The 55,882-nt window shown below is 71.1% G+C and carries 52 protein-coding genes and 6 pseudogenes; 29 read left to right on the top strand and 29 right to left on the bottom strand.

The genetic code is table 11. The annotated features are described in order from the left end of the window. Positions 1-566 precede the first annotated feature (566 nt). The 14 genes from ACFWVE_RS04365 (at position 567) to ACFWVE_RS04300 (ending at position 12,495) form a co-directional block, all read left to right on the top strand. Positions 567-1,898 carry a hypothetical protein gene (locus ACFWVE_RS04365; protein ID WP_384008079.1) on the top strand — a complete coding sequence of 444 codons (1,332 nt, stop codon included), beginning with the start codon at positions 567-569 and terminating at the stop codon, positions 1,896-1,898. Positions 1,899-1,994: 96 nt separating this feature from the next. Next, a complete protein-coding gene (locus ACFWVE_RS04360; protein WP_384008077.1) occupies positions 1,995-2,573 on the top strand; it encodes a GNAT family N-acetyltransferase in 579 nt (192 codons plus the stop codon). A gap of 125 nt (positions 2,574-2,698) precedes the next feature. Further along, positions 2,699-2,854, top strand: coding sequence for a putative leader peptide (locus ACFWVE_RS04355; protein ID WP_384008076.1), 156 nt, complete (start codon positions 2,699-2,701; stop codon positions 2,852-2,854). A 189-nt stretch (positions 2,855-3,043) separates the two neighbouring features. After that, on the top strand, positions 3,044-4,741 hold the full coding sequence (locus ACFWVE_RS04350; RefSeq protein ID WP_384008074.1) for a nitrite/sulfite reductase: 1,698 nt from the start codon (positions 3,044-3,046) through the stop codon (positions 4,739-4,741). Next, complete coding sequence (locus ACFWVE_RS04345; protein ID WP_384008072.1) at positions 4,738-4,968, top strand: hypothetical protein; 231 nt, start codon at positions 4,738-4,740, stop codon at positions 4,966-4,968. The genes ACFWVE_RS04350 and ACFWVE_RS04345 overlap by 4 nt, the downstream gene beginning before the upstream one ends. Continuing rightward, positions 4,965-5,675: a phosphoadenylyl-sulfate reductase gene (locus ACFWVE_RS04340; protein WP_384008070.1), complete on the top strand. Its 711-nt coding sequence runs from the start codon at positions 4,965-4,967 to the stop codon at positions 5,673-5,675. The genes ACFWVE_RS04345 and ACFWVE_RS04340 overlap by 4 nt, the downstream gene beginning before the upstream one ends. 73 nt (positions 5,676-5,748) lie before the next feature. Further along, entirely contained in the window at positions 5,749-6,285 is a 537-nt protein-coding gene (cysC, locus tag ACFWVE_RS04335) for an adenylyl-sulfate kinase (protein ID WP_384008068.1), read from the top strand. Beyond that, complete coding sequence (gene cysD / locus ACFWVE_RS04330) at positions 6,282-7,235, top strand: sulfate adenylyltransferase subunit CysD (protein WP_384008067.1); 954 nt, start codon at positions 6,282-6,284, stop codon at positions 7,233-7,235. Before cysC ends, cysD begins: the two co-directional genes overlap by 4 nt. 2 nt (positions 7,236-7,237) lie before the next feature. Next, positions 7,238-8,572, top strand: coding sequence for a sulfate adenylyltransferase subunit 1 (locus ACFWVE_RS04325; RefSeq protein WP_384008065.1), 1,335 nt, complete (start codon positions 7,238-7,240; stop codon positions 8,570-8,572). Further along, on the top strand, positions 8,560-8,715 hold the full coding sequence (locus tag ACFWVE_RS04320) for a hypothetical protein (protein WP_384008188.1): 156 nt from the start codon (positions 8,560-8,562) through the stop codon (positions 8,713-8,715). The genes ACFWVE_RS04325 and ACFWVE_RS04320 overlap by 13 nt, the downstream gene beginning before the upstream one ends. Positions 8,716-8,867: 152 nt before the next feature. Beyond that, positions 8,868-9,977, top strand: a complete 1,110-nt coding sequence (locus ACFWVE_RS04315; protein WP_384008063.1) for an aliphatic sulfonate ABC transporter substrate-binding protein — start codon at positions 8,868-8,870, stop codon at positions 9,975-9,977. A 38-nt stretch (positions 9,978-10,015) separates the two neighbouring features. Next, the gene (locus ACFWVE_RS04310; protein ID WP_384008061.1) at positions 10,016-10,828 is read left to right on the top strand and encodes an ABC transporter ATP-binding protein; all 813 of its coding nucleotides are present in this window, start codon (positions 10,016-10,018) and stop codon (positions 10,826-10,828) included. Further along, positions 10,815-11,741, top strand: coding sequence for an ABC transporter permease (locus ACFWVE_RS04305; protein WP_384008059.1), 927 nt, complete (start codon positions 10,815-10,817; stop codon positions 11,739-11,741). The genes ACFWVE_RS04310 and ACFWVE_RS04305 overlap by 14 nt, the downstream gene beginning before the upstream one ends. A 7-nt stretch (positions 11,742-11,748) precedes the next feature. Further along, a complete protein-coding gene (locus tag ACFWVE_RS04300) occupies positions 11,749-12,495 on the top strand; it encodes a sirohydrochlorin chelatase (RefSeq protein WP_384008057.1) in 747 nt (248 codons plus the stop codon). Between the two features lie 35 nt (positions 12,496-12,530). Here the strand turns inward: ACFWVE_RS04300 and ACFWVE_RS04295 are convergent. Then, positions 12,531-12,683, bottom strand: a pseudogene (locus ACFWVE_RS04295) (transposase domain-containing protein); the annotation flags it as partial. 224 nt (positions 12,684-12,907) lie between these two features. Between ACFWVE_RS04295 and ACFWVE_RS04290 the strand changes: the two are divergent. Beyond that, positions 12,908-13,252: a transposase gene (locus ACFWVE_RS04290; protein WP_384008055.1), complete on the top strand. Its 345-nt coding sequence runs from the start codon at positions 12,908-12,910 to the stop codon at positions 13,250-13,252. 170 nt (positions 13,253-13,422) lie between these two features. On the opposite strand, the gene ACFWVE_RS04285 is transcribed toward ACFWVE_RS04290, so the two are convergent. The 9 genes and pseudogenes from ACFWVE_RS04285 to ACFWVE_RS04245 all read right to left on the bottom strand — a co-directional run bounded on the left by ACFWVE_RS04285 (position 13,423) and on the right by ACFWVE_RS04245 (position 20,743). Further along, positions 13,423-13,806, bottom strand: coding sequence for a recombinase family protein (locus ACFWVE_RS04285; protein ID WP_384008053.1), 384 nt, complete (start codon positions 13,804-13,806; stop codon positions 13,423-13,425). 855 nt (positions 13,807-14,661) lie between these two features. Continuing rightward, the gene (locus ACFWVE_RS04280; protein ID WP_384008176.1) at positions 14,662-15,627 is read right to left on the bottom strand and encodes a hypothetical protein; all 966 of its coding nucleotides are present in this window, start codon (positions 15,625-15,627) and stop codon (positions 14,662-14,664) included. 14 nt (positions 15,628-15,641) lie between these two features. After that, on the bottom strand, positions 15,642-16,274 hold the full coding sequence (locus ACFWVE_RS04275; protein WP_384008050.1) for a helix-turn-helix transcriptional regulator: 633 nt from the start codon (positions 16,272-16,274) through the stop codon (positions 15,642-15,644). Between the two features lie 88 nt (positions 16,275-16,362). Continuing rightward, on the bottom strand, positions 16,363-16,791 hold the full coding sequence (locus ACFWVE_RS04270; protein WP_384008049.1) for a Tn3 family transposase: 429 nt from the start codon (positions 16,789-16,791) through the stop codon (positions 16,363-16,365). A 162-nt stretch (positions 16,792-16,953) separates the two neighbouring features. After that, positions 16,954-17,880, bottom strand: coding sequence for a class A beta-lactamase (bla, locus tag ACFWVE_RS04265; RefSeq protein WP_384008047.1), 927 nt, complete (start codon positions 17,878-17,880; stop codon positions 16,954-16,956). A gap of 22 nt (positions 17,881-17,902) precedes the next feature. After that, positions 17,903-18,359: pseudogene (locus ACFWVE_RS04260) on the bottom strand (ATP-binding protein); the annotation flags it as partial. A 32-nt stretch (positions 18,360-18,391) separates the two neighbouring features. Next, positions 18,392-20,002, bottom strand: coding sequence for an alpha/beta hydrolase (locus ACFWVE_RS04255; RefSeq protein WP_384008045.1), 1,611 nt, complete (start codon positions 20,000-20,002; stop codon positions 18,392-18,394). Between the two features lie 205 nt (positions 20,003-20,207). After that, positions 20,208-20,573, bottom strand: a complete 366-nt coding sequence (locus ACFWVE_RS04250; protein WP_384008043.1) for a hypothetical protein — start codon at positions 20,571-20,573, stop codon at positions 20,208-20,210. After that, on the bottom strand, positions 20,522-20,743 hold the full coding sequence (locus ACFWVE_RS04245) for a hypothetical protein (RefSeq protein WP_384008041.1): 222 nt from the start codon (positions 20,741-20,743) through the stop codon (positions 20,522-20,524). The genes ACFWVE_RS04250 and ACFWVE_RS04245 overlap by 52 nt, the downstream gene beginning before the upstream one ends. A gap of 143 nt (positions 20,744-20,886) precedes the next feature. Between ACFWVE_RS04245 and ACFWVE_RS04240 the strand changes: the two genes are divergently transcribed. Next, positions 20,887-21,498 (top strand): TetR/AcrR family transcriptional regulator, encoded by a 612-nt coding sequence (locus ACFWVE_RS04240; protein WP_384008039.1) that lies wholly within the window; start codon positions 20,887-20,889, stop codon positions 21,496-21,498. A gap of 172 nt (positions 21,499-21,670) precedes the next feature. On the opposite strand, the pseudogene ACFWVE_RS04235 reads toward ACFWVE_RS04240, so the two are convergent. The 4 genes and pseudogenes from ACFWVE_RS04235 to ACFWVE_RS04220 all read right to left on the bottom strand — a co-directional run. Then, positions 21,671-22,343, bottom strand: a pseudogene (locus ACFWVE_RS04235) (IS3 family transposase); the annotation flags it as partial. 124 nt (positions 22,344-22,467) lie between these two features. Beyond that, positions 22,468-23,217: a DUF429 domain-containing protein gene (locus ACFWVE_RS04230; RefSeq protein WP_384008174.1), complete on the bottom strand. Its 750-nt coding sequence runs from the start codon at positions 23,215-23,217 to the stop codon at positions 22,468-22,470. Positions 23,218-23,293: 76 nt separating this feature from the next. Next, entirely contained in the window at positions 23,294-23,413 is a 120-nt protein-coding gene (locus ACFWVE_RS04225) for a helix-turn-helix domain-containing protein (protein WP_384008186.1), read from the bottom strand. Between the two features lie 89 nt (positions 23,414-23,502). After that, positions 23,503-23,676, bottom strand: a pseudogene (locus tag ACFWVE_RS04220) (recombinase family protein); the annotation flags it as partial. 61 nt (positions 23,677-23,737) lie between these two features. Here ACFWVE_RS04220 and ACFWVE_RS04215 point away from each other — a divergent pair. Beyond that, complete coding sequence (locus ACFWVE_RS04215) at positions 23,738-24,733, top strand: DUF4277 domain-containing protein (RefSeq protein ID WP_384008037.1); 996 nt, start codon at positions 23,738-23,740, stop codon at positions 24,731-24,733. Between the two features lie 111 nt (positions 24,734-24,844). Here the strand turns inward: ACFWVE_RS04215 and ACFWVE_RS04210 are convergent, their stop codons facing one another. Next, positions 24,845-25,492, bottom strand: coding sequence for a dihydrofolate reductase family protein (locus ACFWVE_RS04210; protein ID WP_384008035.1), 648 nt, complete (start codon positions 25,490-25,492; stop codon positions 24,845-24,847). A 456-nt stretch (positions 25,493-25,948) separates the two neighbouring features. Then, positions 25,949-26,989 carry an NAD(P)-dependent alcohol dehydrogenase gene (locus ACFWVE_RS04205; RefSeq protein ID WP_384008033.1) on the bottom strand — a complete coding sequence of 347 codons (1,041 nt, stop codon included), beginning with the start codon at positions 26,987-26,989 and terminating at the stop codon, positions 25,949-25,951. A 94-nt stretch (positions 26,990-27,083) separates the two neighbouring features. Between ACFWVE_RS04205 and ACFWVE_RS04200 the strand changes: the two genes are divergently transcribed. After that, positions 27,084-27,692, top strand: a complete 609-nt coding sequence (locus ACFWVE_RS04200; RefSeq protein WP_384008031.1) for a TetR family transcriptional regulator — start codon at positions 27,084-27,086, stop codon at positions 27,690-27,692. A 22-nt stretch (positions 27,693-27,714) separates the two neighbouring features. Here ACFWVE_RS04200 and ACFWVE_RS04195 read toward each other — a convergent pair. The 3 genes and pseudogenes from ACFWVE_RS04195 to ACFWVE_RS04185 form a co-directional block, all read right to left on the bottom strand. Next, positions 27,715-27,909 (bottom strand): annotated as a pseudogene (locus ACFWVE_RS04195) (hypothetical protein); the annotation flags it as partial. A gap of 2 nt (positions 27,910-27,911) precedes the next feature. Beyond that, positions 27,912-28,295 (bottom strand): DUF4440 domain-containing protein, encoded by a 384-nt coding sequence (locus ACFWVE_RS04190; protein WP_384008029.1) that lies wholly within the window; start codon positions 28,293-28,295, stop codon positions 27,912-27,914. Continuing rightward, positions 28,288-28,875, bottom strand: a complete 588-nt coding sequence (locus ACFWVE_RS04185; protein ID WP_384008028.1) for a DUF1697 domain-containing protein — start codon at positions 28,873-28,875, stop codon at positions 28,288-28,290. Before ACFWVE_RS04185 ends, ACFWVE_RS04190 begins: the two co-directional genes overlap by 8 nt. A gap of 323 nt (positions 28,876-29,198) precedes the next feature. Here ACFWVE_RS04185 and ACFWVE_RS04180 point away from each other — a divergent pair. Then, positions 29,199-29,856, top strand: a pseudogene (locus ACFWVE_RS04180) (MMPL family transporter); the annotation flags it as partial. A 31-nt stretch (positions 29,857-29,887) separates the two neighbouring features. Further along, entirely contained in the window at positions 29,888-30,031 is a 144-nt protein-coding gene (locus tag ACFWVE_RS04175) for a hypothetical protein (protein ID WP_384008026.1), read from the top strand. Between the two features lie 71 nt (positions 30,032-30,102). On the opposite strand, the gene mgt is transcribed toward ACFWVE_RS04175, so the two are convergent. Further along, a complete protein-coding gene (gene mgt / locus ACFWVE_RS04170; RefSeq protein ID WP_384008024.1) occupies positions 30,103-31,302 on the bottom strand; it encodes a macrolide-inactivating glycosyltransferase in 1,200 nt (399 codons plus the stop codon). A 273-nt stretch (positions 31,303-31,575) separates the two neighbouring features. On the opposite strand from mgt, the gene ACFWVE_RS04165 reads away from it, so the two are divergent. Beyond that, entirely contained in the window at positions 31,576-32,445 is an 870-nt protein-coding gene (locus ACFWVE_RS04165; RefSeq protein ID WP_384008022.1) for a phosphotransferase enzyme family protein, read from the top strand. Positions 32,446-32,481: 36 nt separating this feature from the next. Here the strand turns inward: ACFWVE_RS04165 and ACFWVE_RS04160 are convergent, their stop codons facing one another. Both ACFWVE_RS04160 and ACFWVE_RS04155 read right to left on the bottom strand, forming a co-directional pair. Next, positions 32,482-33,204, bottom strand: coding sequence for a 3'-5' exonuclease (locus ACFWVE_RS04160; RefSeq protein WP_384008020.1), 723 nt, complete (start codon positions 33,202-33,204; stop codon positions 32,482-32,484). Between the two features lie 101 nt (positions 33,205-33,305). After that, entirely contained in the window at positions 33,306-34,544 is a 1,239-nt protein-coding gene (locus ACFWVE_RS04155; protein ID WP_384008018.1) for an SAV2148 family HEPN domain-containing protein, read from the bottom strand. A 363-nt stretch (positions 34,545-34,907) separates the two neighbouring features. Between ACFWVE_RS04155 and glgX the strand changes: the two genes are divergently transcribed. The 3 genes from glgX to ACFWVE_RS04140 all read left to right on the top strand — a co-directional run bounded on the left by glgX (position 34,908) and on the right by ACFWVE_RS04140 (position 41,028). After that, entirely contained in the window at positions 34,908-37,076 is a 2,169-nt protein-coding gene (gene glgX, locus ACFWVE_RS04150; RefSeq protein WP_384008016.1) for a glycogen debranching protein GlgX, read from the top strand. Positions 37,077-37,185: 109 nt separating this feature from the next. After that, positions 37,186-39,585 carry a malto-oligosyltrehalose synthase gene (treY, locus tag ACFWVE_RS04145; protein WP_384008014.1) on the top strand — a complete coding sequence of 800 codons (2,400 nt, stop codon included), beginning with the start codon at positions 37,186-37,188 and terminating at the stop codon, positions 39,583-39,585. Positions 39,586-39,747: 162 nt separating this feature from the next. After that, the gene (locus ACFWVE_RS04140) at positions 39,748-41,028 is read left to right on the top strand and encodes a M14 family zinc carboxypeptidase (protein ID WP_384008012.1); all 1,281 of its coding nucleotides are present in this window, start codon (positions 39,748-39,750) and stop codon (positions 41,026-41,028) included. Positions 41,029-41,057: 29 nt separating this feature from the next. Here the strand turns inward: ACFWVE_RS04140 and ACFWVE_RS04135 are convergent, their stop codons facing one another. The 3 genes from ACFWVE_RS04135 to ACFWVE_RS04125 all read right to left on the bottom strand — a co-directional run bounded on the left by ACFWVE_RS04135 (position 41,058) and on the right by ACFWVE_RS04125 (position 42,768). Further along, entirely contained in the window at positions 41,058-41,489 is a 432-nt protein-coding gene (locus ACFWVE_RS04135) for an SSI family serine proteinase inhibitor (RefSeq protein WP_384008010.1), read from the bottom strand. Continuing rightward, a complete protein-coding gene (locus ACFWVE_RS04130; RefSeq protein WP_384008008.1) occupies positions 41,486-41,959 on the bottom strand; it encodes a hypothetical protein in 474 nt (157 codons plus the stop codon). The genes ACFWVE_RS04135 and ACFWVE_RS04130 overlap by 4 nt, the downstream gene beginning before the upstream one ends. Before the next feature lie 257 nt (positions 41,960-42,216). Next, complete coding sequence (locus tag ACFWVE_RS04125) at positions 42,217-42,768, bottom strand: FHA domain-containing protein (protein ID WP_384008006.1); 552 nt, start codon at positions 42,766-42,768, stop codon at positions 42,217-42,219. 181 nt (positions 42,769-42,949) lie between these two features. On the opposite strand from ACFWVE_RS04125, the gene treZ reads away from it, so the two are divergent. Next, entirely contained in the window at positions 42,950-44,689 is a 1,740-nt protein-coding gene (gene treZ, locus ACFWVE_RS04120) for a malto-oligosyltrehalose trehalohydrolase (protein WP_384008004.1), read from the top strand. A gap of 64 nt (positions 44,690-44,753) precedes the next feature. Here the strand turns inward: treZ and ACFWVE_RS04115 are convergent, their stop codons facing one another. The 4 genes from ACFWVE_RS04115 to ACFWVE_RS04100 all read right to left on the bottom strand — a co-directional run bounded on the left by ACFWVE_RS04115 (position 44,754) and on the right by ACFWVE_RS04100 (position 50,684). Continuing rightward, positions 44,754-45,716 carry an aminoglycoside phosphotransferase family protein gene (locus ACFWVE_RS04115; RefSeq protein ID WP_384008002.1) on the bottom strand — a complete coding sequence of 321 codons (963 nt, stop codon included), beginning with the start codon at positions 45,714-45,716 and terminating at the stop codon, positions 44,754-44,756. 717 nt (positions 45,717-46,433) lie between these two features. Continuing rightward, complete coding sequence (gene cyc2, locus ACFWVE_RS04110; protein WP_384008001.1) at positions 46,434-48,596, bottom strand: germacradienol/geosmin synthase Cyc2; 2,163 nt, start codon at positions 48,594-48,596, stop codon at positions 46,434-46,436. A gap of 147 nt (positions 48,597-48,743) precedes the next feature. Then, positions 48,744-49,922 (bottom strand): damage-control phosphatase ARMT1 family protein, encoded by a 1,179-nt coding sequence (locus ACFWVE_RS04105; protein WP_384008000.1) that lies wholly within the window; start codon positions 49,920-49,922, stop codon positions 48,744-48,746. A gap of 114 nt (positions 49,923-50,036) precedes the next feature. After that, positions 50,037-50,684 carry a ScbR family autoregulator-binding transcription factor gene (locus tag ACFWVE_RS04100; RefSeq protein ID WP_384007998.1) on the bottom strand — a complete coding sequence of 216 codons (648 nt, stop codon included), beginning with the start codon at positions 50,682-50,684 and terminating at the stop codon, positions 50,037-50,039. Positions 50,685-51,277: 593 nt separating this feature from the next. Here ACFWVE_RS04100 and ACFWVE_RS04095 point away from each other — a divergent pair. From ACFWVE_RS04095 to ACFWVE_RS04080, 4 genes are all read left to right on the top strand, one after another. Next, complete coding sequence (locus ACFWVE_RS04095; protein ID WP_384007996.1) at positions 51,278-52,291, top strand: substrate-binding domain-containing protein; 1,014 nt, start codon at positions 51,278-51,280, stop codon at positions 52,289-52,291. A gap of 186 nt (positions 52,292-52,477) precedes the next feature. Then, positions 52,478-55,033 carry a nitrate- and nitrite sensing domain-containing protein gene (locus ACFWVE_RS04090; RefSeq protein ID WP_384007994.1) on the top strand — a complete coding sequence of 852 codons (2,556 nt, stop codon included), beginning with the start codon at positions 52,478-52,480 and terminating at the stop codon, positions 55,031-55,033. 43 nt (positions 55,034-55,076) lie between these two features. Further along, a complete protein-coding gene (locus tag ACFWVE_RS04085; protein ID WP_384007992.1) occupies positions 55,077-55,505 on the top strand; it encodes a roadblock/LC7 domain-containing protein in 429 nt (142 codons plus the stop codon). Between the two features lies 1 nt (position 55,506). Beyond that, a partial coding sequence (locus tag ACFWVE_RS04080; RefSeq protein WP_384007990.1) for a DUF742 domain-containing protein occupies positions 55,507-55,882 on the top strand: 376 nt, incomplete at its 3' end.

Here is a 55,882-nt window from a genome sequence, read left to right as displayed (position 1 = left end):
GGTGGTGCTGCGCCGACACGGCACCACCCCCGCCGCACAGGCCCCTTGGAGCCGTGGACGCCGCTCGGGACGGCGTCGCTCAAGTTTCAAGCAGTGCGGGGCGGTCCGCCAGGGTTGCAGGGGGTTGCAACTTGCTGCTGTCTGTGTCCGCACCGAACGATCCCGCCGGGGACACACGGCACCATGGGACCGACGACGGCCAGAACGGATCTCGGGGGCACGGCCGGTGGGCCGTGGGCTGTCCTCCGAGTCTTTCCCCGGGAGGATCAGTGCCGCTCTCGCCGATAGACGTGGGGCATCTGGCCGGCGTGGACACGACGCGCGCGGCCCGGAGAGTCCGCCGGGCCCCCGGCCCGGAAAGTCCGGGCCCTGAGGGTCCAGCACAGCACATCACCGCGCGCCGGGCCGCTTGTTCTGCGGATTTGCCGGGTCTTCATCCCCTGCGGGGCTGTCTGCCGTAGCATCGCCCCACGGGCCACCCTCACCTGCTCCACGGTCAACGGTCATCGGTCGGAAGGTCAACGGTCGGATCGCCGGACGCAGTTGGCTCGCCTCGGGAGGACGTTATGAAGCATCGCGGCAGACACCGTCGGCGCAGGCGGGGCAAGGCGCTGCGGGCGACGCTGGCCGGAACCGCGCTCGCGCTCACCGCGGCGGCCACCATGATCAGCACGTCGCAGGCCACCGACGCGGACGACCCCGGGGCGCTGAAGCCGCTCACCAGGGCCGCCGAGACCGCGCCGCTGCGGCTGTCCGAGACCCGTGTGCCACCGGAGTGGCTCGACCGGCTCTCCTCCGAGATGGGGCGGCCCGTCGGTGTCCGGTCCGTGCTCGACGACACCGACGGTTCGCTGCGCGACGCGGGGTCCTGTACGGACGAGGACCGGCGCGGGCTGCCCCTCGAGCCCGCGGCCACGCGCACGTACTGCTGGGACGGCGCCGACGTCGAGGGCTGGAGTCCCGGCGCCGTCACCACGTCCGGGGACGCGGACGACGACGGCCACTGGGGCCCGGACCGGGTGGTGCTCTCCGCCTGGAGCCGGGGCGGCACCACGGCGGACGGCACCACCGCGCAGGTTCCGGCCGTGGCGGGTGCCGGCGCGGGGCAGGGGCTCGCGCGGGTCGCGTTCATCGACGCCGGTGACCCCGACGACCTCCGCTACACCTGGGCCCAGCTCGCCGTCCCGGTCTCCGGGGGGCAGGACTACCGCGGACTGGTCTCCCCCGTGACGGGCATGGTCTGGTACCAGGACAAGCTGCTGGTCACCGCCGGGCGGGGGGACGGCAGCGCGCTGTACGTGTACGACGTGGACCGCGTCCAGCGGGCCACCGTGGGCGGTTCGACGGTCGGGCGGGTGCCCGGCGGCTGGTCGGCGGCCGGGGCACGGTACGTGCTGCCCGCCGTCGCCGCGTACCGGACGGCCGACGCGGCCGCCCCGCAGCCGGGCGGCATCTCCCTGGACCGCAGCACGGCGCCGGACAGTCTGGTCGCACACGAGGCGGTCGCCGAGGACCACGACGGGCCGACCCGGCTGTGGCGGTACGCGTTCGACGACGCCGAGGCCCGCACGGGGCTGCTGGCCACGGACCCGCTGCTGAAGGTGGACCCGGCCGCGGCGTACGAGACGAAGCTGACCCATGTGCGCAGTGTGCTGTCGTACGGGTCGGGCTGGTACCTGGGCCGGATGACCGGGACGTCGGACGAGCGCGGGACGCTGTGGCGACAGGACACGGAGGGGGCCCGGCCCACCCGGTGCGGGGCGGACGAGACGCACCGCTGCTGGAGCGGTGCGTCGGCGTCCCTGTCCTACTGGCAGGAGACCGGCGAGATGTGGTCCCAGTCCGGCCGCATGCTCTTCGCCCTGCCCCTGACCTCCGTCGACGGCTCGCTGGACTGAACCCGGCCGCTGAACCCGGCCAGGGGCCTGCCGCTCCCCGCGCCGCACGGACCGGGCATTCGACAGGCGTCCGCGCCGGGTGGTTCCCTTTCCGGTATGACGAGCATCGCCGTGACCACCTGGTCCCTGGAGCAGACCGCGCCCACCGACCTCCGGCCGGCCGCCGTGCCGGAGGGGGACGTACGGGTCGTGCGCGCCGAGGTGCCGTCCCCGGAGTTCAGCCGCTTCCTGTACGCGTCGGTCGGCGGTGACATCCGCTGGACGGACCGGCTGGGCTGGACGTACGCGCGGTGGCTGGAGCACCTGGACCGGCCCGGCACGGAGACCTGGGTGGCGTACGAGCGGGGAACGCCCGCGGGGTACGTGGAGCTTCGGGCGCAGGGCGACGGGGTCGTGGAGATCGTCCACTTCGGGCTGATCCCCGCCTTCCGGGGCCGGCGCATCGGCGGGCACCTCCTGTCGTACGGCGTCGCGCGGGCCTGGGATCTGGCGGAGCGGTGGCCGGAACGGAAGCCGACCGCGCGGGTCTGGCTGCACACGTGCAGCAAGGACGGCGAACACGCGATGGACAATTACCGGCGTCGGGGATTCCGGCTGTTCGACACCAAGGTCGAGGACGAGGACGAGGACGAGGTCGCCGCCCCGGGCCCGTGGCCGGGAGCGCACCCGGCCTGAGCACCGCTCCTGCCTCGTCGCGCCCCGCGCTGCCCGCCCCGTACGCGCCCACCACATCCACCCCTCCTGAGCTGCGCGGACAAGACCGCCCGCGCCGCCTGTGACCAAAACCACCTCCGTCTCCCATGCCGAGACGAAGATGTCCGCATCATGGACGAAGCTGGACTGTGTCCAGATCTCCGTGCCACGCTTCCGTCATGCCTGGAACGGGAATCGCCTTGGTGAGTCGGCGGCACGTCGACCTCGGCCGCATGTCCAGCGCCATCTGTCCGGCGCGCTGAGAGCACGTTCAGCAGCACTCGACAGCCCCTCTTCGGCCCGCTCCGGTCCACCCCGATCGGTACCGCACGGTCCCACCCGATTCAGCCTCGCTCCACCGAACTCCCCGCGCAATGACGCGCTGCATGCCCCTGCATCGTCATGCGCAGGTCAGAGCCGCATCCCCGTCTGTCCCGAAGGACGTATCAACCATGGCCGCCAGCCCGCAGAACCCTGCCGCCGCGACCCCCCGCCGCAAGGTGAGCCGTCACCGCGGAGAGGGCCAGTGGGCCGCGGGACACTTCACGCCGCTCAACGGCAACGAGCAGTTCAAGAAGGACGACGACGGTCTCAACGTACGGACACGTGTTGAGACGATCTACTCGAAGCGGGGCTTCGACTCGATCGACCCCAACGACCTGCGTGGCCGCCTGCGCTGGTGGGGCCTCTACACGCAGCGTCGTCCCGGGATCGACGGCGGCCGTACCGGTGTGCTGGAGCCCGAGGAGCTCGAGGACGAGTACTTCATGATGCGGGTCCGCATCACCGGCGGGCGGCTCACCACCGAGCAGCTGCGCGTGATCGGCGAGATCGCCGAGACGTACGCCCGCGGCACCGCCGACATCACCGACCGGCAGAACATCCAGTACCACTGGATCCGCATCGAGGACGTGCCCGCGATCTGGGAGCGGCTCGAGTCGGTCGGCCTGTCCACCACGGAGGCCTGTGGCGACACCCCGCGCGGCATGCTCGGCTCCCCCGTCGCCGGTGTCGCCGAGGACGAGATCATCGACGGCTCGGCGGCACTGGACGAGATCGCCCGCCGTTACATCGGCGACCCGCGCTTCTCCAACCTGCCGCGCAAGTTCAAGACCGCCGTCTCCGGCTCCCCGCTGCTGGACGTCGCCCACGAGATCAACGACGTGTCCTTCGTCGGCGTGGTCCACCCCGAGCACGGCCCCGGTTTCGACCTGTGGGTCGGTGGCGGTCTGTCGACCAACCCCAAGTTCGGGGTGCGGCTGGGCGCCTGGGTGCCCGAGGCGGACGTGCCCGACGTGTGGGAAGGCGTCATCTCCATCTTCCGCGACCACGGATACCGGCGGCTGCGCAACAGGGCGCGGCTGAAGTTCCTGGTCGCCGACTGGGGGCCGGAGAAGTTCCGCCAGGTCCTGGAGGACGACTACCTGGGCCGCAAGCTGGCCGACGGCCCGGCGCCCGTGATGCCCGCGCAGCGGTGGCGCGACCACATCGGGGTGCACCGCCAGAAGGACGGCCGGTTCTACGTCGGCTTCGCGCCGCGGGTGGGCCGGATGGACGGCTCGCTGCTCACCAAGGTCGCCACGCTGGCCGAGGACCACGGTTCGGGACGGGTGTCCACCACGGTCGAGCAGAAGATGATCGTCCTGGACGTACCGCAGGACCGGGTGGACTCGCTCGTCGACGCCCTGGAGGCGCTGGACCTGCGGGTCAGGCCGTCGACCTTCCGGCGCGGCACGATGGCCTGCACGGGTATCGAGTTCTGCAAGCTCGCCATCGTGGAGACCAAGGAGCGCGGCAGCGACCTCATCGACGAGCTGGAGCGCCGGCTGCCCGACTTCGGGGAGCCGCTCACCATCAACGTCAACGGCTGCCCGAACGCCTGCGCCCGTATCCAGACCGCGGACATCGGCCTCAAGGGGCAGCTGGTCACCGACGCCGAGGGCCGGCAGGTCAGCGGCTACCAGGTGCACCTGGGCGGCGCGCTCGGCCTGGACCCGTCCTTCGGCCGCAAGGTGCGCGGTCTGAAGGTCACCTCGGACGAGCTGCCGGACTACATCGAGCGGGTCCTGAAGCGCTTCGAGGCCGAGCGCGAGGACGGCGAGCGGTTCGCCACGTGGGCGGCCCGCGCGGATGCGGAGGCCCTGTCGTGAGCGAGCGTGCCGCGCCGTTCTACTGCCCCTACTGCGGCGACGAGGACCTGCGCCCCAGCGAGGAGGGACGGGAGGCCCCCCTGCTCGAGCGAAGCCGAGGGCTCGGGGGAGGGGCCTGGGAATGCGGGGCGTGCAACCGGGCCTTCCGGCTGAAGTTCCTCGGGCTGCTCGCCCAGGGGCTCGACCGGCCGGACACGGGACCGGACACAGGAGGGGACCGAATATGACGACGGTTCAGGAAGAGCGCACCACCGACGAGTTGAAGGCGCTGACCGAGCAGGCGGGCCGCGACCTGGAGGACGCCTCCGCACTGGAGATCCTCCGGTGGGCCGCCGGGACCTTCGGCGAGCGCTTCTGCGTGACCTCCTCCATGGAGGACGCGGTGGTCGCCCATCTCGCCTCCCGCGCCCTGCCCGGCGTGGATGTGGTGTTCCTCGACACCGGCTACCACTTCGAGGAGACTATTGGGACCCGGGATGCCGTGGAGGCTGTGATGGATGTCAACGTCATCACGCTCACCCCTAGGCAGACCGTCGCCGAGCAGGACGCCGAGTACGGGCCGAAGCTGTACGAGCGCGACCCCGACCTGTGCTGCGCTCTCCGCAAGGTGCGACCGCTGGAGGAGGGCCTGCGGGGGTACGTGGCCTGGGCGACCGGGCTGCGCCGCGACGAGTCCCCGACCCGGGCGAACACCCCGGTCGTCGGCTGGGACGAGAAGCGGCGGAAGGTGAAGATCTCCCCCATCGCCCGCTGGACCCAGGACGACGTGGACGCCTACGTCGCCGAGCACGGCGTGCTCACCAACCCGCTGCTGATGGACGGGTACGCGTCGGTGGGCTGCGCCCCCTGCACCCGCCGGGTGCTGGAGGGCGAGGACGCCCGGGCCGGCCGCTGGGCGAGCCGCGGCAAGACCGAGTGCGGACTGCACGGCTGACATGACCGAGACCCCCGCACCTTCGCGGCCCACCTCCGGGCCCCCCGCGCCCTCTACGAACCAGGAGACCGACGTGACGACCGGAGCCACCGTCTGGCTCACGGGTCTGCCGAGCGCAGGCAAGACCACCATCGCCCACGAGCTGGCCGCCCGGCTGCGCGAGCAGGGCCGCCGGGTCGAGCTGCTCGACGGCGACGAGATCCGCGAGTTCCTCTCCGCGGGTCTCGGCTTCAGCCGCGAGGACCGGCACACCAACGTGCAGCGCATCGGTTTCGTCGCCGAACTGCTCGCCCGCAACGGCGTCACCGCGCTCGTCCCGGTCATCGCACCGTACGCGGACAGCCGGGACGCCGTCCGGGGGCGGCACGAGACGAACGGCACGTCGTACGTCGAGGTGCACGTCGCGACCCCCCTCGAGGTGTGTTCCGTACGCGACGTGAAGGGCCTGTACGCGAAGCAGGCCGCGGGCGAACTCACCGGGCTGACCGGCGTGGACGACCCGTACGAGGCTCCCGTCTCTCCCGATCTGCGCATCGAGTCGCAGCACCAGACCGTCCAGGAATCCGCCGCGGCGGTGCACGCCCTGCTGAGCGAAAGGGGACTGGCATGACAACCGTGGCCACGGTCGCGACCGGCGACGAGGGCGCCGGCGGTGCGACCGGCCCGTACGCCCTCTCCCACCTCGACGCCCTCGAGTCGGAGGCGGTGCACATCTTCCGCGAGGTCGCGGGCGAGTTCGAGAATCCGGTGATCCTGTTCTCCGGCGGCAAGGACTCCATCCTGATGCTGCACCTGGCGCTGAAGGCCTTCGCGCCGGCGCCGGTCCCGTTCTCGCTGCTGCACGTCGACACCGGGCACAACTTCCCCGAGGTCCTCGACTACCGCGACCGCGCGGTCGCCCGGCACGGACTGCGGCTGCACGTCGCCTCCGTACAGGACTACATCGACCGCGGCGTGCTGCGCGAGCGCCCCGACGGCACGCGCAACCCGCTGCAGACGGTGCCGCTCACCGAGAAGATCGCCGCAGAGAAGTTCGACGCCGTGTTCGGTGGCGGCCGGCGGGACGAGGAGAAGGCCCGCGCGAAGGAGCGGGTGTTCTCGCTGCGCGACGAGTTCTCCCAGTGGGACCCGCGCCGCCAGCGGCCCGAGCTGTGGAACCTCTACAACGGCCGGCACGCGCCCGGTGAGCACGTCCGGGTCTTCCCGCTGTCCAACTGGACCGAGCTGGACGTGTGGCAGTACATAGCCCGCGAGAACATCGAACTGCCGGAGATCTACTACGCCCACCACCGCGAGGTGTTCCAGCGGGGCGGCATGTGGCTGACCGCCGGCGAGTGGGGCGGCCCGAAGGACGGCGAGAGCGTCGAGAAGCGGCTCGTCCGCTACCGGACGGTGGGCGACATGTCCTGCACCGGCGCGGTCGACTCCGGGGCCGACACCATCGAGAAGGTGATCACCGAGATCGCCGCCTCCCGGCTGACCGAGCGCGGGGCGACCCGGGCCGACGACAGGCTCTCCGAGGCCGCGATGGAAGACCGCAAGCGCGAGGGGTACTTCTAGACATGAGCACGATCACGAGTGAGGCGCTCGCGGAGACCACCCTGCTGCGGTTCGCCACCGCCGGTTCCGTCGACGACGGCAAGTCCACCCTGGTGGGCCGGCTGCTGCACGACTCCAAGTCGGTCCTCACCGACCAGCTGGAGGCCGTGGAGCGGGTGTCGGCGAGCCGCGGCCAGGAGGCTCCCGACCTCGCCCTGCTCACCGACGGGCTGCGGGCCGAGCGGGAACAGGGCATCACCATCGACGTGGCGTACCGCTACTTCGCCACGCCGCGGCGCCGGTTCATCCTCGCCGACACGCCGGGCCATGTGCAGTACACCCGCAACATGGTCACCGGTGCCTCCACCGCGGAGCTGACCGTCGTCCTCGTCGACGCCCGCAACGGCGTGGTCGAGCAGACCCGGCGGCACGCGGCCATCGCCGCCCTGCTGCGCGTGCCCCATGTCACCCTCGCCATCAACAAGATGGACCTGGTGGACTACGAGGAGGCCGTGTTCGCGCGGATCGCCGAGGAGTTCACGGCGTACGCGACCGAGCTGGGCGTCCCGGAGGTCACCACGATCCCGATCTCGGCGCTCGTCGGCGACAACGTCGTGGAGCCGTCGGCTCACATGGACTGGTACGGCGGCCCGACGGTGCTGGAGCACCTGGAGACGGTGCCGGTCAGCCACGACCTGGCGCACTGCCACGCCCGGCTGCCCGTTCAGTACGTGATCCGGCCGCAGAGCCCCGAGCACCCGGACTACCGCGGGTACGCCGGCCAGATCGCCGCGGGCACGTTCCGCGTCGGCGACGAGGTGACCGTGCTGCCGTCCGGCCGGACCACGACGGTCACCGGGATCGATCTGCTGGGCACGCCCGTGGAGGCGGCCTGGACGCCGCAGTCGGTGACGCTGCTGCTGGCGGACGACATCGACATCTCCCGCGGCGACCTGCTCGTCCCGAGCAAGGACGCGCCGGCCACCACGCAGGACGTCGAGGCCACCGTCTGCCATGTCGCCGACCAGCCGCTGACGGTCGGCCACCGGGTGCTGCTCAAGCACGGCACCCGGACGGTCAAGGCGATCGTGAAGGACATCCCGGCCCGGCTGACGCTGGACGACCTGTCGCTGCACCCGCATCCGGGCACGCTCGTCGCCAACGACATCGGCCGGGTGAAGATCCGTACCGCCGAGCCCCTGCCGGCCGACTCGTACGCGGACTCGCGGCGCACCGGTTCGTTCATCCTGATCGACCCGAGTGACGGCACCACGCTCACCGCGGGCATGGCCGGCGAGTCCTTCGCCGCCCCGGTCCCGGTCAAGGACGCGGCCGAGGGCGACGGATGGAACTTCTGACGTCGCGTCATGTCCCTGCCCCGGCCTGCGAACCGACCGACGGCCTCGCCACCGACGTCTTCGCCACCTTCGCCAAGGAGGGCGGCCGGATCGGCGGCGGGCAGCTCGGCAGCGGCCAGGGTGGAGTCGCGCGATGTGCGTGACGCTCCCGGCGCGCCAGGGGCGCGCGCACCGTTCGCTCGCCACCCCGGTCCACCGCCGCCACCGCCGAAAACCCGCCGATCCCCCGGCCACGGCCAGCTGAGTACGACCAGTTGAGTACGTGGGAGCCGGGCCCCCGAGAGGAACACCTCCCGTGCCTGCCACCCCCGCCCTTGCGCCCCGCGCGTTCGCCGTGACGGCCACGCTGGCCGTCCTGCTCGCCCTGGCCGGCTGCGGCTACGGCTCCCAGGCCAAGGAGAAAACCGGCGCCGGGATCGCGGCCGGGGCTCAGAAGACCGACGGTCTCGACGCGGTGAGGATCGGCCACTTCGGCAATCTGACCCACGGGACCGCGCTGGTGGGCAAGCAGAAGGGCTTCTTCCAGAAGGAGCTCGGCGCGACCGAGGCGCGGTACGCGGTGTTCAACGCGGGGCCGTCCGCGATCGAGGCGCTCAACTCCGGTTCCATCGACGTCGCCTGGATGGGGCCGTCCCCGGCGGTGAACGGCTGGGCCAAGTCGCAGGGCAAGAACCTGCGGATCATCGGCGGTTCGGCGTCCGGCGGGGTGAAGCTGGTGGTGAACCCGGACCGGGTGAAGTCCCTGGAGGACGTCGAGGGCAAGCGGATCGCGACCCCGCAGCTCGGCAACACGCAGGACGTGGCGTTCCTCAACTGGGCGGCCGAGCAGGGCTGGACGGTCGACGCGCAGAGCGGCAAGGGCGATGTCACGGTCGTCCGCAGCGACAACAAGGTCACCCCGGGCGCCTTCGCGGCCGGGTCGGTCGACGGCGCGTGGGTGCCGGAGCCCACCGCGTCGAAGCTGGTCGCCGAGGGCGGGAAGGTCCTGCTGGACGAGGCCTCCCTGTGGCCGGACGGGAAGTTCGTCATCACGAACCTGGTCGTGCGCCAGGAGTTCCTGGAGAAGCACCCGAAGGCCGTCGAGGCGGTGCTCGAGGCGTCGGTCTCCACCAACCGGTGGATCAACGAACATCCGGACGAGGCCAAGGCCGCCGCCAACGAGCAGCTGGCGGCCGACTCCGGCAAGGCACTGCCCGCCGACGTCCTGGACCCGGCGTGGAAGTCGATCCGGTTCACCGACGACCCGCTGGCCGGCACCCTCGGCACCCAGGCGGAACACGCCGTGGAGGCGGGCCTGCTCGAGCGGCCCGACCTGAACGGCATCTACGACCTGGAACTCCTCAACAAGGTCCTCGCGGCCGAGGGCGCACCCGCCGTCGACGACGCCGGTCTCGGCACCAACTGATCCCGGAACCCGAAGAAACGTCCCAGGAGGTGACGACCATGGCCACGACCCTCGCCAAGGCCGCAGACGGCACCGAGGCGGTCACCCACGCCGCCCGGATCGAGCATGTCTCGAAGTCGTTCGCGGGCCCGGCCGGGCGGCAGCTCGTGCTGGACGACATCACGCTCGATGTCGCGCCCGGTGAGTTCGTCACCCTGCTGGGGGCTTCGGGGTGCGGCAAGTCCACGCTGCTCAACCTGGTCGCGGGCCTCGACGCGCCCAGCACCGGCACGATCAGCACGGACGGCCGCCCGGCGCTGATGTTCCAGGAGCACGCGCTGTTCCCGTGGCTGACGGCGGGCAAGAACATCGAGCTCGCCCTGAAGCTGCGTGGCGTGCCGAAGGCGGAGCGGCGCGGCCGGGCCGAGGAGCTGCTGGAGCTGGTCCGGCTGAAGGGCGCCCACGGCAAGCGGGTGCACGAGCTGTCCGGCGGCATGCGCCAGCGGGTCGCGCTGGCCCGCGCGCTCGCCCAGGAGAGCAAGCTGCTGCTGATGGACGAGCCGTTCGCGGCGCTGGACGCCATCACCCGGGACGTGCTGCACGACGAGCTGACCCGGATCTGGCGCACTGCGAACACCGGCGGCTCCGTCGAGGGCCGGTTGTCCGTCCTGTTCGTCACGCACAACGTGCGCGAGGCCGTCCGGCTCGCACAGCGGGTGGTCCTGCTGTCCTCCCGGCCGGGCCGGATCGCCCGCCAGTGGACGGTCGACATCGAGCACCCCCGCCGTATCGAGGACACCGCGGTCGCGGAACTGTCCGTCGAGATCACCGAGCAACTCCGTGGGGAGATCCGCCGTCATGGCCAGCACTGAAACAACCGGGAGGGACGGCAAGGACAGGAAGGACGGGACGGACGGGACGGACACGAACGACCTCGCCGGTCTCGAGGCGGGCCTCGACGCGCTGGAGACGAGGCAGCAGACCCGCAGGCCGTGGCGTCAGACCTTCGTCCAGAAGATCCTTCCGCCCGTCCTCGCCGTCGCCCTGGTGCTGGCCGTGTGGCAGGCACTGGTCTCCTTCAGGATCGTCGACGATCCGACCAAGCTGCCCTCGCCGGGCGCCGTGTGGGGCGTCGTGCGGGACGCGTGGCTCCAGGGCGAACTGCTCGGCTACATCTGGACCAGCGTCTCGCGCGGTCTGCTCGGCTTCTTCTTCGCGCTGCTGATCGGTACGCCGCTGGGACTGCTGGTGGCGCGGGTGAGGTTCGTGCGCGCGGCGATCGGCCCGATCCTGTCCGGGCTGCAGTCCCTGCCGTCGGTGGCGTGGGTGCCGCCGGCGGTGATCTGGCTGGGCCTGAACAACCAGATGATGTACGCGGTGATCCTGCTCGGCGCGGTCCCCTCGATCGCCAACGGTCTGGTCTCCGGCGTCAGCCAGGTCCCGCCGCTGTTCCTGCGGGCCGGCCGCACGCTGGGCGCGACGGGGCTGAAGGGCACCTGGCACATCGTGCTGCCGGCCGCGCTGCCCGGCTATGTGGCGGGTCTGAAGCAGGGCTGGGCGTTCTCCTGGCGTTCGCTGATGGCCGCGGAGATCATCGCGTCGTTCCCCGATCTCGGCATCGGCCTCGGACAGCTGCTGGAGAACGGCCGCAACGCGAGCGACATGGCCATGGTGTTCGAGGCGATCCTGCTGATCCTGACCGTGGGCATCGCCATCGACCTGCTGATCTTCAGTCCGCTGGAGCGGTGGGTCCTGCGCAGCCGCGGCCTGCTGGGGAGGGACTGATCCGATCATGCGCCGCCCGGTTCTTCTCGTCATCGCCCACGGCAGCCGCGATCCGCGGCACGCGGCGACCGTGCACGCCCTGGTGCGGCGGGTGCGGACGCTGCGGCCGGAGCTGCGGGTGGAGACCGGCTTCCTCGATTTCAACATCCCCTCCGTACCGGGGGTGCTGGACTCCCTCGCGGCGGAGGGCGTGCGCGACGTGGTGGCCCTCCCACTGCTGCTGACCCGCGCCTTCCACGCCAAGGCGGACATCCCGGCGGTCCTCGCGGACGCGGACGCGCGGCTGCGCATCCGCCAGGCGGACGTCCTGGGGCCGTCCCCCCTGCTCCACGCCGCGCTGGAACGCCGGCTGTACGAGGCGGGCCTGACGCCCGCCGACAAGTCCTCGACCGGGGTCGTCCTGGCCTCGGCGGGGTCCACCGACCCGGAGGCGATCGCAGTGATCGCAGAAATCGCGCGGGAGTGGCGGCACACCGGTTGGTGCGCCGTGCGGCCTGCGTTCGCCTCCGCGTCCCTGCCCCGCACCGAGGACGCGGTACGCGACCTGCGTGCCCTCGGCTGCGAGCGCGTCGCCGTGGCCCCGTACGTGCTGGCCCCGGGCTTCCTCCCGGACCGCATCGCACGGGGCGCGGCCCAGGCGGACGTCCTGGCGGACGTTCTCGGTCCGGCACCGGAGGTGGCGCGGGTGCTGCTGCAGCGGTACGACGCGGCACGGATACCGGCGGTGGGAGCAGTGAGGGCGGTGGGGGCCTGAGGCCCCGGGGTTGCCGGTGGGGCGATGCCGACACGGGACGGAAGATCACGCAGTCGCTTCTGGAAGCGACGGGTCTCGTGAAGGACAGCGTCGACCAGTTCGAACGGTATGCCGGTCGTCAACTCGCCCAGATGACCGGGCGCGAACTTGCCCGCAGCCACGGCGACCGAACGAGTGATGTCCGTCATCGGTGCGGGCAGGGGATGATGAGACGGCAACGGAGCTCCTTGGAGACAAGCTGTCTTGGTCGACTGCCTGTACCAACGAGCTCCGTTGTTCTACGTCAAGATTTCTTCACCGCCACTTGCCTGACCTGCGAAAACGCTAACTACCTGGCCTTGGGCCTTGACCTCTGATGTTGGACGCACGGGACACTGGGTCCTGAGGATCTGAGGACGGACATCTCGTGGTCATGAAGAACTACCCGCCGGAGTTCAAGGCGGACGCGGTCGCGCTGTACGAGTCGCGGCCCGAGGCGACGATCAGGTCGGTCGCCGCCGATCTGGGGATCAATCCGGAGACGCTGCGGAACTGGGTCCGGGCTGCCGGAGCAAGCCGTCCACGGGGACGCCGGACGCAGGAACCGGCCCAGCCGCCGACCTCGCTGGAGGCGGAGAACGCGGCCCTGCGGAAGAAGGTCCGTGAGCTGGAGGAGGAACGCGAGATCCTGCGGAAGGCGGCGAAGTATTTCGCCGGGGAGACGCGCTGGCGAATCGCTTCCAGTGTGTCGCCGACCTCCAGCGCCGTTACGGCGTGAAGCGGCTCTGCAGCATTCTCGGCGTCAGCCGCTCGAGGTTCCACCACTGGTGCCGGACGGCCGCGGACCGGGCCGCCCGGCAGGTAGCCGACGCCCGCCTGGCCGCCCGGATACGGGCGGGGGCCCTGTTCTCGTATAGCTACCGCCAGGTGGCGTGTAGCGCTGAGTAACTACTTGGGGCTGCGGTCGAGCTGCCGGAGGGCGGCGAAGTGGGTGTGCGCCGCCTCGACGGCCTCCGGGTACGCCTGGGTCTTCTCGTGCTCGGCCAGCGCCCGATAGATGCTGGAGAGGCTGGGGCTCTGTCCCTTGCGGCGGCCGGTGGGGATGAGCAGGTCGGGCTGGATGTCCTCGACGGTCTCGCCGTTCGCGCGGCGGCGGAGCACGGTGTGCAGCATGTCGTCGGTGATGACCGGGGGCCGGCCGCCGTGGTTGCCTTTGCGGGCCGCGGTGTCGAGTCCTTCGAGGGTGGCCTCGCGGATGTTCTCGCGCTCGGTCTCCGCCATCGCTGCGAAGAACCCGAACAGCAGGCGTCCCGGACCGCTGGGGTCGTACATCCCCTGGGGGGCCCGGCAAGCATTTCTAGGACCGGGCCGTGGGCGGTGAGGTGGTCGGCGAGCGCGGTCAGCTCTGCGGCATCGCGCCCGAGACACTTCATCTCATACACCGTGAAGATCACCCGGCAGTGCGGGGCGTGGGCCTTGATCTCCCGGGCGGCGCTGAGGGCTGCCTCGAACTGCGGGCGGACCCGGACCCGGGTACTGAATCTTTTCCGAGAAGATCTTGTCCCTGGGGATGCGCTTGGCGGCGAGGGCGTCGAGCTGTGTCTGGAGTTCCTGGGTGAGGGTCGAACAGCGGGCGTATCCGATGCGGATGTCCGCGCTCGGGGTGTCCGGGTCGACGGGTGCGGGCGCCGGGATGCCGGGATGCCGGGATGCCGGGATGCCGGGATGCCGGGATGCCGGGATGCCGGGATGCCGGGATGCCGGGATGCCGGGCCGCCAAGGCTAGCCGGGGCTGCGGCCGGCGGGTGTCGGCACGCGCAGGGGTTTCGCGAGCCGGGGCACCTTCGTGAAGCGGCCGGTGTGGTACGTCCCGGCAACCGCACCGGAGCGCGAGCGGCAGGGTGAACCTGGCTGAGCGTTACAGCGCGGGCATGGGTGGCGCTCGACGTCGTCCACTTCGGACGCGAGTGCGGTTTGAGGGCCCGTCATGCCCCCGGATACTGTCACAAACGTTTCCCGGAACATGCCTGGTTCCACTCTTGAGTGAGAACGAGTTGTGACAGGGGATCCGTGATCCGGGCCACTTTCGCCGACCGTCCTTGATCTTGCTCCGGGAAAGGGTCGTTTGTGAGAGTGGGGCAGGCTGTGCCCCCGGAGGAGACAGCCTGCCCCCACTCGTCGTTCCCGTCAGACACTGAAGCGTTCGACGAGCATCTTCATGGTGTCGAAGGCGGGCTTGGGGGAGTAGTCATCGGTGGTGAGCCCGAATTGATGGAACAGTCCCGTTTCGGCGCTGTCGGCATCTCGCAGCGCAAAATGCGTGTAACCGCTCAGGTGGAGTTGCTTCGATTGGGCGGCGATCACATTTACCACGGTCTCGACGACGCCGGCCTGCCGGTGCGGGTGGCGTTCGGGTCCGGTGGGCCAACCGTGCTCGGTGATGTGCAGCGGTAGGTGTCCCAAGCCGGAGGGTGCCAGTACCGAGTCACGGTGATGACGTAGCAGTCCCTCGACAGCGTGCGGGAGGTCGGATGCGTCGACGGGTTGGAAGACGTCGGGAAAGAAGTCCAGGCCCACGTAGTCCAGATCGGAGATGAAGTTCCCTCCCCCGAGGCTGGTCAGATCAGTGACGAAGGAGGTTGCCGGCCCGAAGAGAGGGGCGGTGTTGAATCCGACCCGTAGGTCTGTGTACCCGAGTTCACGTGCTCGCGCTTTGACGACGGAAACCCCACGGACGATCGCCTCGTGCACCGCCGGGTAGTAGCCGTCCAGCGTCGGGTTCGACGTGACGTTGGGCTCTTCCGTCACTTGCAACGTGCTCGTGACCGCGCCGTACTGCTCGACCAGCTCGCGCAGGAAGTCGCAGTAGCCGTCGACGTCTCCGGCTGGGGACTGGTACTGCGCCACCAAGTCCAAGCGGCGCCCCCGGACGGCGTATTGGGCTGCGGCGGCCGGTGCCGCGGTCGCGTGTGGCTCGCCGAGGCGGGTGACATCGTCGAAGCCTATGTAGGCGCGTACCAGGAACGGACGGCCTGGTCGGCCCTGGAGGCGGTCGAGTGCACTCGATACGAGGGCCGGGTCATCGGGCAGGCCGCCGGCCAGGCCCCCGGTGTCATCACCGGCGACTCCGCCCGGGTAGATCCCGAAGAGCATGCCGTCATCCGCTGTCAGTGCCACGCGTTCGATTCCTTTCGGTTCGGCGTTACAGGGGGTGTGGAGGTTGTCGCCGAATCGGTCGGCGACGTGAGTGAGCCGGTGCGGAGGTCGTCGATGACCGAGTCGATCCATGCCGTCTCAGCGCGAGCGAGGCACAACGCGTATTCAGCTTCGATGACGTGCAGGCGGGGTACGCCGGCCGCCAGGGCCTCCGCGAGGCGTTCTTCATCGGCGGCCGTGCGTTGCCGGAGGCGTTGGGCACGCTCAACCAGGGCCTCCACCGCGCCGCTCACCCCGAGGGCGCCGAGGTAGGTGACTGCGCCCAGGAACTGTGAGAACTCGCGTTCTGGGTTGCGGATCTGGGAGTCCAGCCGTCGTACGAGTTCGTCGCGGCCCTCTTCCGTGAGGGCGTAAACGGTCCTCTCCGGACGGTTTCCCGAGCGCTGCTGGCCTTGCGAGGCAAGCCATCCCGCTTCGGTCAGGGCGGCAACGGTGTTGTAGAGCGTGCCTCGCGTGATTGCGGCCGCGTGGTTGTCGCTGCGTTTTCGCAGTTCGGCAAGCATCTGGTGCGGGTGCGAGGGCTGTTCGAGCAGGAGACCCAGAACTGCCAGAACGATCGGGTTGTCGAGAGCGCGACGTGGCATAGTCGAACTCTATCAGTCTAAATAAACTATTAGGCGAGCAGTGGGAACTGGAGTCGCGTCGGAGGGCTCGGCGGCCTGCAGGTCGGTGTCACGCGGGGGCCGAGGCGGCTTCCTCTTGCGGACTGCGCGGGCCGGGCACGGCCGACACGGCGACCAGGTCCAGGTCCAGGCGGCTGTTCATGTCCAGCTCGAACCGGCCGTACGGATTCACATGGGTCCAGAACAGCGGCGACAGCGCCCGGCGGTCCGCGTCGGTGAGCTTGTCCGCCCACTTCGGATCGGCCAGGACCTCTTGCATCAGCAGCGTGTTGACGTGTACCAACGCCGACTGGAGCAGGTGTAGCGCGAGCATGCTGACCTCCTGGGATTCCTTGTCCGCACCGGCCAGGTCGCCGTCCTTGCCGTAGAAGAGGTCCTTGTTCGCGGAGTTCCAGTTCTCCACGACCTGCAACCCCTCGTGGATCTCCTGGCGCATCTCGACGTCGGCCAGGTAGTCGCAGACGAACGAACTACGCACCGCCCGGCCCACGAACCCCGCCGGGGGCGGAAAACGCCCTATCGGCGGCGGGTCGAGCGGCCGGGGCAGCATCCTGAAGACGCGTACCCCTGGCGTCGGGCGAGAACGCCGGAGTCGTTGGGGGTTTGCCGTGTACTGTTCGCGTGCTGTGCAGTTGTTCTGCTACGGCAGTGTCTTGGTGACCACGGATGCCGCTTCGGCAATCAGCTCGTTGTCGTAGTCGGCGTCTTCGGCGCCTCGGTTGGACATGACCGCCATGACGATGGGTGCGGCGTTGGGGGGCCAGACGACGGCGATGTCGTTTCGGACAGCGTAGACACCGCCTCCGCCGGTCTTGTCCCCGACATCCCATCCCTTGGGTACTCCGGCCCTGATGAGTTCGTCTCCGGTGGTGTTGGTCCGCAGCCACTGCGTGAGCTGTTCGCGTTCGTCCTTGCCCAGGGCGTCCCCGAGAACGAATGCCCGAAGGCCTGCTGCCCACGCGCGGGGCGTGGTGGTGTCTTGTGTGGCACCGGGAGACCACTGGTTCAGTTCAGGCTCGCGGCGTTCCACTTTGGTGGTGGTGTCACCTGTCTCCACGAGAGCGGCGGCCAGGCCCTGCGGCCCGCCCAGTGCGTCGAACAGGAGGTTGGCTGCGGTGTTGTCGCTGTAGCGGACGGCTGCGTCACACAGATCACGTAGGGTCATTCCGATATCGACATGCTTCTCGGTGACCGGAGAGTGATCGATCAGATCGCTCCGGGAGTACTTGACCACCTTGTCCATGCCGCTCATTGAGTACTTGCGTAGGACGGCAGCGGCGGTGAACGCCTTGAAGGTAGAGGCGTACGCGAATCGCTCATCAGCGTTGAAGGCCACCTCCCGCCCATCGCCCGTGTTGACCGCATAGACCCCAAGCCGCGCACCGTACTTGCGCTCCAGCTCCTTGAAATCGCCGACGGCCTGCTTCGCAGCGGGATCCGCCTGCGTTGTGGCGACAGCCGGGACTGGTGACGCCTGGGTGCTGTCATTGCCGCATGCGGCAAGCGGAAGGGCGACGAGTACAGCAAGCCCTCCGAGAAGGGCACGCCGGGCACGAGTGGACTGCATAGTCAGACCTCCGGATAAGTCGTCAAAGGGTGCTGAGAAGAGACACTGCGTCGTCCCGGTCGCGTTCGATGGCGGCGAGCCGTTTTGAGCCGGTAGCTGGAGCCGTTGATGGAGATGACATCGCAGTGATGGAGGAGACGGTCGAGGATGGCAGTGGCGAGGACTTCATCGCCGAACACCTGCCCCCATTCGCTGAAGGTCTTGTTCGAGGTCAGGATGATCAAGCCCTTTTCGTAGCGCTTTGAGATCACCTGGAAGACCAAGTTGGCCTCCGCGCGTTCGAGAGGCTGGTAGCCCACCTCATCGACCACGAGAACCGCTGGCCGGAGGTAGCTGCCGAGCTTGCTGGTCAGCCGCCCTGCGGCCTCGGCGGTCTTGAGGTTGCGGACCATGTCGTCGAGGCTGGTGAAGTAGATCGAGTAACCGGCTCGGCAGGCCGCGACCGCGAGAGCGACGGCGATGTGTGTCTTGCCCACTCCCTATGCGTACGCGGGTGAAGACCGGCTGTGACTCAACGGTTCGCGAAGACAAGGGGGCGGGTGGTGGCGGGCGTGTCTGTCTTGCATACGGTGCCGTCGGCGGGGTGGGTGCCGTGGACGAGGGCGGCGTCAACTGCGCTGTTGATACACGAGTTGGTGCCGTAGTAGCCGTGTCCGACTCCTTCACGCGTGAGCAGGACCGCAGAGTCCAGGGTTCGGGTCATGTTCTCGGCCCAGTGGTGGGGGGTGACGGGGTCCAGTCGGCCTGCGACCACCAGTGCTGGCGGCGTACCAGCGCCTGTGAGCGGCTCGGTGACGCGATCCTTGTTCGGCGCGGGCCACCGAGCGCAATTCAGGGCAGAGTAGGCGGCCCGGGTCCCGATCCGCCTGGCCTCAGTAACAGCCTTGGTGGCTGCGGCCTTGTGCGCGGCGATGCCGACCGGGGTCTGCCAGTCGGCGCAGCGTACCGCGGTGTGGGCTTCGAACATCGCGGTAGGGACAGGGAAGGGGGATACCGTGACGCTGCTCCACAGGGTGTACAGGGGTGCGCCGTTGCCGTCTTGTGCGGCCAGCAGCGCCGAGGTCAGCAACGGCCAGGTGTTCTGGTCGCCGGCCAGGGCTCGGGTGGCCTCAAGGGCCATGGCGCCGTCAAGTTCGCCGCCCGGGGTGACGTCCTTGACGGGTGCGATCTTCAGCGGCTTCGCTTCCAGCGTGTCGATCAGTGTGTCGAACGCCGCCTGCGGGTCTCCCGCTCCGAACGGGCACACTGCGGTCCCTTCGATGCGGCAGGTCTCGAACCAGGCGTCGAGCGTCCGTTCGCTTGCCACAGCGACGTCGTTGAGGAAGGTGAGGGAGTTGCCGAACCACAGGTTGGTGTCGACGGGCGCGTCGAGCACCATCTGGCGGAGGCGGTGAGGGAACAGGGTGGCGTACATCGGGCCGACCACGGTGCCGTAGGACAAGCCGTAATACGTGATTTTATCCTCGCCGAGCGCGGAGCGAACCTGGTCGATGTCGCGGGCCACGTTGTCGGTGGACAGGCTGGCCAGAAACTCTTTGCTCTGCTGCTTGACGCAGCCGTCGGTGAACACAGCGGCATCGGTCAGCAGCCGCGGCAGGGGTTTGCCCCCGGGGACGGCCGGGTTGAAGGCGGTGCCGGCGGCGTCGGCTCGCTGCTTGTCGGTCAGGCAGCGAACGGCCTGCGATCCGCCGACGCCGCGCGGGTCCATCGCGATGACGTCGAATCTGGCGAGCACCGCGGGCGAGAAGGCGCCAGGAGTGCCGGCCGTTTTGGGCAGATTGCGCAGTGTCTCGATGGCGGGAACCCCGGGTCCGCCCGGGTTGAAGATCAGGCTGCCGATGCGGCGGTCGGGATCAGTGGCCCGGTGCCGCATGACCGCGAGCGGGATCTGCGCGCCATCAGGGTCGGTGTATTCCTGCGGCACCTTGATCGTGGCGCATTCGAGGTTCTTCCCGCACGTGCTCCAAGTGAGCGGGCCCGGGGACGGGATGGAGGCCGACGTTGCCACTGCGGACGTGCTGCGCGGCCCCGAGGCACCGGACGAACACCCGGTCAGGACCATGAGGGCTGCGGCGAACGCCGCCCCGTACCGGGCGGCGGGCCTTGGCCTCAACTGGATCATGTTGATCTTCCTTTCGCCGTACTCGTGTCATTCCATGCAGCCGGGCCATGCCGGTCGCGCAAGAAACCAGCCGAAGAGGCCTGACGTGGTCGTGCCTTCCTCACTTCGGGGGGTCAGTGACCGGCCGTGTCGAGCAGAGAGGAATACCGCAGGCGGAGCGCGCGCTCCATGCCCGCCAGAACGGCCCCGCCCCCCAGTACGAGGTTCAGCCAGATCGGCAGATGTATCGGCGATTCGAACGTCCCGACCCGCTGCGTGACGGGAGGAATGTGAGAGACAGGTTCAGGCCCACACCGATGACAAGCAGCAACACCGATCCGATGCCGATCGCCCGGCTCAGTCCCGGATGGCGGGCACCGAAGCGCGCCCGCCGTCCCTCCGCCGAGGCCGGGTCGGGCGTGAGCTGACGCGGCTGTCCGCCCAAGGGGCGGTAGTGGCAGCGCCTGATGCCGTAGTCGCTCATCGCCACCTCGATGACACCCCCGTCGACAGGGAAGACCGCGGGCATTTTCAACCCGGTCACGTGCCTGCCGTCCAGGAACAGGTGCGCCCGGATCTTGCTGTTGTCCAACCGCGCCCAGTGCCGTACGTCGACGGCGTGCAGGCGGGCGTGCCCGCCTGCACCGGGAAGCCGTAGCAGAACAGGGAGCGCGGGGGAAGCTGCCACCAGCGGACCCGCTGCAGTTCCCTGCCGTCTCCCGGCTTGAGGCGCTTCGATGCCGCCCACTGCTTCCACGCCATGCTCCACCCCTCCTTCGCACATCAGCCGCAACATCACTAGTACAGCGTGTTAGGGAAAACGCTAGCACACCGTACTAGTACGGTGTGCTAGTACGGTGTGCCAGTACAGTAGGGGGGCTGGGAGAAGCGAAGGAGAGCGGATCATGGAAACACGCGAGAAGATCCTCCAGGCCGCTGCAGAGATGATCGCCGAGGACATAACGACGAAGCTGAGCGTGCGAGCGGTCGCCGCGCGTGCGGGAGTGAGCACCGGCTCGCTGAGGTTCCACTTCCCCAACCAGCGCGCCCTGCAGGACAGCTTGCTCGCGCGGATCTACGAACACCTCCTGCCCGGCGACCTGATCCGGGACCAGACACTGCCGCCCCGCGAACGGCTGCTGAACTGCCTGCGGCAGGTTCTCGCACCGCTCGGCACCAACGAAGACGCGCGAACCGCATGGGGCACGATCTATCGGACCTTCATCGAACCCGAGCCGACCGAACCGGTACGCGCCGCATACCTCGGCTATGAGCGGGAGGCGGAGCGCCGGGTCGAACACTGGCTGACCGTGCTCGCCGAGGAAGGCGCGCTGCCCACGGGAGACCACACCCGCAACGTCAGGTTCCTTCTCACCGTCCTCAACGGACTCTCGGTCGAACGCGCCCTGCCCACCCGCGAACCCGTCCTCATCGCCGAGACCGAGACCCTCAACGCCGCCGTCGACCACGTCCTCTCCACCGGCCCCGCACCACCCGCCGGGCCGACTGGGCCGTGAACCGAACCAACCACCCCCCTGCACCGGTTCCACCCGAGGGGTAGGGGCGCGAGAGCACGGTGAGACGTGCACTACCTTGTGCAGACCGGGGTGGTCGGCGGCGACCCGCTCGATGAGCACGTTGCCCGCCATGGAGTCCTTGACGGGCCTTGACCCCGGATGTCGAACACGTCTATGCGGCTTGGGTAAGGGTAATTGCTGCTGCTTGGATGTCGTGCTCGTAGGCGATCGGGGACCGCTGGCCAAGGCGGGAGCGCCGGCGGCGGGTGTTGTATCGGGTCAGCCAGCGGAAGACGTCGAGTCGCGCTTCTCGCTCGTTCGGCCAGCCTTTGCGTCCTTTCAGCGTTTCCCTCTTGAAGGCGGCGTTGAAGCTCTCCGCAGCGGCGTTGTCCGCGCTCGACCCGATCGCCCCCATGCTCTGCTGGTCCCCTGCTGACCTGCAACTTTCAGCGAAAGCCCTGCTTCGTATATTGCGAGCCGTGATCGGTGTGCATCACTGCCCGGCCAGGCTGCCACGGGTCCGTTCGGCGGTCGCGAGGGCGTCGATGACGAGCTCGGTTCGCATGTGATCGGCGATGGCCCACCCTGCCAGTCGCCGTGAGGCGAGATCGATGACGGTCGCGAGATAGAGCGGCTTCGCGCCGCTGACCGGCAGATATGTGATGTCGCCGACGTACTTCGTGTTCACCGCGGCCGCGGTGAACACGGCCGATCAGATCCGGCGCCTTCGGCGCCGCCTGGTCCGCGAGAGTGGTCCGGTGCCGACGGCGCAGACGGACTCCCTGGAGCCCGACCCTCCGCATGATCCTCGCGACCCGCTTGTGATCGACCACTGGGCCGCCCTCTTCACGGAATCGAGTCTCCACCGAAACCGGAACGGTTCAGTCTTCACACACCGATGATCACCGGTGGCCGCACCCGTTCCCGGAACAGCCCCGACCAGCAAGACCGCGATCCACAGCTGGAGTATTAGGCTGCTGATGGGTCGAGCCTGGCCAGGCCGTCGGGTGCGGGGAGGTGAATCCAGCCCTCAACGGCAGCCGCCCGTTCTTCCTGTTCGTTCCGGGGCAGGGAGGTCAGGCCCAGAACGACGGCCCGGGCGACGAGAGCGGCGATCAGCGCGTCGAAGGCGTGCTCATTCCTCTCGTACGCCTGCTGAGCACCGGGTTCGAACCGGAGCCATGGCGCCGCCTGAAGCAGGGCCTGCGTAGAGCGCGTGCCGACCAGGCCCCATACGGCGCGGGCCCCGGCCGGATAGACCTCCACCACTTGTCCGGCGCCGGTCCGGTCAACCGGGAGGCCTCCAGCGGCGAGTTGGTCAGCGAGGTAGGCCCAGCGGGCTGCGGTCGCCCCGAGCTTGTCCATCGACACCGAGAGTGGACCGCGCCCCGTCAGGGGCCGGATCGTCGCATCTGCGACCCGGTCGGTCATCCGCAGACGCAGGCGGGCATAGTGGTCCGCCCGCCCCGTGCTCCCGGGCCACGACTGGTGGCCCGCGTGTGCGGCGACGGCCTCGACGAACGCCGTCGGCCAGCCGAACGGGCAGTCGACCCCCGCGCGCTCCCCCAGCACGAGCCCCGACAGCAGATCCAGCAGATCCTCGTCCTTGCAGCGGAGCTTCGGGGGCTTCACCTCTGCCCCGTTCCGGCTCCAGCAGATCTCCGCAGTCGCTGTGGCTCCCGGTTTCACCGCCAGATCGACGCCGATGGTGCGCTCCATCTGCCTCCCTCCCTCACTAATGTCGCAGAGTACTTGCCGAGAACAGCGGGAGACTGACCCGCGGTGATGCCGTGCGCTACGTGGAGCCCGTCGGCTGGGCGTGGACCGTCTTTCCCAAGTGGCGGTAGGTGGTGGGGCGGGAGACGCCGAATTCGTCGGCGATCCGTTGGACGGTGTAGTCGCCGGAGTCGCACATCTCCCGGCCGAGCTTGACCTGACAGGGCCCGGGTTCGGGTTTCTGGCCGTCGGTGCGTCCGCGGGCGCGGGCGGCCCCTTCAGGCCGTCCATCGTCCGCTCCGACATCAGGGCGTGCTCGAACTCGGCTACCGCTCCGAGGATCTGGAAAAACATCCGCCCGACTGCGGTGGAGGTGTCGATGCCCTGGTCCAGTCCCGTATTTCGCGGATCGCCGATTCGGCTGGAGAGCGGGGCCGGGCAGTGTCCGCACAGGCCTGTCAACGTTGGTCCGGGTGGGTCGATGACTTCCCGGCCTCCGCGGCCACGGGCGGAACGTCCCCGTATGGAGTGCGTGATCGAGTCCGTGGTGACCAAGCGTTTGGGCGCTCTGCCCGTCGCTGCCGAGTTTCTGCGCCGGCTGGATGTTGCGGGGATCGTCGATGCCCTTTGTCCGCCCGATCCCCGGGCGGAGCTGACGCACGGCCAGATGATCGAGGTGCTGGGGGCCAACCGGCTGACCGCTCCGGCGCTGCTGTTCAGGGACGGGGACCGGGCCCGCAGTTGGGCGGTGGAGAAGGTCTTCGGCGTCGAGGCCCACCTGCTGGGTGACGACCGCCTGGCGCGTGCTCTGGACGCCATCGCTCCGCACCTGGACCGGCCTGCCGGCAGCGTCGGGGCGGCCGCGATCGCCGGCTTCGGCATCGGTGTGGCCCGCACCCACTGGGATATGACGAGCATGTCCGTGCACGGCGCCTACCCCGAGGCCGGGCAGGACGAGGACTACCCGATGGTCAAGTTCGGGCATCCCAAGGACCGGCGGGTGGACTTGAAGCAGGTCCGGGCCTGGCACTTCGACGAGCAGGTGCCGGCCGCGCAGGCGGCGGCCGACGGCTGGTACGCGCTGATCGCCTCCCGCCCGATCGAGCAGGCCACCCCCGCCCAAGTCCTGCTGGACTACAGGGGACAGGGCGACGCCGAGCGCCGCTACGGCGACGTCAAGGGGGCCACTGGCGGTCACCCCAGTGTCGTCCAGCACGCCCGGCGCGTCGCCGCCCTCGTCCAGATCGTCTGCCTGGCCCTGCTGGTGTTCTGCCTGATCGAGCGGCAGGTACGGCAGGCGCTGGAACGCGATGGAGACGGCACGATGCCCGGGATCCACCCAGGCCGCCGCCGAGTACGGCCCACGGGCCGGATGATCCTGCATCACCTCGGTGAGCTCCAGCTACGCATCCGCAGGGCCACCGACCCGCCCACCATCATCCTCAGCCAGGTCGTCCGGGTCGACCTCATCGATCCGCTGGGGCCCGCCGTGCGGCGTCCACGCTGGCTGCAGACCTGAACAGCATCCGCAGCGACCCGCGAAACGCGGGGCCAGGACGCCGCTGGGCGGCGGCCATGCCGCAGCCGCGGACGCCGGCGACGGAGCCCGCGCCGGATGGCTGGTCCGGCCTCACTTCCGCCAGAACAGGTGGTGCGTCACGCCGCTCGGGCTGGGCACGACGTCCTGGTGGAACCGGTCGAGCAGCTCATCGGGGGACTCCCACAGCCGGGCCCCGGAGCCGAGCTTCGTCGGCGCGACCACCACATGCAAGGTGTCGACGAGGTCGGCCTCGAGGAACTGCCGGATGATCGTGGCCCCACCGCCAAGCCGGACGTCCTGGCCCTGAGCCGCCTCCTTCGCCTGGGCGAGCACCGCGGCCGGGTCGCCGTCGACGAAGTGGAACGTTGTGTCGGAGAGCGTGAACGACGGGCGCTTGTGGTGCGTCATGACGAACACCGGCGTGTGGAACGGGGGCTCGTCACCCCACCACCCCTGCCACTCGTGGTCCTGCCAGGGCCCGCGCTGCGGCCCGAACTTGTTGCGGCCCATGATCTCGGCGCCGATGTTGCGGGCGTAGTCCCGCGTGAAGTAGTCGTCCAGACCTCGGCTGCCACCAGGTTCGGAGCGGTTGATGGGTGGGTGGTCGGTGGCAAAGGCCCAGGCGAGCAAGTTCCCCGGATCGGCATGACCGAACGGCTTCTCGAGGCTCTGGCCCTCGCCGGCGCCGAACCCGTCGCTCGAGACGGTGAAGTTCTGGACCCGCAGTAACTGGCTCATGCCGCTCCTCCTGCTTCGCGCTTTCTGATCACTTGACGAACGGTAGACCGGCCGGGCCTGGAAAACTCATCGCCGCATCGTGCAGTTCTCATCGGGCTCCCGCAGCCGCGCGCCGGGCGACGACTGCCCGGTGGCCGTCCCCCAGCGCGGCCGCGTACGGCTCACCGGGCGAGCGTCCAGCGGGGGACTGCGGGTCTTCCGGGCCACAAGGCGAGACGGTTCCGGGTGTCGAGCGATGCGGCCCGATCGGGCGTCAGATCCACGAGCGCAGTCCCGCGGAACCCCGTCGCACAGCATGCGGGTTCCGCGAGGACCTCCGCGAGCGATCACCCGCGGAAACGGATTGCGTTCCGGGCCTCTCTCAGAACTCTCACGGACCGTTCGTGAGAGGGCGGCAGGCCGGGCCATGGCACGCGCCGCCGTCCGGCCCGTGCCGTGGCCCGGCCTGCCGTCTCTTCAGTCCAGGTCGGACATGTCGAGCACGAAGCGGTACCGGACGTCGTTTCGCCGGAGACGGTCGAGTGCCGTGTCCACCTGCGACGACGGAAGTACCTCGATGTCGGCGGCGATGCTGTTGTCGGCACAGAACTGGAGCATCTCGGCTGTCGCGGGGCGTCCTCCGCTGCCCGCGGAACTGAGCCTCTTGCGGCCGACAAGCAGGTCCATGGCCTCGACGGCGACCGGCCCCAGGTACCCGAGGAGGCTGAGGGTGCCGTCCATCGCCACCAGCTTCAGATACGGGGCGAGGTCGTGAGGTGCGGAGACGGTGTCGATGACGACGTCGAAGGTGTCGCGCGCCGTGGCCATTTGCCGGGTGTCCGTGGAGTCGATGAGGTCGTGAGCGCCGAGTCGGCGGGCGTCGTCGCGCTTGTCCCGGGTGCGGCTGATGACGGTCGTGGTGGCGCCGAGTGCCACGGCCATCTTGACCGCGAGGTGGCCCAGGCCGCCGAGCCCGGCCACGGCGACGCGACTGCCGGGGCCCACACCGAGGGAGCGCAGGGGTTCCCAGACGGTGACGCCGGCGCACATCAGCGGGGCGGCTGCGGCCGGGTCGAGGCCGGAGGGGAGCGGGTGGGCGAACGTGTCGCGCACGACGTACTCGCGGGAGTAGCCGCCCAGGGTGGTCGACCCGTCCTGCCGGTCGGTGCCGCCGTAGGTCAGAGTCGGGAAGGAGTGGCAGAAATTCTCCTGTCCGGCTTCACACATGGCGCACACGCCGCAGGAGTCGACGATGTTGCCCACCGCTACGCGGTCGCCGACCGAGAAGGCGGTCACCTCGGGGCCGGCCCCGGTCACCACGCCGGTGAATTCGTGACCGGGCACCAGGGGCGCTTTCGCGTGCTGGTCGTAGTCGTGCAGGGCGTGCAGGTCGGTGTGGCACACGCCGCAGTAGTCGACCTGCACCGCGATGTCGTCCGGGCGCAGGTCACGGCGCTCCAGCGACGTGCGCCGCAGCGCCGTCGGACCGGCCGCCCGCCATCCGGTGGTCGTTCGCATAGTTGAATCCTTAAATAAACTGTTCGGTCTGTTGCAGCTTAAACGCGATCGCACACCAAGACAAACAAACTGTTCTGTTTGCTAGAGTGGGGGCATGCCGGAACAGCCCCAGACCTCGCGAGGTGCCGCGACCTACCAGCGCATCCTGGACGCCGCCACCGACGAGTTCGCCCAGCACGGCATCGCCGGGGCGCGCGTCGAACGCATCGTGACGGCAGCGCGCACCAACAAGGCACAGCTCTACGCCTACTTCGGTGACAAGGAACGGCTCTTCGACGCGATCTTCCTCAGCTCGCTGGAGCGCATCACCAACGTCGCGCCCATCGACGCCGACGATCTCGCGGACTGGGCCGTGCGCCTCTACGACGAATACCTGCGCCGCCCCGACCTCATCCGGCTGGCGACCTGGACACGGCTGGAGCGCCGGCCTGCCGGGCACCTCGTCGAGACCCACCAGCACTACGACGATCGCAAGCTCGCGGCCATCGCCGAGGCCCAGGACGCCGGGCGGGTTCGCGCAGGTGACCCGTTCGACATCATGGCCATGGTCATCGCCATGTCCATGGCCTGGTCACCGGTCAGCAACGTATATGCGGCCAGTGACCAAGAACCCGATGACGTACACGACCAGCGCCGCGCTCTGCTCCGCGACTGCGTCCGAAGGGCCACAGCGGCCGGCGGAGGCGACGCGTCCCCCTCATGACTGCCACGAACGCCTCTGGTGATCAGCTTCTCGGAGCGTCGTCATCGTCGTTTCCGAGCACCTCCGAGCACCTCCGGGCCACGCAGGGGCGCGGAGCGCCGGCGGCCGGAGTGGAGGCGGTGAAGCTGTAGCGGCCGGGCACGTCGAGGTGCTCGGCCTTCGGCGGGGACAGCCGGGCCAGGTCCTCGTCCCTCACTTCGGCGCCGGCCTGGCGCAGCGTCAACCGCTGTACCGCTGCTCCTCACGACCGGAGTCGTACAGCGTCCCCTGGTGGAAGTAGAGCAGCCATCCCCGGCCGGTGCGGCGCCACAGGGAACTGCGGTGGGCGCACCGGCCGTTGTGGTCCGTGTCGAAGGTGAGATGAACGGTGTCGGGGGCCAGCTGCACGGCCTTCATCCGGGAGACGGTGCCGGTGGGGTCCCCCGCATCGCGTTCACCGGCGAGCAGCGCGATGACCGCGTCCCGGTCCCAGACCCGTCCGGACGCGCCGATCTCCACGAACTCCGGATGGAGCAGCCCCCCGACGCGTTCGGGCGAGCGGCGCACCTCGGGGTCGAGGAGTTTCAGTTCGGCCTCGATGGCGGCGGTGTACGGGTCAGTCACGGGTGAGCTCCATGAGCTTGACGACGGTGTTCCAGTTGCGGGTGGTGGCGATGACACCCCGGGTGGTCCGGGGTCCGGCCAGGCGCTCGGCGAGCCTGGAGCGGCCCAGGCCGTCGGGGGCGTACAGGTACAGGGCGCGGTCGCCGAGGCGGAACTCCTCGGGCAGGTGGGCTGCCCGGTCGATGTCCGCGAAGCGGTCGTCGTCGACGGCGGCGGAGAAGTAGGTGACGTGCAGCTGCTTGGGCGCCAACTCGGCGGCCCGGAACGGACAGTCGTCGACGATCGCCCGCAGATAGGTGTGGTCGCGCACGATCACGTCCACGGCGAAGCCGAAGTGCCGCTCGACGGCGTCGGCGAGTTCGGCGGCCAGCACGTCCTCGGCCGGCTCCCCGGCCGTGTCCGCGCTCCTGCCCCCCGGCCCGCCGCTCCCGGTGGTGAACACGGCCTGACCGCTCCGGAGATGGGTGCGGACCGCGTCGTGGCCCAGACCCTCCATCAGGGTGCGCAGGTCGGCCATGGGGACCTTTCTGCCGCCGCCCACGTTGATGCCGCGCAGCAGTGCCGCATACGTCGTCGCCATCCGCACACGATAGGACGGCCGCCGTGCCCCGTGGGGGTGGGCACGAGGGCCGTGTCCGCGCGGGGTGCGCGGCGCGGGCGTCCCGCATCCTCGTGGCCGGTCCGCACAAGGCCGCCCGCACCCTGAGCACGCGCCCGGAGGGGACCCCCGGCAGATGTAGGGGTCCCCTCCTCCAGTGGGGGAGGAGGGGAGGTGCGAGGGGATGAGTTCCGTGCCGGGAGCTTCACCGGACAGCGCGACGAGACGGTCTTATCCGGCCCGTACCTTCGAACGTGGAAGGCGGCGGCACAGGTCGCTGTCGTGCACGAGGGGGCGAGCCCGTCATGGGGAACGGAGATTCGCGGGTAAGGGGCTTCGCCGCCCGTGCCGGCGGCTGGAGCACCCGGCACCGATGGGCGGCCGTCGGTGTCTGGGTGCTGTTCGTGGTGCCGGCGATGGGGCTGGGTCCGGCGGCCGGCCGGGTCGACGTCGGCAACAGCGACCGGCTCAAGGGGGAAGACGCAGACCGCCGCCCGGATCATCGAGGACGCCGGGATCGAGGAGCCGGCCGGCGAGACCGTACTGGTGCAGGCCAAGGACGAGGGGCTGTCGGCCACGGACGACGAGTTCCGCGCCGCGGTCACCGCGGTCGTCGAGGCTGTCGGGAGGACCGGCGAGGTCACGGACGTGACCACGCCGTACGAGAGCGACACGATCTCGAAGGACGGGCGCAGCGCGCTGGTCCAGTTCGACATGCGCGGCGACTCCGACACCGCCGGCGAGCGGGTCGGGCCGGTGCTGAAGGCCGTGGAGGAGGTGCGGAAGGACCACGACGCGCCGCGGATCGAGGAGATCGGCGGCGCCAGCATGATGGAGACGTTCGACGACGCGTTCGGCGACGACTTCAAGAAGGCCGAGTACTCGGCGGTCCCGGTGGCCCTCGGCATCCTGCTGATCGCCTTCGGCGCGCTGGTGGCGGCGCTGCTGCCGGCTCGGCGAGCGCAACTGGTACCTGCCGAAGCGGCTGCACAAGATGCCCGACCTGACCCACGACGAGTCGCCGGAGGCTGCGGGCGCGGCGGGCGCGCCCCTGGCGAAGGGCGGCGTGGACCAGGGCTCCGGCCGGGGTACGGACACGGGTCACCGCGCCGGCGGGGGCGAGCGGGTGCGGGTCTGATCCGCGGCCGCGGTGGACGGGGAAGGGGCCCGGCTGATCCCAGCCGGGCCCCTTCCCCGTTCTCGCGTCCGCTAGCTCCGCTGCGGCAGCTCCGCCTCGATGAGGTCGGCCGCCCTGCGGGTGCCGCCCTCCTGGGCCATGTCCGCCTGGATCTCCTTGAGCCGCCGGGCGACCTCCGGGTCGCCGACGAGGTCGAGGGCCGCCGTGCGCAGGGCCTCGGCGGTGGCCTCCTCCGCCGGGACGTGCCGGGCGACGCCGAGGGCCTGGAGCATCTCCGCGTTGCCGAACTGGTCCACGGCCTGCGGTACGGCGATCATCGGTGTGCCCGTGGCCAGCCCTTCCTGGCTGCCGCCCGCCCCCGCGTGGGTGACGAACAGGTCGGTCTGCTTCAGGACCGCGAGCTGCGGCACCCAGGACCGCACCTCGACGTTCGCCGGCAGCCCGCCCAGTTCGGCGGGGTCGACGTGCTTGCCGATCTGGAGCACCAGGTGCCACCCGGGCAGGTCGCCGAACGCCCTGACGCACTCCCGGTAGAAGCCGGGCCGCTTGGTGAACGACGATCCCAGGGACACCAGGACGACCTGCTCCGCGCCGGCCGGCCGCCGCCACTCCCCCTCCGCGCCGCGGTCGCCCTGGCAGGCACCGACGAAGCTGTACACGCTCTCGTCGACCCGGTCGGCGTTCGGCTGCAGCACCTTGGGGATCAGGACGAGGGAGCGGGCAGGACGGCCCACGAACGGGTCGGGGTGCCGGGTGATCCCGTTCTCCTCCAGCCAGGCGCGGAAACGGGCGTAGTAGGCCTGGCCGCGCTCGGTCCTGAGCGGCTCCTCCCACATCGGCTCGCCGACCTCCTTCTCGTACCCCTCCCAGGCGACGAGGTTCGGTGAGAGGGAGACCACGGGCACGTCCCATCGGTGACCGAGCACACGCGCCGGGTACGAGGTGATGTCGTGCAGCACCAGGTCGGGGGTGTCCCCCTCGTACGCCTCGATCAGCTGCGGGAGTGCCTGGATCGCGTCGTCGAGGAACGGCTCCATGTTGTCCAGCAGCGTGCTCCCCCACGCCTCCGGGTCGTCGTCGGGCGAGGGCAGCGTGGAGTTCCAGGGCTTCACCTCGGCTCCGGTCGCGGCGACCTTGTACGCGAAGACCGGCGGGATCGCGTACGTCACCCGGTGGCCACGCCTCACCAGCTCGCGGATCACCTCGAGGCTCGGGTTCACGTGGCCGTGGGCGGCGATGGAGAACATGGCGATGTGAGCGGGACTGGTCATGCCCCGAACCCTAGACAAGACGATACGTCTCGTGCAATCGGAATACCGGTATGCCGTGCGTCGCCGGGGCCGGTGTCGTTCTCGCCCCCGCCGGCCGGCCACGGCGGGTACCGGACACACCGCGTTCGGCCTGCCTGTGCGAATGCGACACTTGCCGACGGCGCGGACACGGTCGGACGACCGGCGCGGACCGGAGAAGGACCCGGAGAAGGACCCGGAGCAGTACCGGATCCGGCCGGAAGCGGGCACAGGAACAGGCACGGAGGCGGACGGATGGACGAGGCACGGGCGCGGAACGTCCTGGCGGCGGCAGGCGTACTGCCGGGGCACGCGGCCGCCGGGGACGCGCGGTTGCTCGCCCTGGGCGAGAACGCGGTGTTCGCCGCCGGTGACCTGGTCGTCAAGGTCGGCCGCGACGGCGGCCTGCTGGAGCGGGCCCGCCGGGAGATGGCGATCGCGCTGTGGCTCGCCGAGGAGGGCGTGCCGGCGGTGCGGGCGGCACGGCCGCAGGCACTGCTCGTCGAGGGGCACCCGGTGACGGTCTGGCACCGGCTGCCCGCCCCGGTGCGGCCCGCCGGACCCGGAGACCTGGCCGCACTGCTGCGGGTGGTCCACGCCCTTCCCGCTCCCGCCTTCGGACTGCCGCCACGCGAGCTGCTGGGCGGCGTGGAACGCTGGCTGCGGCTCGCGGGCGAGGTGATCGACCCCGAGGACGCGGCGTATCTGCGCGAGCGGCGCGACGGTTTCGCGGCGGCCGCCGCGGCCCTGACGCCCCATCTGCCGCCGGGGCCGATCCACGGGGACGCGCTGCCCCGGAACGTGCACGTCGGGCCGGAGGGGCCGGTCCTGGTCGACCTGGAGACCTTCTCCGCGGATCTGCGCGAGCACGACCTGGTGGTCATGGCCCTCTCCCACGACCGCTACGGGCTGCCGGCACAGGCGTACGCGTCCTTCACCGGGACCTACGGCTGGGACGTGCGCGAGTGGGAGGGCTGCGCGGTGCTGCGCGGTGCACGGGAGACGGCCAGCTGCGCCTGGGTCGCCCAGCACGCCCCGAGCAACCCGAAGGCCCTGGCCGAGTTCGAACGCCGCGTGGCGTCCCTCCGCGACGGCGACCCGACGGTCCGCTGGTACCCCTTCTGACTCGGCCCTTGGTCCTGATCCGGGTCCCGGCCCTGATCAGACCCGCTCGTCCGCGGGCTCGCGCAGGGGCCAGGTGCCGTCGATCGTCGCGGTGGTGTCGCCCTTGCGGCGCAGGAAGCTCTGGAAGTCCGCCGCCCATTCGGCGTACCACTCGATCTGGCGGCGGTGCAGCTCCGCCGGGCCGAGCGCCGCGACCCCCGGGTGGCGGTCGGCTATCGCGCGGGCCAGCCGGGCGGCGGCGAGGGCGTCGGCCGCCGCGTCGTGCGCGGAGTCGAGAGCGACGCCGTACTCCGCGCAGACCGCCTCCAAATTGCGCTTGCCGCGGCGGTAGCGGTCGACGCTGCGGTCGATCGTGTACGGGTCGATGACCGGGGCCGGCTCCATGCCACCCAGCCGGTCGCTCAGCGACGGCAGCCCGTACCTCCGCAGTTCGGCGGAAAGCAAGGACAGGTCGAACGCGGCGTTGTAGGCGACGACCGGGACGCCCGTGCTCCAGTGACCGGTGAGGGCGGCGGCGACCTGGTCGGCGACCTGGTCGGCGGGGCTTCCCTCGGCCGCTGCCCGCTCGCCGCTGATGCCGTGGACCGCCACCGCGTCCGCCGGGATGGGCACGCCGGGGTCGGCCAGCCACTCCTTGCGCCCTTGCGGCACTCCGTCCCTGACCTCGATCACGGCTCCCGTGACGATGCGTGCCTCGTACGGGTCGGTGCCCGTCGTCTCGAGGTCGAAGCCGATCAGCAGCTCCCGGTGCCAGCCCATGGGTGGCCCCCTTCTGTGTGGTGCGTTCCCCCAGTGGTTCTTACCTTCGCACGCACCACTGACAACCCGGGGGCCGCATTCCGTCCACCGTCACGGACGGTTCACGACACCGGACGCGAATCCACCCACATCTGCTCGAACTCCTCGCGATACGTGGGGAACAGTCCGCCTTCTTCCGCCTCACCCGCTTTGACCACCTTGCTGCCGTTGCGCAGTACCAGCACCGGTGCCTCCATCCCCCGGGCCCGGCGCAGATGGTTCTGCACCACGCCGACGCCGTCGGCGCCGTCCCCGTCGACGAGGTACGCCGTGCAGCGGGGTGTCTCGTCGTAGACGTGGATCTCGAACGCGCCCGGGTCGCGCAGCCGGGAGCGCACCCGGCGCATGTGCAGGATGCTCATCTCGACCGCGCGCCCCAGTTCCCCGCGTTTGAGCCCGAGTTCGCGCTCACGGCGCTTGGCCGCGCTGGAGGCCGGGTTCAGGAACAGCAGCCGCACGCGGCAGCCGGACTCGGCGAGCCGCACCAGGCGGCGGCCGGAGAAGTTCTGCACCAGCAGGTTGAGGCCGATGCCGATGGCGTCCAGGCGGCGGGCGCCGCCGAAGATGTCCTCGGCCGGGAACTGGCGCAGCAGCCGTACCCGGTCGGGGTGGACGGCGACCACGTCCGCGTACCGGTCGCCGACCAGGTCCTCCACCGCGTCGACGGGCAGGCGGCGCGCGGACGGCACGTCCCCGTCCGCGCCGAGCATCTCCAGCAGCCGCGCGGAGGCCCGCTCGGCCTGGTTCAGCACCGCCTCGGACAGCGCCCGGTTGCGGGAGACGACATTGCGGGTCACCTCGAGCTCGTCCAGGGCGAGTTCGACGTCCCGGCGGTCGTCGAAGTACGGCTGGAAGCAGGGCCAGTGCTGGACCATCAGCTCCCGCAGCTGCGGGAGCGTGAGGAAGGAGAGGACGTTGTCGTCGGCCGGGTCGAGCAGATAGCCCTTGCGGCGGCTGACCTCGCGCACCGCGACCGCCCGCTGCACCCACTCCTGCCCGGCGGGCCCGGCGGCGGCGACCACCCAGTCGTCGCCGTGGACGGGTTCGTAGACGGGGCGCAGCACGGCGGCCACGACCGAGCGCAGCCGCTGCTCCACGAGGTTCAGCCATATGTAGGCACGGCCGGCCCGCTGGGCGCGGGTCCGCACCTCGCGCCAGGCGTCGACGCCCCAGTCCAGGTCCGGCCCGATCGAGCCCGCGTCCATCGGCCGTGCCAGGGACACCGCACCGGGCGGGACCTCCGTGGAGTTCCCCTCGTGACCCTCGTCACCAGGGGGCAGCTCCAACCCTCCCGAGCCCACCCGCGCACCGCCTTCCGCTCCCCCGAGCACTCCCAGCCCCAACGATCAAGGAGAGTACTCCGCTTGCGGTGCGCGGTGCAGCATGATGGCGGGGTCGTTTCTCAACTTCCTTCTCCCGCACCACTGTTCTGGTATGCCCGTCCACGGCGAGTGCACGAAGTCACAACGCGCATACAGAGGTTGCGGCCGGGGCACTCGCATGGAGATCCGCGGGGCCACGGAGGGATCACGCCGCACCGGCCCGCCGGCGACCCCGGCGGCCCGTACGACAGCCGGTATGACAACAGCACGGCGGCGGACAACACGGCAACACTCCGGGCCAAGGCGCCCCACCGGCGCCGTACACCTGAAAGAGTCGTGTCCATGCAGGTCTGGCCTGGCGAGGCGTATCCCCTCGGTGCCACGTACGACGGCGCCGGCACGAATTTCGCGGTCTTCACGGAGGCCGCGGACCGAGTAGAGCTGTGTCTGTTGCACGACGACGGCTCCGAGACGGCGGTCGAACTGCGCGAGAGCGACGCGTTCGTGCGGCACGCGTACCTGCCCGGCATCATGCCGGGGCAGCGGTACGGCTTCCGCGTCCACGGGCCGTACGCCCCCGAACGGGGGCTGCGCTGCAACTCGGCGAAACTACTGCTCGACCCGTACGCGCGTGCGATCAGCGGGTCGATCGGGTGGGGCGAGGAGGTGTACGGCTATCACTTCGACGCGCCCGACGAGCGCAACGACCTGGACTCCGCGCCGCACACGATGACGTCGGTGGTGGTCAACCCGTACTTCGACTGGGGCGACGACCGGCCGCCCCGCACGGAGTACCACCACACGGTGATCTACGAGGCGCACGTCAAGGGTCTCACCATGCGCCATCCGGGGCTGCCGGAGGAGCTGCGCGGCACCTACGCGGGCCTCGCGCACCCGGCGGTGATCGAGCATCTGACCGAACTCGGCGTGACGGCACTGGAACTGATGCCGGTCCACCAGTTCGTGAACGACCACCGCCTGGTGGACATGGGCCTGAACAACTACTGGGGTTACAACACCATCGGTTTCTTCGCCCCGCACAACGCGTACGCGTCCTGGGGCGACCGCGGTCAGCAGGTGCTGGAGTTCAAGTCTGCGGTGAAGGCGCTGCACGAGGCCGGGATCGAGGTCGTCCTCGACGTCGTCTACAACCACACCGCCGAGGGCAACCACCTGGGCCCGACCCTGTCCTTCAAGGGCATCGACAACCCGAGCTACTACCGGCTGGCGCACGACCGGCGCCACTACACCGACACGACGGGCACGGGGAACTCCCTGCTCATGCGGTCCCCGCACGTCCTACAGATGATCATGGACTCGCTGCGCTACTGGGTCACCGAGATGCATGTCGACGGGTTCCGTTTCGACCTCGCGGCGACCCTGGCGCGGCAGTTCCACGAGGTGGACCGGCTGTCGTCGTTCTTCGACCTGGTGCAGCAGGATCCGGTGGTCTCCCAGGTGAAGCTGATCGCCGAGCCGTGGGACGTGGGCGAGGGCGGCTACCAGGTGGGCAACTTCCCGCCGCTGTGGACCGAGTGGAACGGCAAGTACCGGGACACCGTGCGGGACCTGTGGCGGGGTGAGCCGCGCACGCTCGCGGAGTTCGCCTCCCGGCTGACCGGTTCGTCCGACCTGTACCAGGACGACGGGCGGCGCCCGCTGGCCTCGATCAACTTCGTGACCTGCCACGACGGCTTCACCCTGCACGACCTGGTCTCGTACAACGACAAGCACAACGCCGCCAACGGCGAGGACAACCGGGACGGCGAGAGCCACAACCGCTCCTGGAACAGCGGTGTCGAGGGGGAGACCGACGATCCGGACGTGCTGCGGCTGCGGGCCCGTCAGATGCGGAACTTCATCGCGACGCTGATGCTGTCCCAGGGCGTGCCGATGATCAGTCACGGCGACGAGGTCGCCCGCACCCAGCGCGGCAACAACAACGCCTACTGCCAGGACAACGAGCTGGCCTGGCTCGACTGGCCCGCGGAACGGGGGCGTGACAACGACCGGGCACGCGAGGAGGAGGACGGCGAGGGCGCGGGCGACGCCCGCCTGCGGATGCTGGAGTTCACCCGCGCGATGGTGTGGCTGCGCAAGAACCATCCGGCGTTCCGCAGGCGCCGCTTCTTCCACGGACGGCCGGTCGAGGGCACCCACGACGACCTGTCCGACATCGCCTGGTTCACTCCCGAGGGGACGGAGATGACCCAGCGGGACTGGGACCAGGCGCGGGCCTCGGCGCTGACGGTGTTCCTCAACGGCAACGCGATCTCGGAGCCGGGCCAGCGCGGGGAGCGCATCACGGACGACTCGTTCCTGCTCATGTTCAACGCCTCCCCCGGCCCGCTGGAGTTCGTGGTGCCCGTCGACCACGGCCGGCAGTGGCAGGTGGTCGTCGACACCGCCCGCGAGGACGGCGTCCCGCCGGGCACCGGCCCGGAGGTGCGGGCCGGCGCCCGGCTGACCCTGACCGACCGGAGCCTGACGGTGCTCCAGCGGCCGGTGTGACGGCCGGTGACGCGGACGGGGGCGCGGACGGGGACGGGGGCGAGGTCCGTGGCGCGGCAGCGGAGGGACTCATGTCAGGAAGGGCGGCAGGGCGGGTACGTACGTCTGCATGACCTCTGAGCGACCTGAGCGACCCGAGCCCCCGGTGCCCACCGCCACGTACCGGCTGCAGGTGCAGCCCGGCTTCCCGTTCGCCGCCGCGGCGGCCGCCGTGCCGTATCTGGCCTCGCTCGGAGTGTCCCATCTGCACCTGTCGCCGGTCCTGGAGGCGGTTCCGGGCTCGCGGCACGGCTACGACGTGACGGACCCCGCGCGCGTGCGCGAGGAGCTGGGCGGCGAGCGGGCGCTGCGGGACCTGTCGCGCACCGCGCGGGAGCACGGTCTCGGCCTGGTCGTGGACATCGTCCCGAACCACATGGCGATGTCCCCGCGCCACAACCGGGTCCTGTGGGAGGTGCTGCGCGAGGGGCCCTCGTCGCACCACGCGCGGTGGTTCGACATCGACTGGGAGGCGCAGGGCGGCCAGGTGCTGCTGCCGGTGCTGGGCGGGCCGCTCGGCGCGGAGCTCGGCCGGCTGAAGGTGGACGGCGATGTGCTGCGCTACCACGACCACGCGTTCCCGCTGCGCGAGGGCACCGCCCATCTGCCGCTGCCGCAGCTCCTGGACGCCCAGTGGTACCGCCCCGTGTGGTGGCGGCTGGCCCGCACCGAGCTCAACTACCGCCGGTTCTTCAGCATCTCCGAGCTGATCGGGGTACGCGTGGAGGACCCCGAGGTGTTCGAGGCCACCCACGCCAAGATCCTTCAGCTGCTGCGCGAGGACGTCGTCGACGGGCTGCGGGTCGATCACCCGGACGGGCTCGCCGACCCGGACGAGTACCTGCGGCGGCTGCACGCGGCGACCGGGGGCCGCTGGACCGTGGTGGAGAAGATCCTCGCCGACGGTGAGCCGCTGCCCGCCTCCTGGCCGGTCGCGGGCACCACCGGTTACGACGCCCTGCGGCACGTGGACGGCCTGTTCACGGACCCGGCCGGGGCCGGGGAACTGCTCGGCCAGTACCGGCGGTTCGCGGCACCGCAACCGGACCGGGGCGGTGTGTGGGAGGCGACGGTGCGGCGGGCCGCGTACAAGGTGCTCACGCACGAGCTGGCCGCCGAGGTCGACCGGCTGACCCGGGTCGCCCACCGCGTGTGCGCGGCCTCGCCCGAGCCCGCGCTGCGCGACCGCGCGCCCTGGGCCCTGCGCACCGCGCTCGAGGAACTCCTGGTCCGCCTCGAGGTGTACCGGCCCTACGCGTCCGTGGACCCGGCCGGCGTGGTCACCGAGGAGGCCGCGGCCGGCGCCCGGCGTGCCTTCGCCGTCCCCGAGGAGGCCGGGGCGGTGGACGCCGTACGGGATCTGGTGCTCGGGCGGTACGGCGACGGGCCGGGGGAGGTGGAGTTCCGTACGCGGTTCGCGCAGACCGCGTCGGCGCTGCGGGCCAAGTCGGTGGAGGACACGGCGTTCTACCGCTATGTACCGCTGCTGTCGGCGACGGAGGTGGGCCACGACCCCGGCTCTCCGGCACTGTCCCCGGAGCGGTTCCACGCGTACTGCGCGCGCGTGCAGCGCGACTGGCCGGCGACCGGCACCGTCGTCTCCACGCACGACACCAAGCGCAGCGCCGATGTGCGGGCCGCACTCCATGTGCTCACCGAGTGCCCCGGGCCGTGGGCGGACGTCCTCGCGGAGGTGACCCACGTCGGCGAGGGCGTACCGGACCCGCAGCTGGCGTGGGCCGCCTGGCAGACGGTGTTCGGACTGGGCCCGGCGGACCCGGAGCGGGTGACGGGGGCGCTGCTCAAGCATGTGCGCGAGGCAGGCCTGCACACGAGCTGGACGGAGCAGGAACCGGCGTACGAGGAGGCGGTGGCCCGGTTCGTGGCGGCGGGGCCGTGCGGGGCCACGGGCGAACAGGTCGCGCGGTTCCGGGCCTCACTGGAGCCGTACATCCACGCGAACGTACTGGGCACCGCGCTGGTCCACCTGACGATGCCGGGCGTGCCCGACGTCTACCAGGGCACCGAGTCCGAGTACCGGGCCCTGGTGGACCCGGACAACCGGCGCGCGGTGGACTTCCCGGCCGGGGCGGCGGGCGGCGCCGGCGAGGACGCGGTCGGCGGGGGCAAGGCGGTGCTGACGCGGGCCGCGTTGCGGTTGCGGGCGCGGCGGCCCGGGGCGTTCGGCGACACGGCGTCGTACGAACCGCTGACCGCCGAGGGGCCGGGGGCCGCGCACTGCGTGGCGTTCGTGCGGTCCGGCGCGGTACTGACCGCCGTGACCCGGCTGGCGCTGCGGCTGGCAGAGGCGGGCGGCTGGCGGGAGACCCGGCTGGCGCTGCCGCCGGGCCGCTGGGCCGACGTACTGGTGCCCGGACGGGAGTTCACGGGGCACGCGCGCGTGGCGGAGCTGTTCGAGCGGTCGCCGGTGGCCCTGCTGGAGCTCGCCGGGGATGCGGACGGGGCGTAGGTCCTGTCGTCCGACCCGCGTCGCCCGCCCGGGACGCCCGGGTGGGTCACGGCGGCGGAGGTGCCGGTCATGTGCGCCCCCTGGGGCCTCCCCGTCGCACCCTTGACACCGGTCCGTGGCCGTGGGGTACTGCGGTGTGCGACGACGGGTGGTTGACGGGGGGTGAGTCTCCTGCCGGAGCTGCGCTATCCGACGGTGGCCGAACTCGTGTCCGCCGCCCGCGCGCTGACGGTCCGACGGCCCGGCCTGTGCGTCCTGCGGCAGGTGGGACTCTCCCGCGCGGGGCGGCCGCTGCACCTGCTGTCCGTGGGCCACGCCCGGCGTGCCGTGCTGCTGGTCGCGGGTGCCCATGCCAACGAGCCGGCCGGCGGGGCCACGCTGCTCGCGCTGGCCCGGCGGGCCGTGGCGGAGCGGGAGCTGCGGGACGACACGTCCTGGCACTTCCTGCTGTGCGCCGACCCCGACGGAGCGAGCCTCCATACGGCGACGAAGCCGGACAGCCTGTACGACTATCACCTGGGTTTCTTCCGTCCCGCCGGCCGGGAACAGCCGGAGTGGGCCCCGTCGGTCCTGCCGCCCGACCGGCTGCCGCCCGAGACCCTGGCCCTGACCGTGGTCATCGACGAGCTGCGGCCCTACCTCCAGGTGTCGCTGCACGGGACCGATCTGGGCGGCAGCTGGGTCCAGCTGACGAGGGACGTGCCGGGGCTCGCCGAGCCGTTCGCGAAGTCCGCCGCGGAACTGCACATCCCGGTGGAGACGGGTGCCTCGGACGCGGCGGGCTGGCCGGCGTCCGGGCCCGGGGTCCGGGTGATGCCCGCGGCGGGGGCCGGACCGGCGTATCCGAGCCTGCCGGACGACGCGCGGCACAGCACCTGGTACCACGCGCACCGGTACGGAGGTCTGACGGCGGTCGTCGAGGTTCCTATGTGGGCCGGCGCCCTGGTGGACGATCCGGAGCCGCATCCGGCCCCGGCCGAGGCGCTGCGGCACCTCGCGGACCGGCTGCTGCGGGACGCGCGCAAGGTGCGGCAGGTGCTGGAGGAGGCCCGGCCCGGGGCCATGGAGGGCGCCGGTACCGCCGGCGGTCCGCTGCTGCGGGCGGCCACCTGGGGGCTGGATCTGGCCCCGGGGCTGGCCGGGGACCTGGTCCGCACCCCGCCGCCCGACGGCACCAGGGCGTACGTGGGCAGCGTGGACGCGTTCACGCGCCGGGTGCCGCTGCGGGCGGCGGCGATGCTGCTGCGGGAGTTGCGGGAGACCGACGCGCACGCGGCGGCGCGGCTCGAGCGCCTGGTCGCCTTGTGGAGCGACGCGTTCGCCGTGCACTTCCGGGCCCGCTGGGTGCCCGTGGCGCACCAGGTGGAGCATCAGGTCCGCACGGTCGTGGCGGCGGCGCTGCATGCCCGCGCGGGCACGGGAGCAGGACCGGGAGCGGGCTGACCCCGCCCGCTCCCGGAGCCCTCATGGGTCTACGGCCCGTCCAGAGCGAACACGGAGCCGGTCCGGGCCTCCATCGCGCACCGGTTCGGGAAGGTCTCCGTGTACTCGACCGGCTGTCCTCGCCACTGCCCGCGCGCGTGGGCGGTCACCGGGGCGTAGACCATCGGACAGTAGGTCTCCCGGGCCGGGATGCCGGTGATGCGCCCGTCCGCCGCGGCGAGTTCCGCGCAGGCTTCGGCCGCGCGCGGGTGGCCCTGGGGCGGGTCGCAGAGGAGCAGGCTGCCGGGTGTCGTGCCGGTCCGGGTCTCGCCCCGGTCCACGCCGAGGAGGAGCCAGTTGCCGGAGGCGGCTGCGCCCTGGGGGACCGGGCCGGCCTGCGCGGGGGCGGCGACGAGGCAGGCGAGGAGGGCGGTCGCCGCCAGCAGCGCGCCCCGTACCGCTTTGGGTGAGGTGTACGTCATTCCAGATGCATCGGCACGGCGGTGCCGAAACCCCAGCCCGGCTCACCCGAACGAGAGGGTGGGGGCGGGTGCCGTACGGCCGGTTCGAACGCGGCGACCACGACCCGCACCCGGTAATCGACCTGACGTGCGACCGGGATCCAGCGTGTCGCGCGGGTGTCGCGGTGGTCGGCGTACCGCGCGTCGATGAGCCGGTCCAGCTCCGGCAGCACCCCGGCCGGATCGCGGCCGGCGGTGGTGACCAGCTGGTGCGGCGGCCCCGCGGTGCGCAGCGCCGGCCTGCGGCCCGCGACGGTGAGCGCGGTCAGCCGGGCGGTGTTCATGGGCGGGCGCGGGCGGACGGCACCATCGCCGTCACCGGTGCCGGTGCCGGTGCCGGTGCCGTGGTGGTGCGGAGGGAACCACGTCGACCCGACGGCGGCCTCGGTGAGGCGGGGGTCGGCCGGGGCGCTTTCGGCCGGCCGCAGCACGGTGGCGCCGCCCGCCGGTTCGTCGGCGTGCGGTCCGGCGACGACGAGGATCTGCCGGCTGCAGCGGCCGACGCACAGGAGCAGCGGGGGCGTGCCCGCGCGGGAGGGGTGGCAGGCCCACCTCCACGAAGTGGTGCCGTCGGTTCGTCGACTCGCCTTTCACGGCATGCACACGAGGCACCCGCAGTGAGTCACGACGGTGGGGGCACGCCAACACTGCCGAGGGCAAAGGGAGTTCGCCGATCTTTTCCGGACGGTCAGTTCGCCGCGAGCCGGTACGTCATCCGTCCGAAGCCGATCTGGTCGCCCTCGCGGACGACGGCCGCGCCGACCACCCGACGCCCGTTCACCGTCGTGCCGTTGGTGGAACCGAGGTCCCGCAGCACCCACAGGCCGCCCTGCCTGCGGAGTTCGGCATGCATGCGGGAGACCGTCTCGTGGTGGAGCCGCAGCCCGTTGGCGGGGTCGCGCCCTATGCGCAAGGGGTGGGCGGTCGCCGGATGGGGCAGCAGCAGCTTCGGCAGCCGCTCGGCCCGCCACGCCCCGCGCAGCCGTACCGTGAACCCGGAGACCGCCTCCACGGAGCCGAACACCAGGCGCGAGAAGCGGCCCTCGGTGGGCAGGTCGGCGGTGAGCGGGGCGAGTTCGTCGGGGCACCGGGCCGCGAGCGCGAGCTCCATGCGCCGGATGAACGTGTCATGGGACAGCCGCCCCACGGCGACGCCGTCCCGCAGCACCTTCAGCGCCTTGTCGCGCTCCACGTCGGAGAGCCGCGCGGGGTACGTGTTGAACTCGAATGACGACGTCACAGTGCTGATTGTCGGCCAGCACCGGCCGGACTGTCCAGGAGACGGCACAAGCGCCGCACGGACGCCCCCACTCCTGCGGCGGCGACACCCGCCGCAAAGGGCACATTCACCGGCGGATCGGTCTCCGATGTATGACCATGGTCTGGCTACATCACGGTGGGCAGACGAAGGGGAACCGTCCGTGCAGTTCGAGGTGTGGGCACCGCAGGCCGGCGACGTGACGCTCCAGTGCGACGGCGTCACGCTCGTGTTGACGCGTGATCAGGAACGGGAGGGATGGTGGCGGGGCGAGGCGGACGCCCGGGACGGCTCCCGGTACGGTTTCGCGCTGGACGGCGGGCCGCTCCTGCCCGATCCGCGCTCGCGCCGGCAGCCGGACGGGCCCGACGGGGAAAGCGCCGTCGTCGACCACGACGCGTTCGCCTGGCGCACGGTCTGGGGCGGGCGTCCGCTGCCCGGCGCCGTCCTGTACGAGCTGCATGTGGGCACGTACACGCGCGAGGGCACGTTCGACGCCGCCGCAGAGCGGCTGGAGCATCTCGCCGGGCTGGGCGTCACCCATGTGGAGCTGATGCCGGTGTGTCCCTTCCCCGGCCGGCACGGCTGGGGGTACGAGGGGGTCTCGCTGTGGGCGGTGCACGAGCCGTACGGGGGACCCGAGGCGTTGAAGCGGTTCGTGGACCGGGCACACGCCCTGGGCCTGGGTGTCGTCCTCGACGTGGTGCACAATCACCTGGGGCCTTCCGGGAACCATCTTCCGCGATTCGGCCCGTACTTCACCGACACCCACCACACCCCGTGGGGCGCCGCCGTCAACCTGGACGCCCCCGGCTCGGACGAGGTGCGGACATACCTCGTCGAGAGCGCGCTGGCGTGGCTGCGCGACTACCGGATCGACGGGCTGCGCCTGGACGCGGTGCACGCGCTGGCGGACACGCGTGCCCACCACTTCCTGGAGGAGCTGTCGGCGGCCGTGGACGCCTTGTCGGCCGACACCGGCCGGCCGCTGTTCCTGATCGCCGAGTCGGACCGGAACGACCCCCGGGAGGTCACGCCCCGCGCGGACGGCGGCCACGGGCTGCACGCACAGTGGAACGACGACTTCCACCACGCCCTGCACGCCGCGCTGACCGGGGAGTCGCAGGGCTACTACGCCGACTTCGCGCGCGCCCCGCTCGCGGCGGTCGCCAAGACGCTCTCCGGCGGCTTCTTCCACGACGGCACGTACTCCTCCTTCCGCGGCCGGCGGCACGGACGGCCTCTGGACCGTGCGCGGATCGCCGGGCACCGGCTCCTCGGCTACAGCCAGACCCACGACCAGATCGGCAACCGGGCCCAGGGCGACCGGCTGGCCGCGCTGGTCCCCCCCGGTCTGCTGGCCTGCGCGGCGGCCCTCACGCTGACGGCACCGTTCACGCCGATGCTGTTCATGGGCGAGGAGTGGGCGGCGGGCACGCCCTGGCAGTTCTTCACCGACCACACCGACGCCGAACTCGCCAAGGCGGTGCGCGACGGCAGGCGGCGGGAGTTCACGGCGCACGGCTGGGCCGAGGCGGACGTGCCCGACCCGCAGGACCCCGCCACCCGCGACCGCTCCTGCCTGGACTGGTCGGAGCCGCGGCGCGAGCCCCATGCACGCGTGCTGGCCTGGTACCGGCGGCTCGTCGCGCTGCGTCACGCGCAGCCTGACCTCACCGACCCCGACCTCGCCTACACCAAGGTGGTCTTCGACGAGGAGCGGCGCTGGCTCGCCTTCCGGCGCGGGGACGTGCTGGTGGCCGTGAACCTGGCCGGTGAACCGGCCGCGATCCCCCTGGGCGTCCCGCACGCGCGCGTACTCGCCGCCTGGGAGCCCGTCGGCGTACCGGGCGCGGACGGGGTACTGCACCTGCCCGGCGAGTCGGCGGTGGTGCTGCAGTGAGTGCCCGGTGCGGCGAGAGTGCGTGCACGGCGTCGCGAGGCAGGCGGGAATGTGACGGCGGGATTTAGGGCATGTCGTCGGCGCTGCGGAGGTCCGTCACGCGCTCCAGCAGGATCGCCTCCCAGGCCCGGCGCAGCCGGACGCGCAGCAGCGGCAGTGGCACGGGCGTCGGCAGTGGGCCGGTGCCTCCGCCGCCGAGGGCGTCGGCGAGGTGGAGGACGGCGTCGCAGCGGGCCAGCCACAGGCCGCGCAGACAGGGGCGGGCGCCGTAACCGGCGAGGGTGGCGGCGCGTACGGCGGCCGGGGAGCCCACGGCGAGCGCCAGGCCCGCGATGTCCTCGGCGGGGTCGCCGACCACCGCCCCGGCCCAGCCGAGGACCCCGCGTACCCGGCCGTCGGTGCTGACCACGAGATGCGCGCCGGTGAGGTCGTGGTGGACGAGGACCGGCGAACCGGACTGGGCGGCGAGCCGGCCGGCGGCGGACGGCGTGAGTTGCCGCAGGCGGGCGGGGGCGAACTCGTCGGCGTCGGCCAGCCGTTCGGCGGCCTGTCCGGCGGCCCGGCGCAGGGACTCCAGGGAACGCGGGGAGACACGCGGCACACCGAGCGTCTCCGCCTGCGGCACCGGTACCTTGCGCAGCCCGGTGAGCAGCCCGGCCAGATCGGTCTCGCCGACGGCGGACACCCGGTGCTCCTCCGCCGACCCGCCGGACAGCCTGGTGTCCAGGGTGTAGGCCAGGCCCGGTGCCCATTCGCCGTGCGCCGCGCTCGACGGCACCGCGACCGGGATGTGGGGGCGGACGAGTTCCCGCAGCCGCAGCTCACGGCGCCGGTGTGTGCTCGCCTCCCGGTCGAGCGCGAGACGCAGCACCTGCCGGGTGCCGACCCACCAGGCGGCGGGATCGACGCCCTCACCGACGGGCCGCACGTCCGGTCCGTCGGCGGTCTCACCGTCCCCTTCATCCTGGAGGAGGGTACGGATCAGTCTGCGGACGGTGTCCGCGGTGGGTGTCGGTGCCTGGGTCATGGTCGCGCCGCTGTCGTTCGGTGGGCGGGGAGGGGGCGTCGGGGCCGTTCAGTCCACTATGACCGTCTCCCCCGCGGCACGCTCCGTACGGGTACGGAACACGTCGTCGGCGGCGGTGCGGGACGAGGACGTACTGCCGGTCATCCGGGCCTCCCGGGGCAGGTGCAGACGCGGGGCTACGAGCAGCATCCTGCCCGGCGGGCGGGGGCGGCGCGAGCCGGTTTGCCGCGTTCATCCGGCATGCCGTCCCGCCCGGCACGCCTGGGAGCGGCCCCGTGCGCACACCAACCGCCCGCATCGCACTGATGTACCCATTCGGACCCGGCGTTCCGGGGCGCGACGGCCCTGGTCTCGTCACCGCTTCCCGATGCCCGGGGGACGAGGCCGGGGACGGCCGTGAGCTGGTGGAAGCCGCCGCTGCGGTGGCGCGCGGCATGCGGACGCGGCCGGCCGGAACCGCACCGGGCCCCGGCGGCCCTGTCCCCCGCCCCGGACCAGTACCCGGAGCCGGAGCCGGAGCCGGAGCCATTCCCGTTTCCGGTTCCGTTCCGGTCCGTTCCGGTCCGCCCCCTCGCCCTCATCCGTGTCTCGGCACCGGACGCCTCTCGGCTCGGCATCGGCTCGCAACGCGGTCTGTTCCATGGATCACCTCCGCCTGGAGTGCCACCCGGATCGACGGAGGCCGACGAGCCACCAAAGAGTGAGACCGGCTTCCCCTCAGATGCGGGTGGCCATGGGCACCGCGGGTGTGCGGTCCGGCAGGAAGCCGTGGGCCCGGCCGGAGAGCCACGCGTCCTTGTAGCGGTCCACGCTGCGGTGCCAGTGCAGGATGCCGGCCATCCAGTTCCGCAGGTCCAGCACATAGTCACGCATGATCGCGCGCGCCTCCCGGGACAGCTCGAAGTCCTCGTACAGCACGGGAAGTTCATGCGCCACGACGTGCTCGAACTGGTCCAGGCGGCGGCTCATCAGGTCGTGGACGATGCCCAGCGCCGTCGGGTAGTCGCAGCCGAAGAAGTTCTGCACGACGAGGATCGCGTTGTGGATCTCGCCCTCGAACTCGATCTCCTTCTGGTACGAGAAGACGTCGTTGAGGAGGCAGGCGTAGTCGATGGCCGCGTTCTCCAGCGAGCGGACCGGGCCGCTGCGGTAGACCTCGGGCGGGACGGCCGGGCCGTGGCCCATCCGGCACAGGCCGAGGGTGAGGTCGGAGCCGAAGGTCTGCCGGCGCATCTCCAGGTAGTCGACCGGGTCGGGCACGCGGTGCACGATCTGGTTGCCCAGCTCCCACAGCCAGCTCTCGGTCATGACGTTCACGGCGTTCTTCAGAGGCCCCCGCTCCTCGGGGGTCATGCCCGCCGTGGTGCGGGCCCACAGGTCGGCCAGGCCCCGCTCCATGGCGTTGGCCGCCGGGGGCACGGGTTCGCCGTCGACGGGCATGCAGTCGGACAGGCGGGCGGTGGTCAGCCGGGCGGTGACCAGGTCGCGGCGGTGACCGTGGACGAGCGGGTAGTAATCGTCGCCGTAGGTGCCCCAGGCGAGCCACTGCGCGCTGAGGTCGAGGGCCTCGGGGGTGGCGTCCGGGTCGATTCCGGCGGAGCACAGCGCGAGGTCGTAGGCGTCGAGCTTGTCCTCGTCCCAGACGCCTTCGCTCAGAATGCCGGTCCGCCGGCACCAGTCGACGAGGGTGCCGCGGGAGGCGTCGAGGTGCGGGCTGAGCTCCAGCGGGAACGGCATGCGGATCTCGGGGATCAGGGACGGGCCGACCTTCTGGTACGGCACATGGGTGTGTGCCCGCAGTCTCGCCGCGCCCGCGGCGGCGAGCAGCCCGCGCACGTCGGCGGCCGAGGTGCCCGCCCCGGTCGGTCCCGCCCACGGGGAGGTCTGCCGCGCGCCCTCGTTCATGTACCGGCTGGAGCGCATGTGCCATTCGTGGCCACCGGACTGCCAGTCCTGCAGGCCCTTCGCGTACGCCGCGACGGCCGCGACCTCGTGCGGGGCGAGGCCCCTCTCCAGGGCGACCGCGGGCACTTCGGTGAACGCGGTGTGCTCGAACTGGTGCAGCCGCGAGGTGAGGATGTCGTTGACGGTGTCGGCGGCCTGCTGGGTGGTGCAGCCGAAGAAGGTCTCCAGGACGAGGACGCCGTTGCTGTTCTCGCCCTCGTCCTCGACCTCGCGCTGGTAGGAGAACAGGTCGTTGCGCAGGTGCACGGCGTCGGAGAACGTCTCCATCAGCACCCTGAGCGGCCTGGTTCCGGCGACGGCGGCGGGCACTTCGGCGGTCGCGTACTCGACGAGCCCCGCCGACCACGGCGCTCCGCCGACCTTGCGGCGCATCTCGATGTACTCGACGGGGTTGGCGATCCGCCCCTCGTTGATGTTGGACAGCTCCCACAACGACTCGTTGAGGAGGTGTTCCGTGGCGACGGCGAACCGGGCGCGCCAGTCCTCGGACATCGCGGGCACGGTGCGCGCCCACAGGTCGGCGAGGCCCGCCTCGACCGGGTTGCGCGGCTCGGGCACGGGAGCCGACGGGTCCAGCGGCATGAACAGCGGCAGCCGGTCCAGGTGGGCCTTCCCGCCCTCGCGGTCCTGGCTGCGCTTGAACAGTTCCAGGAAGTGGTCGTCGAAGAAGAAGACCCACACGTACCAGTCGGTGATCAGGGAGAGGGCGGGCCCGTCGCAGTCGGGGTGGGTGTAGGCGCAGAGCAGGCCGTAGTCGTGCGCGTCGAGATCGGCCTGCTCCCAGACTCCGGATCCCTCCAGCATGCCCATCTCGCGCGCCCACACCGACGAGTGGGCCCGGGCCTGATCGAGATGCGGGTTCAGCCGCGCCGGGTGCGGCAGGTAGAAGTGCGGAAGTTCGAATGGCTGGGTCATGGCCCGGCACTACCCGTGGCTCTGTGGCGGCATCCACCGGCCCGGACATGATCACACCATCGCGTGAACCCTCGCCGAAATGCCGAAATGCCGGTGCGGGAGTGCCGGATGTGCGCCTCCGTCACGTCTGTACGGGGGTGCGGGTCGCTAGGCCCGTACCTGGATCAGCGCGTGGGTGCCGCCGGTGCGCCAGCGCTGGTCCTCGGCCGCGACCAGCGCCTTCTCCGTCGCGGGAGCCAGTCCGGTGACGACGTCGGACTTCAGGGTGCGCAGGGCGGCGACCGGTCCGGGGAAGTGGCCGGTGACGTCGGTGAAGGGTGTGGTGGGCGGCCAGGTCCGGTCGCCCACCAGGCGACGGTAGTTGAGGTCGCCCTTGACGAGGGTGAGCGCGGCCGGGGCGAAGTCGGCGCGGAGGTCGTCGGGCATCTCCTCGTACGGCAGCGGGGAGCAGGAGAACGGGTGGGCGCGGAGGGTGAGCCGGCCGTCGGAGAGGGCGTCCCACAGCAGGCGGCCGTAACCGGAGGCTGCCCCCCGGGCGTTGACCAGTCGGCGCAGCGCGTCGACTACGTCGGCGGTGGTGGCGTCGGAGACGTAGTACGGGTACGGCTTGACGTGCAGCACCGCCCGGCCGATGGTTCCGCGGGCCAGCAGGTGGGCGATGAGCAGGAGATCGGGGACGAGTTCGCGTCCGGCGTTGTCCGCGACCAGGACGAAGGTGCCCGCGCGGGAGGCGTCCAGCAGGGACCACAGCCTCTCGCTGTCGTCGGCGACCGGCGCGGGGACGGCCGCCGCGAGGTCGGCTCCCTCGGCGGAGAGCCGGAAGCCGAGGTCGGCGCGGTTGCCCCACAGCGAGCCGTGCAGCAGGGCCTGCCGCTGTTCGTCCGCGGGCCGGCCGGCGAGGTCCTCGAGCGCGGCGAGTTCCTCGTCCGTCGCGGGCGAGTCGAGTTCGGCGCGTTTGGAGGGACGGAAGGGGTCGATGCCCTGCCAGGGGCCCGGGCCGAAGTAGCCGACCGCTTCCAGCAGTTGGCGGTAGAACCAGCTCTCGGACCACAGCCAGGGCACGTCGTACCAGGACTGTCCGGCGTATGTGTCCATCCCCCAGGCCGCCCAGCGCTCCCGGTCGTGGGCGTCGGCGGGGAGGGGTTCGACGGTGCCCCCGGTGCAGTTGGCCAGCAGGGCGTCGAGCGCGTGCTGTTGCCCGGGTTCGTACGGGAAGGCCTCGCGCACCTGCCGGATGATCGCGGGGTGCCGCTCGGCGAGCACACCGTGCGGGAACGAGCCGGGCCGGTTGCCGAGGATCACGGGAGCGGTGGGGGTGTCGGGCATGCGGCTCACCGTAACGCGCGGCGCCGGGCTGCGGGACCGGCCGCCCCGGCGGCGCGGAACGGACCGATGGACCGTCGAAGCCGCCTCCGCGGGACCCACGGCATCGGCATCGCGTCAGACGGGGGCGATCTCCCGCTCCAGCCGTGCGGCCAGGCTGAGATAGCGGGCCCTGCGGGTGACCGGGACCAGGCCCCGGATGAGGAGCTGCCACATCTCCGCGGTGCGGCGGGGCTGCCGGGCGACGGGTTCCCGGGTGCGGCCCACGACGCGGGTACCGATGAAGAAGCAGACGAGGGAGTGGGCCACGACGTCGATGTCGACCTCGGGATGGACGTCGGACTCCTTGACCGCGCCGACGAGTCGGGCGGTGACGAGGTCCGTCCACTCGGTGAACGGGTGGCTGAGCGGTGGACGCGGCCGGGTTCCCCCGGTGGCGAGGCGGAGCCCGGCCCGCAGCACGGGGTCCTCGGCCGACTGGCGGGCTATGCCGAAGGTGAGGCGCATCAGCGCCTCCAGGGAGGTGTGGCCCCGGATCCCGGTGTCCCTGGCCAGCCTGCGGCAGGTGGCGGACTGGAGCTCCAGGATCGCGTGCGCCAGGTCCTCCTTCGCCGCGAAGTGGAAGTACAGGGCTCCCTTGGTGACGTGGGCGTGCTCGACGATGTCGCTGAGACTGGTCGATTCATAGCCCTGTCGGTCGAACAGATCGGCGGCCGCCTTAATGATCGTCGCGCGGGTCTGCTCGGCGCGTACCTGCCTCGCCATCGACTGAACTCCTGAGCCGGAAAAGGAACGGGTCATGCCGTTTGTTTTTACCCCGTGTACACGATAACTCACCCTTCGGCCGTACTCATCACACCGGCTCGCCCTGTGACAGGGTACACATCCGGCAATTCGGGTGCGGACACCGGAAGAAAACAGCGCGTCCGGTATCTGAGTGTGGCAGCCGCGCGAAGGAAAGGGAACGACAGGCAGCCCCGAGGGGAAATCGCCGCAACCGGAAGGGCCGTTGAGGGCGGCCGGGCACCGGGCGGCGAGCCGCGGACAGAGACAGGTGCGGAGAGGGACGGGTACGGAGAACAGGCAGCGCCGCGCGGCCGGTTCCGTACCGTCCACGCGGTTCGGTGCACGGGGGTGCCGGCCGCCCCTGCCGCCACGGAACTCACCGTTCATCACAATGCGGCAGCAGCATCTCACTTCACGTGGCTGGTCACTTGACTACCGGCAGGAGGACGCGATTGGCTCCGGTCCCAGCGAGAGTCACCCGGTCGGTGTACACACCGCGGCTCCGCCCCTGCTCTCGTCCCCTCCTTCCTCCTTCCTCCCCCAGCTCGGCGTACAGCGAGGTCCGCTCCCCCATGAACATTCGTCCACCGGCCCATCGTGTCCACAGACGGCCCGTCCACCTCGCGGCCCTGGCGGCAGCCGTCGTCCTGGTGGTGACCGGCTGTTCCGTCTTCGACACGGCCGACGACTCCTCGGACGCGGAGAACCCGGGCACGGCCGGCGACGGGATGAGCGTCGTGATGGTCACGCACGGCGGTGAAGGGGACGCCTTCTGGGACCGGGTGAAGAGGGGTGCCGAGGCCGCCGCCGCGAAGGACGGCATCACCCTCACGTACGTGAGCGACGCGGACCCGGACGGTCAGGCCGAGCTCGTGCGCAACGCCGTCCGCGACAAGGTGGACGGCATCGCCCTGACGCTGGCCAAGCCGCAGGCGATGAAGGGCCCGGTGGACGAGGCGCGCAAGGCGGGGATCCCCGTGGTCGGGCTCAACTCCGGTATCGACGCCTGGAAGTCGGCGGGTCTGCTGGAGTACTTCGGTCAGGACGAGGGCGTCGCGGGGCAGGCCGTCGGCAACAAGCTCAACGAGCTGAAGGCCAAGAACGCCCTCTGCGTGGTCCACGAGCGGGGCAATGTCGCGCTGGAGGCGCGTTGCGCCGGCATGCGGAAGACGTTCGACGGAAAGGTCGAGAACCTCTACGTGGACGGCTCCGACCAGCGCGCCGTCTCCGGCATCGTCACCGCCACGCTGCGGCAGGACCCGACCATCGACGAGGTCGTCGCCAACGGCGCTCAGTACGCCCTCGCCATGGCCGACGCCGCCAAGGAGGCGGACACCGGGGCGCACGTCGCCACCTTCGATCTCAACGAGGAGCTGGTGGCGGCCGTCCGCAGCGGTGACATCCAGTTCGCCGTGGACCAGCAGCCCTACCTCCAGGGCTATCTCTCCGTGGACGCGCTGTGGTTGTACCGGACCAACGGCAACATCAGCGGCGGCGGGGTGTCGCCGGTTCTCACCGGGCCGGCGTTCGTCACGAAGACCAACGCCGCCTCGGTCGCCGAGTTCGCCGCCAACGGCACCCGGTGACGAACACATCCCGTGAGGACGTACCCAAAGATTCGGTTACGAACGGGCTGTACGGTCACGTGTGCGGATAACATCCTGCGCATCACCTGTGACGTACCGGACGTACGTCCTCCCGACACGTCCACAGCCCGTTCCCCCGCCGCTCTCCGCCCGCTTTTCCGATGATCCGACCGCTCTAGGACGACGATGTCTCCACGGACAGGTGCCCGGCGCCGTCTCGGCTCCATACGTCTCTCGCTGGTCCTTCTGGCACTGGTGCCCACCGTCACCCTCACCGCCATGTGGGGTGTGACCACGATCCAGATGTTCTCGGAGGGGCTGCGGCTCCGTTCCCAGACGGAACTGAGCCGGTCGACCGGCGCGATGGGCACCGACGCGACCCTCGCGTTGCAGCAGGAGCGACGGCTGACCGCCACCTGGCTGGCCTCGCCGACGGACTCCCGGGCCGCCCTCGACGCGCAGCGCGAGAAGACCGACACGGCGGTGGCACGGCTGGTCGGACAGGCCGACGCGATCGCCGGGGCACCGGACCGTGTGTCGGACCCGCTGTACTCGGTGCTCGGTTCGGTGGGCAGCCTGGAGTACTACCGGGACCAGGTGGACGCGCCGAGCGACATCACCGCCGAGCAGGCACTCGACCAGTACTCCTCGATCATCCAGGACCAGATCCACGCCTTCCAGGAGCTGTCGCAGGTCGACGACGGCGACCTGACCTCGCAGGCCGGGCCGCTGGTCTCGCTGGAGCAGGCCGCGGAGATGCTCTCCCGGGAAGACGCGCATCTCACCCTGGCCTGGCCGTCCGGGGAGCTCGACGACGAGTCCTGGGCCGGCTTCACGGAGTTGGTCACCACCCAGCGCTGGCTGGTCGAGGACCAGATCGTGCCGTCCCTGCGCGGCAGCACCAAGACACAGGCCGAGAAGATCCTGCAGAGTCCCGAGTGGCGGACCCTGCAGGACATCGAGAACGCGGTACGCGACTCCCGCCCCACGGCCGAGAGCGGGAAGATCAGTCTGCCGGACACCCAGAAGCAGTGGGACGCCGCGCTGGACAGGATCACCCCGCAGTACGCGGCCCTGATCGAGGAGCAGACCGACGCGCTGCTCACCCGCAGCGCCGACGAGGCCCGCGGCATGCTGCTGACCGCGGCCTCCCTCAGCGCCGGCGGTCTGGTCGCCCTGCTGCTGTGCGTCGGCATGTCGTGGCGGATCACCCGCTCGCTGTCCCGCAGGCTGCGCGGCCTGCGGATGGCCACCCTCAGCCTGGCCGAGGAGCGGCTGCCCGAGGTCGTGGCCCGGCTGGAGCGGGGCGAGAAGGTCGACGCCGAGTCGGCGATCACGCCCCTGGACTACGGCCACGACGAACTCGGCCAGGTCGCCCAGGCGTTCAACACGGCGCAGCGCACCGCGGTGCACACGGCGGTCGAACTCGCCGACACCCGGCTCGGTTTCCAGAAGGTCATCCTGGGCATCGCCCGGCAGAGCCAGAACCTGGTCAACCTCCAGCTCAGCAAGCTCGACCTGCTGGAACGCACGCACACCGACCCCGAGGTCCTCAAGGGCCTGTACGAACTGGACTCCACGGCCAGCCAGCTGCGCCGCTACGAGGAGAACCTCGTCATCATCAGCGGCGAGCGGCCCGGCCGTTCGTGGAGCGAGCCGGTCGCGCTGATCGACATCCTGCGCAGCGCCGTCGGTGAAGTCGCCGAGTACCAGCGGGTGGACGTGCACACCGACGAGGAGGTCGCGCTGGCTCCGCCCGCGGTGGCCGACGTCATCCACCTGCTGGCCGAGCTGATCGACAACGCGACGGTGTACTCGCCGGCGCCGAGCCCCGTCGGGGTGCGCGCCGCCCTGGTGGCCAAGGGCCTCGCCGTCGAGATCGAGGACCGGGGCCTCGGCTTGTCCGAGGAGGACTACGCCTCGATCAACACCCAGTTGGCCAGTCCGCCGCAGTTCGACGTGGTGGCGCTCGCCGACGACCTCCGACTCGGCATGTTCGTGATCTCCCAGCTGGCCCACCGGCACGGCATCACCGTCACCCTGCGCCCGTCGCCGTACGGCGGGACGACGGCGATCGTGCTGGTACCGCACGCGATCGTGGTGCGGGAGGCCGCACGTGTCCCCCAGGAGACCGCATTCGCCGTCACCGGTGCGGTGAACGGGCGCCGTCCGGCGGACACCACGGACGGCACGGCCGCCCCGGCGGCTCCCGACGGCGAGGCCGCCGGCGCCACGGACCCGGCGGGCGGGGCAGACACGGCGCACGCCACGACCGGGACCGGCGTCACCGGCAGGGCATTCGTCACGGACCGCCCGGACACGCCGGGGACCGGGGGCACCCCGGACACGCGGGCTCCCTCGGAGGGGCCGCCGCGGCCGTCCCGCTCCGGGACCGCCGCACGGACCGCCGCCCGCCCGGCCGGCGCCGTTGCCGCACCCCGGCCGAACGGGCTCACCCCGCTCCCCCGCCGGGTGCCGCAGACCAGCCTGGCCGCCGAACTCCGTGAGGAGGCGGTGACCCAGGTCGTCGAGGACGACGCGGCGAGCTTCACGGCGGAACACGCCGCCTCCTCCCTCGCCGGCTTCCAGCGCGGCACGTTCGAGGCACGCGACGACGACGCCGGTTCCGACAACGATTCCCTGCGGCCGGCCGCCGATGACGACATGACAGCATCCCCAGAGGTGCCCGCCGAGGTGACCGCCGCCTCCCGAGAGCTCTCGACACCGCCCGCCGACCGCTGAACGCCGACTGCCGAACGCCGAACGCCGAAGAAGGAACACAGTCATGACACGCCCCATACCCGCCACTCACACCCAGCTCGATCAGCTGCTGACCGGACTCGTGGAGCGGGTCGCCGACGTGAACCAGGCCGTGGTCCTGTCCGAGGACGGGCTGGTGGTCAGCAAGTCCACCGGGTTCCTGCGCGACGACGCGGAACGTCTGGCGGCCACCGCGTCCGGGCTGATGAGCCTCAGCAAGGGGGTCAGCATGGACTTCCGCGGCGGCCCGGTGCGCCAGGCGCTCATCGAGATGGCCAACAGCTATCTGATCCTGACCTCGGCCGGGCCCGGCGCCCATCTCGTGGTGCTCACCGGCCCGGGCGCGGACGTCGGCGTGGTCGCGTACCAGATGAACATGCTGGTGAAGAAGATCGGCGAGCACCTCAGCGCGGCGCCCCGGGGCACGGCAGGTCCCTCCGACTCCGGCGCGTGAGGTGGGCGGAGGCGATTTCCCGGGCCGGCTCGTCCGACCGTTCACGCTGACCGGTGGCCGGACGCGGCCCAGCCGTGCCGACTTCACACTCATCACGACGGTGACGACGGTCGAGCCGCAGCCCGAGACGGCCGCCCGGCCGCAGCCCGAGCACACGCGCATCCTGCGACTGTGCGCGGAGCCCCTCGCGGTGGCGGAACTCGCGGCGCGTCTCGACCTCCCGATGAGCGTGGTAGTGATCATGCTCTGCGACCTGCTGGAGGCGGGCCGGATCATCGTCCGCCCTCCGCACCACGTCACCCGTACCTCCCCGTCCATGGCGCCGGCCCAGTGCAGGGCCGTCAGTTCGCCGAGGCTGTGGCCCGCGGCGGCGGTGG

It is taken from the genome of Streptomyces sp. NPDC058632 (assembly GCF_042717095.1).
Lineage (GTDB): Bacteria > Actinomycetota > Actinomycetes > Streptomycetales > Streptomycetaceae > Streptomyces.
Note: the sequence above shows the minus strand (reverse complement) of the source record. Positions and strands in the feature narration are given on the sequence as shown.

Excerpts from the sequence above, each read along its gene's own strand:
- ACFWVE_RS04105 (WP_384008000.1), bottom strand. The coding sequence starts at position 49,922 with ATGCCCGACACCCCCACCGCTCCCGTGATCCTCGGCAACCGGCCCGGC.
- ACFWVE_RS04255 (WP_384008045.1), bottom strand. The coding sequence starts at position 20,002 with ATGATCCAGTTGAGGCCAAGGCCCGCCGCCCGGTACGGGGCGGCGTTC.
- cysD (WP_384008067.1), top strand. The coding sequence starts at position 6,282 with ATGACAACCGTGGCCACGGTCGCGACCGGCGACGAGGGCGCCGGCGGT.
- ACFWVE_RS04275 (WP_384008050.1), bottom strand. The coding sequence starts at position 16,274 with ATGCCACGTCGCGCTCTCGACAACCCGATCGTTCTGGCAGTTCTGGGT.
- ACFWVE_RS04185 (WP_384008028.1), bottom strand. The coding sequence starts at position 28,875 with ATGGCGACGACGTATGCGGCACTGCTGCGCGGCATCAACGTGGGCGGC.
- ACFWVE_RS04285 (WP_384008053.1), bottom strand. The coding sequence starts at position 13,806 with ATGTACGACCCCAGCGGTCCGGGACGCCTGCTGTTCGGGTTCTTCGCA.
- ACFWVE_RS04160 (WP_384008020.1), bottom strand. The coding sequence starts at position 33,204 with ATGGGCTGGCACCGGGAGCTGCTGATCGGCTTCGACCTCGAGACGACG.
- ACFWVE_RS04340 (WP_384008070.1), top strand. The coding sequence starts at position 4,965 with ATGACGACGGTTCAGGAAGAGCGCACCACCGACGAGTTGAAGGCGCTG.
- ACFWVE_RS04365 (WP_384008079.1), top strand. The coding sequence starts at position 567 with ATGAAGCATCGCGGCAGACACCGTCGGCGCAGGCGGGGCAAGGCGCTG.
- ACFWVE_RS04230 (WP_384008174.1), bottom strand. The coding sequence starts at position 23,217 with ATGGAGCGCACCATCGGCGTCGATCTGGCGGTGAAACCGGGAGCCACA.
- cyc2 (WP_384008001.1), bottom strand. The coding sequence starts at position 48,596 with ATGACCCAGCCATTCGAACTTCCGCACTTCTACCTGCCGCACCCGGCG.
- bla (WP_384008047.1), bottom strand. The coding sequence starts at position 17,880 with ATGCAGTCCACTCGTGCCCGGCGTGCCCTTCTCGGAGGGCTTGCTGTA.
- ACFWVE_RS04115 (WP_384008002.1), bottom strand. The coding sequence starts at position 45,716 with ATGACCCAGGCACCGACACCCACCGCGGACACCGTCCGCAGACTGATC.
- ACFWVE_RS04355 (WP_384008076.1), top strand. The coding sequence starts at position 2,699 with ATGCCGAGACGAAGATGTCCGCATCATGGACGAAGCTGGACTGTGTCC.
- ACFWVE_RS04360 (WP_384008077.1), top strand. The coding sequence starts at position 1,995 with ATGACGAGCATCGCCGTGACCACCTGGTCCCTGGAGCAGACCGCGCCC.
- ACFWVE_RS04215 (WP_384008037.1), top strand. The coding sequence starts at position 23,738 with ATGGAGTGCGTGATCGAGTCCGTGGTGACCAAGCGTTTGGGCGCTCTG.
- ACFWVE_RS04310 (WP_384008061.1), top strand. The coding sequence starts at position 10,016 with ATGGCCACGACCCTCGCCAAGGCCGCAGACGGCACCGAGGCGGTCACC.
- ACFWVE_RS04175 (WP_384008026.1), top strand. The coding sequence starts at position 29,888 with ATGCCCGACCTGACCCACGACGAGTCGCCGGAGGCTGCGGGCGCGGCG.
- ACFWVE_RS04165 (WP_384008022.1), top strand. The coding sequence starts at position 31,576 with ATGGACGAGGCACGGGCGCGGAACGTCCTGGCGGCGGCAGGCGTACTG.
- mgt (WP_384008024.1), bottom strand. The coding sequence starts at position 31,302 with ATGACCAGTCCCGCTCACATCGCCATGTTCTCCATCGCCGCCCACGGC.
- ACFWVE_RS04280 (WP_384008176.1), bottom strand. The coding sequence starts at position 15,627 with ATGCTCTTCGGGATCTACCCGGGCGGAGTCGCCGGTGATGACACCGGG.
- ACFWVE_RS04100 (WP_384007998.1), bottom strand. The coding sequence starts at position 50,684 with ATGGCGAGGCAGGTACGCGCCGAGCAGACCCGCGCGACGATCATTAAG.
- ACFWVE_RS04245 (WP_384008041.1), bottom strand. The coding sequence starts at position 20,743 with ATGGCGTGGAAGCAGTGGGCGGCATCGAAGCGCCTCAAGCCGGGAGAC.
- treY (WP_384008014.1), top strand. The coding sequence starts at position 37,186 with ATGACCTCTGAGCGACCTGAGCGACCCGAGCCCCCGGTGCCCACCGCC.
- ACFWVE_RS04290 (WP_384008055.1), top strand. The coding sequence starts at position 12,908 with ATGAAGAACTACCCGCCGGAGTTCAAGGCGGACGCGGTCGCGCTGTAC.
- ACFWVE_RS04240 (WP_384008039.1), top strand. The coding sequence starts at position 20,887 with ATGGAAACACGCGAGAAGATCCTCCAGGCCGCTGCAGAGATGATCGCC.
- ACFWVE_RS04210 (WP_384008035.1), bottom strand. The coding sequence starts at position 25,492 with ATGAGCCAGTTACTGCGGGTCCAGAACTTCACCGTCTCGAGCGACGGG.
- ACFWVE_RS04085 (WP_384007992.1), top strand. The coding sequence starts at position 55,077 with ATGACACGCCCCATACCCGCCACTCACACCCAGCTCGATCAGCTGCTG.
- ACFWVE_RS04095 (WP_384007996.1), top strand. The coding sequence starts at position 51,278 with ATGAACATTCGTCCACCGGCCCATCGTGTCCACAGACGGCCCGTCCAC.
- ACFWVE_RS04305 (WP_384008059.1), top strand. The coding sequence starts at position 10,815 with ATGGCCAGCACTGAAACAACCGGGAGGGACGGCAAGGACAGGAAGGAC.
- ACFWVE_RS04205 (WP_384008033.1), bottom strand. The coding sequence starts at position 26,989 with ATGCGAACGACCACCGGATGGCGGGCGGCCGGTCCGACGGCGCTGCGG.
- ACFWVE_RS04350 (WP_384008074.1), top strand. The coding sequence starts at position 3,044 with ATGGCCGCCAGCCCGCAGAACCCTGCCGCCGCGACCCCCCGCCGCAAG.
- ACFWVE_RS04225 (WP_384008186.1), bottom strand. The coding sequence starts at position 23,413 with ATGTGCGACTCCGGCGACTACACCGTCCAACGGATCGCCGACGAATTC.
- ACFWVE_RS04200 (WP_384008031.1), top strand. The coding sequence starts at position 27,084 with ATGCCGGAACAGCCCCAGACCTCGCGAGGTGCCGCGACCTACCAGCGC.
- ACFWVE_RS04320 (WP_384008188.1), top strand. The coding sequence starts at position 8,560 with ATGGAACTTCTGACGTCGCGTCATGTCCCTGCCCCGGCCTGCGAACCG.
- ACFWVE_RS04300 (WP_384008057.1), top strand. The coding sequence starts at position 11,749 with ATGCGCCGCCCGGTTCTTCTCGTCATCGCCCACGGCAGCCGCGATCCG.
- glgX (WP_384008016.1), top strand. The coding sequence starts at position 34,908 with ATGCAGGTCTGGCCTGGCGAGGCGTATCCCCTCGGTGCCACGTACGAC.
- ACFWVE_RS04325 (WP_384008065.1), top strand. The coding sequence starts at position 7,238 with ATGAGCACGATCACGAGTGAGGCGCTCGCGGAGACCACCCTGCTGCGG.
- ACFWVE_RS04090 (WP_384007994.1), top strand. The coding sequence starts at position 52,478 with ATGTCTCCACGGACAGGTGCCCGGCGCCGTCTCGGCTCCATACGTCTC.
- ACFWVE_RS04135 (WP_384008010.1), bottom strand. The coding sequence starts at position 41,489 with ATGACGTACACCTCACCCAAAGCGGTACGGGGCGCGCTGCTGGCGGCG.